The following is a 57,671-nucleotide window of genomic DNA, read 5'->3' as shown; positions in this document are numbered from 1 at the left end:
TATTCGACTTATTAGATGATCAAACGGCCGCTTTAATAATGGAGCCAATTCAAGGGGAAGGTGGAATAATTCCTGCTGATAAAGCGTGGTTACAAAAGATTCGTGAAAAGTGTTCGGAAAAAGGAATCCTTCTAATTTTTGATGAAATTCAAAGTGGATTTGGTAGAACGGGTTCCTTATTTGCATTTCAAGAGTATGAAGTAGTGCCTGATATTTTATGCATTGCGAAGGCGATGGGAGGTGGAATGCCTATAGGTGGATTTGTGGCATCCGCCGAAATCTTTCAAACATTCAAATATGATCCACCTTTAAATCATGTAACCACATTTGGTGGGCATCCCGTGAGTTGTGCCGCAGCACATGCAAATTTAAAAGAACTACTGGCTGGTAATTACCTTCAAAGAGCCAAAGAAATTGAATTGAAAATCAAAGATAAGTTGGTAGGCGACGGTATCGTTGAAGTTCGAGGAAAAGGGGCGATGTTAGGACTTGAGCTGGCCTCCAAAGAACTCACGCAGCAAGTAGTAGAAGACTGCTTCGAGCAAGGGATACTATTAGGGTGGACTTTACACTCAAATACCTTAGTTCGATTGGCACCCCCATTAATTATCGAGGATGAGCTTCTTGAGCATACACTGGATATAATTTCTGGAACAATACAGAAGTATGCTGGTGGAATGTGAAGGAACAGAGTTATGTTGCTCTGAGAAATAGAACAAAATTTTATTATGAAGACCATCAATCCAACCACCGGAGAGCAAATTAAAGAATATCAAGAAATGAGCTTCGAAGAAGTGTCCGCGATTATTTCGGATGCCAATAAAGCTCAAGCTCAATGGAGAGATAAAAGTTTTGCGGAGCGTGGTGCCTACCTCAATAGTATAGCTGAGCTATTAAAAGATAGAAAGGAATCCTTATCTAAGTTAATGAGCGAAGAGATGGGCAAGCCTTATGCTCAATCAGAAGCAGAGATTGAAAAGTGTGCTTGGGTTTGTGAATACTATGCAGAAAACGCGGCTTCATTTTTGGAGAATGATCAGGTTGAAACCGATGCGAGTAAAAGCTACGTAACCTACAATCCACTAGGAGTGGTGCTATCTATTATGCCTTGGAATTTCCCTTTTTGGCAACTATTCAGGTTTGCAGCACCTGCACTGATGGCTGGAAACGGAGTGGTTCTAAAACATTCTGAAAATTGCACGGGTTCGGCCTTGGCTATGGAAGAAATCATCCATGATTCGGGTATTCCGTCCTCATTATTTCGAACCATCTTGGTTTCTAACGACAATATGAAACCTGTTATTCAACACGATGGAGTAGCGGCGGTTACCTTAACAGGAAGTACCAAAGCTGGTAAAATTGTTGCTTCACAAGCAGGTGAAGCTCTAAAAAAGACAGTATTAGAATTAGGAGGAAGCGACCCTTATGTGATATTGGAGGATGCGGATACTTCTTTAGCTGCTGAAAAATGTGCGACTTCAAGACTTATTAATAGTGGACAAAGCTGTATCGCTGCAAAGCGGTTTATCGTTGTTGAAAAAGTGTATGATGAGTTTGTAGAAAAATTTAAAGCGGAACTATCTACTAAGAAAGTGGGTGATCCTTTTGCAGAGAATACCGATGTAGGCCCTATGGCTCGAGAGGATTTGAGAGATCAACTGCACGAGCAAGTTGAGAAGAGCTTCGACAAAGGAGCAGAAATTACTATGGGAGGGAAGAAGCCCGATGTGAAAGGGTACTTTTATCCAGTTACGGTGCTTGAACAAGTAACGAAGGGCATGCCTGCATACGATGATGAATTGTTTGGACCAGTGGCGGCTATCATAAAAGTGAAAGACGAAGATGAAGCTATTAGCGTAGCCAATGATAGCAGTTTTGGATTAGGAGCGGCAGTGTTTACACAAGATGAGGAGAAAGGTGAACATATAGCCTCTCAGCTTCTAGAAGCGGGGTGTTGCTTCGTAAACGACTTTGTGAAGTCAGATCCACGATTACCATTTGGCGGTATTAAGCAGTCGGGATACGGTCGTGAATTAGGTCCTTATGGCATCAAAGAGTTTGTGAATACCAAAACAGTTTATATTCAATAGAAATCAATTCAACGTATAAAAAAAGCCTGACCAATGAGTCAGGCTTTTTAGTTTTGTAGTATTTATAAGTGAATTACTTCTTATAAACTTTTCCTTCTTTCATCACAAAAACAACATTTTCCATAGCTTCGATTTTCTTTAGTGGATTGTCATTCACAGCTATGATATCAGCTACTTTTCCAGTTTCAATGCTTCCGATTTTATCCTGAAGGTTTAACACGGTAGCAGCAGTGATAGTAGCACTTTGGATGGCTTCCATAGCTGGCATTCCAACCTCTGTCATATATTTGAATTCGCGTCCGTTTAAGCCATGTGGAAATACACCTGCATCTGTTCCGAAAGCAATTTTAACACCTCTTTCGTACGCTTTTTTAAAGGTATTCTGAATACGAGGGCCAATGTCTAAGGCCTTAGGAACAATAATCGCCGGATAGTATCCTTCAATTTTTGCTTTTTCAGCTACCCATTTACCAGCTGAGATGGTAGGTACGAAATACGTGCCTTTTTCAATCATAAGATCCATTACTTCTTCAGTCATGTTAGTACCATGCTCGATGGTTTTAACGCCAGCGGCAACTGCTCTTCGCATACCTTCGGCTCCGTGTGCGTGGGCAGCTACATGCATACCATATTCTTGAGCCGTACTTACAATGGCATCTAACTCATCTTCAAAGAACTGAGGGGCATCACCACTTTTGGCAACACTTAGTACCCCGCCAGTAGCCGTAATTTTGATATGATCGGCACCATTTTTATAACGCTGACGAACTGCTTTTCGAGCATCCGCTACACCATTAATTACCCCTTCGCGTGGTCCAGGGTCACCCATTAATTCATCATTTCTTCCGTTGGTTGGATCGGCATGTCCACCGGTTGTACCTATACTGTTTCCAACGGTAATTACTCTTGGTCCTGAAATAAGACCTGCATTGATGGCATTTCTCATAGAGATATTCACCCCTGATCCACCTAAATCTCTTACCGTAGTGAAGCCAGCCATTAATGTTTTATTCAATAAAGGAATAGCTTTGTAGGCGACATCAGCTTCATTTAGTGTAAAAGGCTCTATATACCTGTTTGGATTTGTTTCCCCTTCTAAGTGAACATGTAAATCGATAAGACCAGGAAGTACCGTCTTATCTTTTAAATCGATGATGGTATCACCTTTTTTGCCTTTACTAAATCCATTCTCGATGGCAGTGATCTTATTATCCTCTACTACAATCGTGACGTTAGATCGAGTGTCGTGTGACTTTCCATCTATCAAAGTACCCGCATGGATAATTGTTTTCTGAGCATATAAGTTTGAAATCCCTAGAGCGAGTACCACACATAAAGCGAGTAATCTTTTAGCGTTAATTCTCATAGATAAATTTGTTAGTTAGTTGTTTGATGTATGGGAATGTACAGAATCATGATTAAGAAAAAAGCCTAAGTGTACGAATGCATAAGGAATGGGAATTACTGTTCGTCTTCTCTTAAAATTCATCTTATCTTTACACGAACTTAAAAATCTACGACGTGAACATACGCCTATCACAGCTTAATCCGACTATCGGAGACCTTCAAGGAAATAAAGAACTCATCTTGAATGAGATTCAAAAAGCCGAACAAGAGAATATCGACATCCTTGTATTGCCAGAGCTAATTATATGCGGATATCCACCGTTGGATCTATTAGAACGAGAGATTTTTAGAGACCTTTGTTATCAAGTTAGCGATGAGATTATTGCGGCTACACAAAATACCGCAGTCATATTTGGTACTATAACGAAGAATGATGGCTTAGGTCGAAAAATGTTTAACTCGGCCGTAGTTGCTCAGCATGGGAAAGAGTTAGCCCGTATTCACAAAGCATTACTGCCAACCTATGATGTGTTTGATGACCTTAGATATTTTGAACCAGGCGATGTGTTTGAGCCTGTACTCATAAATGGTGTTTCCTTTGGTATTACTGTGTGTGAAGATATTTGGTATAACGATAATGAGATCAACTACCACACTTACAAAGTAAATCCTGCAGAAGTTCTAGTAGAAAAAGGGGCAAAAGCTATAATTAATGTTTCAGCTTCACCCTACACAAAACGGAAGCCAGAGTCGCGGATAGGAATGCTTCGTAAGCATGCAGTAGAACTTAAAAGCCCATTATTTTATGTGAACCAAACAGGGGCTAACACAGAACTTGTTTATGATGGTGATTCACTCGTTCTAGATGGCACAGGGAAGTTAATAACGCGTGCAAAACGCTTTACAGAAACTCACATCGATACTTCTTTTGATGTTGAAAGTGCTTCGCTAACTAATTTATCAAGTCCAGATTTTGAGAAAGAACCGCCAAAGCCTGTTGCAAGTATGTTCAACGCATTGGTATTTGGGTTGCGTGAGTACTTAGCTAAAACAAAGGTCACTTCAAAAGTGATACTTGGTTTAAGTGGTGGTATTGATTCGGCATTAGTTGCAACCATTGCTAAAGAAGCTTTAGGTGCTGAAAATGTGATTGGAATCACCATGCCTTCACAGTATTCATCGGAAGGAAGTGTTTCAGATTCGGTTCAACTAGCAAATAATCTTGGGATTCAAATTCATGAGATTCCGATTAAACCCATTTATGATGCATTTATAAATCAGCTAGATCCATTATTTAAAGAAACCGAATTCAATGTAGCGGAAGAGAATTTACAGAGCCGCAGCCGAGGTGATATTCTAATGGCGGTAGCAAATAAGTTTGGGTATATGCTTCTGAACACAGGAAATAAATCAGAAACAGCTGTGGGTTACTGTACACTATATGGTGATATGGCCGGTGGCTTAGCCGTTATTTCGGATTTATATAAAACAGAAGTTTTCGAAATGTGTGAGTGGCTAAATTCGAGTTATTATGGCCAAGAAGTGATACCAAATAGTATTATCACGAAGGAACCAAGTGCCGAATTACGTCCCGACCAAAAAGATTCAGATTCTTTGCCCGATTACGGAACTTTAGATTCAATTTTAGAATACTACCTAGAAGAACAGCTTTCCATAGATGAAATCACTCAAAAAGGCTTCGATAAGTCTTTGATCGAACGCATTCTGCGTTTGGTCGATATCAACGAACACAAGCGTTTCCAAGCAGCACCCGGACTCAAAGTGTCGGCAAAAGCATTTGGCTCTGGGAGAAGATGGCCCATCGTTCAAAACTGGACTGGGCAAGAGCAAAAGTTTTAAAAAACACTATCGTCTAAAACAATATCAAAAAGACTCTTCGGTTGTAAAGCCGATGGAGTAGCCTAATTTCATAATTAAGGCATTTATTTACTACTTTAAGTCAGCATTTTAAACTACAGACACGAATATGCAAAAGATGATCAAATTGAGTTGTTGCGCACTACTATTTTTAAGTGCCACTCCTTTGATAGCCCAAGATACCACAAGTATTAAATCAGAAGATATGCCATTACGGCTTCTTCCGGTAACTAACCCTCTACAAGACAAGGCGTTGCCCAAGCAGCAACCCAACGAGCCTGTAGATATAGAGTTAGATGACTTCCAAAAAGATATCCTTCGTCGAATTACGGATATCTATCAATTACATGTGTTGAGTTTAGAATCTCAGCTCAACGACCAACCTTTGGAAGCAGAGACGCACATCAATGATGCAGTAAATGCCTCTCAAGCTTTATTGGATGATTACCCAGAATTGAGAAGTGATCGTAGATTCGCAGAACTTTCACGAGCCGTAGTTACGGAATACCGTGAGTTTTATGGGATCACCGAAGCGATGAATGAACCGCAGGGTGAGATCTTTAAAATTCAAGAAGAGCTCTTTGCTGAAGACGATGCCTTCTTAAATGAAGATTTCAACTTCCCTAAAGATGTAACATTTACGAAAACAGAAGTGCCTCTTATTCAGAATAGGTATGTGACCAATAGTTTAGTGTATTATACCTTAAAGAGACCAGAGGTAATGGAGCGCTGGCTTCAACGTGCGGAAACGTATATGCCTATGATCCAAAAGATTTTCAAAGAAGAAGGAGTGCCTTCAGAGCTAGCTTACCTTGCATTTATTGAAAGTGGATTGAATCCAACAGCTCGAAGCTGGGCATCAGCTGTAGGTATGTGGCAGTTTATAGCAGCAACGGGTCGTGTTTACGGCCTTGAAGTAAACTGGTGGGTTGATGAACGAAGAGATCCAGAAAAAGCTACACGCGCTGCAGCACGACACTTAAGAGATTTACATGATATTTGGAATGACTGGCATCTTGCTATGGCCAACTATAACATCAGTCCACGTGGATTAAATCGTGCCATCCGTAGAGCCGGTGGAAAGAAAGATTATTGGGAAGCCTATCCATATTTACCGAGAGAAACGAGAGGGTATGTACCTGGTTTCATTGCTACAGCTATGATTGGACTAAACCCAGAAGAATTTGGCTTCCAAAAGAAATATGAAGGCGAACCCTATTCCTATGATGTAGTAGAAGTTGAAGGGCTAATGCCACTTGATGCTCTAGCTCAAGCAGCAGGTATCACCACAGATATGCTAAAGTCATACAATCCTGAGTTACTGCGTTGGGCAACTCCTCCAGGAAACAAATATCCATTGAAGATACCAACGGGTATAAAAAATGAGTTCCTATTAGCATATAAAGACATTCCAAAGGAAAATCGTGCTCAAGATATGACCGTTCATACTGTGCGTAGAGGTGAATCGATTGGTTTAATCGCACAAAAATATGGAACTACAGTTCGAGGCATCTACGCCAGTAACGATAACTTATCGAACATTATTCACCCTGGCCAAAAATTAGTAATTCCATTGCCAGCTGGAAGTGCAGGTAAGATTTCAGCAAACCGACCTACGAATCTTACAAACACAAGTCGAAGCCGTTCTACTTCAACAAAAGCTTCTGCACCAGCTAATACCACAAAGCTTACTTATCAGGTTAAGACTGGCGACACCGTTGGTCATATTGCCGAATGGTATGATGTGAAATCTTTTGAAGTTCGTGCCTGGAATGGTATTGGAAACACCATTCGTGTTGGCCAAAAATTAACCGTTCACGTACCTAAAGAACATGAAGCTCATTATAGTAAAGTAGATCAAATGAGCTATAGAGATAAACAAGCGCTTGAGCAAAAACAGCGTAGAGGCGAAAACATCTTGTTAGCTTCAGCTACTACTTCAAACAATGGTTATGAAACCTATACCGTACGAAAAAACGATACTCTTGGCGAAATTGCTGAGAGATTTGGTATCGGTTTAAGCACCATACGTAGCTTAAATGGGATTTCAGGTTCTAGAATTTTTGTAGGACAAGAGCTCAAGATCAGAAAAAAGTAATGGTTAAACACCAAAAGATATCAGTGTTACTGCTTGTTATAGCAGTTACGGCAGTTGCATTAGCTCCACAGCAAGCTGATATCTTCTTCCTCATCAAGAAAAACTTCTCCATTTTCAGCAAAACCTATGAGAATGTTGCCTTAGAATATGTGGATGAAGTTGATCCTGAAAAATTGATGAGAACAGGGGTAGAAGCAATGCTCGAAACGCTCGACCCTTACACCGTTATATACAATGAGAATCAAAACGAGCAAGCAGAGATTCAAGCCCGAGGTAATTACGCTGGAATAGGTATTGAGTCGGGGTACAGAAATGGGAAAGTTGTGGTAATTGCCCCACTCGAAGGTGGTCCCGCTGAAAAGGCTGGGCTTCAAGCAGGCGATGTTATCATTGCTGTAGACCAATTTTCTACTGACGGACTTCAACCAGAGGAAGTACAATCATTAACCCTAGGTGAAGAAGGTTCGAAAGTAACAATTACCATTAATCGTTTTGGAGTAGATCAGCCCATAGACTTTGAACTAACCCGCCAACGAGTTGAAGAAAAAACGGTGTCTTATGTCACTCATGTAGGTGAAGAAGAAAACATCGGATATGTAAGATTGAATCAATTTAATATTGGTTCGGCGAATGAGGTTATCACGGCAATCTCATCCTTAGAAGATGAAAGAGAATTATCAGGTCTTGTTTTAGATCTCAGAGACAATCCCGGGGGCGTATTACAAGAAGCCGTAGCCATTATTGATGCATTTGTAGAAAAAGGATTGATGGTGGTTGATATGAGGGGACGTATAGCTGAATACAACCAAACTTTCACTACTACTCAACCAGTACTGTTCGAAAAACCTGTAGTGGTTTTGATGAATGGAGGTAGTGCAAGTGCTTCCGAAGTGGTTGCAGGGGCACTGCAAGATTTAGACCGTGCATTAATTGTTGGTGAACAAAGTTTCGGAAAAGGACTGGTTCAAATTGTGAAGCCATTGCCTTATAACAACTCAATGAAAATCACGATAGCCAGATATTATATACCAAGTGGGCGTAGTATTCAGTCTTTAGAGTACACCCATGAAGGCGCGAATTCAGGAGTAGTAAAACGTGCCCCATCGGGTAAGATATTTAAAACAAAAAATGGTCGAGTAGTTGAAGAAAGCAGAGGTATTGGTCCTGATGTTGCTGTAAGTGGTGAACAACTCGATTTACTGGAAATAGCGCTCATTCAAAAAGGATTAATCTTTGATTTTGCTACTGAATTGCATGCCCGACTAGGTGCTTCAGAATATGAGCGTCTTCCTGAAAACTCATTTGATGAGTTCATAAATTATTTGGAAGAAAAAGAGTTTAAATATGATAACAACGCCCAATCCTTACTCGATAATTTGAGTAGTGAATTTGAGGGATCTGAGGAAGCAGAGAAAGCACTTCAGAAATTGAAAGAATTAAATAAGCAGCGAAATAGAGAGGCTCTGATCAAGAAAAAATCATTTATAGAAAATAAGTTGTTCTTAGAACTTATTGCACGAACGAAAGGCGAATCAGGTAAATATAAGGCGGCTTTAACAACGGATGATCAACTCAATACAGCCATCCAGTACATCCAATCACCAGAAAAAATAGAATTGACGTTGAGTGGTGAAAATTAATGGCAGATAAGGCCGACCTACACATTCATACAACTTGCTCAGATGGAAAGCTAAAGCCTGAAGAAGTAATACTTCTAGCTCAGCAGAAAAAGCTTAAAGCGGTTTCTATTACAGATCATGATACCTTTGAAGGCTATTGGGAAGCAAAGCCACTAGCGGATGAGTTAGGAATCGAATTAGTGCCCGGTGTAGAAGTTACCACAACATTTAATGGTCGTGAAGCGCATATACTAGCCTACTACTTTGATCCTAATACCCAGTACTTTTCTGAATTTTTGAATACTCAAACACGTGCGCGTAAAAACAGAATTAAAGGCATTGTAAAAACACTTCAAGACCAAAAAGTGGATATCGAATATCAAGAAGTGTGGGCTGAGGCTGACGGCGCTAATTTAGGTAGGCCGCATATTGCCAAAGTACTCATAGAAAAAGGGTATGTGTCAAATGTAGCCGAGGCTTTTAAGCGATACTTGAGTAATCAACAGCTTGGTGAAATCATAAGTGCTTATCCTACGGCTGAGGAAGCCATAGATATTATAAAAAAAGTTGGGGGAGCGGCAATTTTAGCCCATCCCGGAAGGATGTATTCTAAAGCAGAAGTTAATACCTTTATAGAACTAGGTATTGATGGCCTTGAATGCATACATCCGAGCCACAACTGGAAAAAACAGCTAGAGTATACTGAGCTATGTGATAAACAATCGCTGCTTAAAACGGGAGGAAGTGATTACCACGGCCCTTTTGAAGGTGGATATACCAATGTAGGCGTGGTTACCATAGCTAAGAAGTACTTAGATAGCTTGAAAAGAATGACAGAATTAAGAAAACAAACGATAGAAATAGAGGACTGATTATGGGCGTCAGATATATTGAAACAAATACTCAACCAAAGCATGCCCGCGTGGGTATAGTGGTATCAAGATGGAATTCGAATATTACCGACCGCATGCTTGAAGGAGCACTGAAAGTGTTAAAGGGGAATGGGGTAGAGGATAAGAATATCATTGTTGCACATTGTCCCGGTTCTTTTGAGTTGCCACTAGCCGTTCAGTTTATGTTAGATAGTAAACCACTAGATGGAGTGATTGCGCTAGGTGTGGTTATACGCGGTGGAACTCCACACTTTGAATATGTATGTGAGGCAGTTACCGAAGGAATTTTAAATGTAAACCAAAAAAGCGGCAAGCCTGTAGCTTTTGGCGTACTTACTACCGACGATGTAAAACAAGCTTTAGAGCGTGTAGGAGAGGAAGGCAACAAAGGTGGAGAGGCTGCTTTAGCATTATTAGAAATGATTTCATTGAAGCAGAATCTTAACAATTGAAATCTCGCAATCGCTTGATATAAGGGCTGTAATAACCTATTTTTTAAAGCTTGTAAATCAGCTGAATTTTTTTGAAAAAGTTTACTCTCACAAATACCGTTCAATCCAAAGAAGACCAGGAAAAACAACTGAACCTGAAAAAGGCCGGTGAAATTCCTGAGCATATTGCTATCATTATGGATGGGAATGGACGTTGGGCCAAAAGTAAAGGCAGTATTCGTTTACATGGGCATAAAGTAGGCGTTGATTCCGTGCGCGATATTACCGAATCATGCGCTCAACTAGGGGTTAAATACCTCACTCTCTATGCTTTTTCGACTGAAAACTGGGGACGTCCAAGTGCTGAAGTTAGAGGTTTGATGAGATTATTGGTGTCGTCACTTCGTAAAGAAGCAGAGAATCTGCATAAAAACGACATCAAGATGGTTACGATTGGGCAGATGGAGAAATTCCCAAAAGATTGCCAAAAAGAACTTCAAGAAGCTATAGACCTAACGAAAGACAACACTCGTCTTCAGTTATGTTTAGCTTTGAGTTACTCGGGTAGGTGGGACATCACAGAAGCGGTGAAGAAAATAGCCGAACATGTGAAAGAAGGCCGTTTAGACCCCGCTTTAATTAATGATCAAATGATTGCTGAGCATCTCTCAACTGCAGATGTGCCTGATCCTGATTTGATTATTAGAACTAGTGGCGAATATCGTATAAGTAATTTTCTGCTATGGCAGTTAGCATACTCAGAATTGTATATCACCAAGCAATTCTGGCCAGATTTTAGAAGAGATGAGCTTTATGAAGCCATCGAGTCGTACCAAAGCAGAGATCGACGATTTGGAAAAATAAATAATGGTGAAGACGAAAAAGGGTTATCGACCCGTTTACTCAAAAACAAAAAAAAGTAAACCTTTAAGAATTAAGTGTCAGATTTGTTAAAAAGATTATCACTCGCACTCGTTATTGCAATCAGTTTTGGGACCTTATCAAGTAGTATAAAAGCTCAAGACACTTTCCAACTTACCGATCCAACCCTAAATACTCCTGCCGAGTACACTATCAGTAGTGTAGTAGTTGAAGGCGAAGAAAGCACACGCGAACAATTTATCATCAATGCGAGTGCGCTTACAGTGGGTAGTACTATTACTTATCCAGGAGAAGACATTGCAGATGCATTAAAGCGTTTATTTAGAACAGGCTTATTTGCGGATGTGCAAATCTTAATAGCGAATAGAACCAGTACTGAAATCAGCCTGATTATACGAGTTGAAGAGAAGCCTCGATTAATTGAATACAAAATTGAAGGTGTTAAACGCTCTCAACGTCGTGATCTTGAAGAGATGATTACCCTCTTACCGGGTACAGCGATTACCGAGTCGAATAAAGCTCAAGTTATTAACACCATTCAGCGATTCTACAAAAATAAAGGATATTGGTATACCAAAGTTGAGACAAGAGTAGAGGAAGATCCAGAATTAGAAAACAGAGCTCGTCTGTATTTTGATATCGATCCAGGTGTTCGATTAGAAATCAAAGATATCAAGTTTGAGGGCAATGAGGCTTTTTCTGATCGTAAGCTCACCAAAAAAATGAAACCACTGAAAGAGGATAAGTGGTGGAAGTTCCTTTCTAAAAAAGTGTACAAGGAATCAGATTTTGAAGAAGGTAAGGAAAGCGTACTAGCTTTCTACCGCAAGAATGGGTACACCGATGCACGTATAGTTGACGATTCAGTGTATACCTATGTTTATGTGAAAGACCTTGAAGGTGTTCGGGTAGTGATGGAAGTAGAAGAAGGTCCACAGTACAAAATTCGAAACATCAACTGGGACGGAAATACTGTTTATACTGATGAGCAGTTGACAGAAGCACTTGGATTCGAAAAAGGTGAAGTATTCAACGAAGAGAAATTCGATGAAAACTTCTCTATTAGTGAAACGAGTGTAAACAGCATGTACCAAAATATTGGGTACTTGTTCTTCCGAGGCATTCCAACGGTTGAAAAAGTTGCGGAAGATTCGCTAGACATCAGTTTTGAAATTTATGAAGATGAAATTGCTACCATCGAAGAAGTGTCGTTTACTGGTAACACCAAAACACACGATGATGTAGTTCGCCGTACACTAAGAACAGTTCCAGGAAGCACCTACTCTCGTGAAGCTATTATTAGAACTATTCGTGAATTAGGTACGCTAGGATATTTTGATCCTCAAAATATTACACCAGAATTGAATCCTGATCAGAATTCTAAAACAGTAGATGTGAACTACGTGTTGGATGAATCGGTATCAACCGATAACTTTGAGTTCTCAGGTGGTTACGGTGGTCAGCAGATAGGTGCTATTATTTCTGCGCGTATCAACTTCAATAACTTCTCGATTAAACGAGCTTTTGAGAAGGGCGGTTGGGCTCCAATCCCATCAGGTGATGGACAGCAAGTATCCTTAGGGGTACAAGTTACAGGTGGAGGTTACCAAAGTTATTCCCTTGGTTTTGTGGAACCATGGTTAGGGGGCAAGCCTACTTCATTAGGGGTTAACTTATCTTATAACTTAATTGACAATAAAGATTACGTGACTCAGGTAAGCTATGGTAAAACGAAATTATTCTCTGGAAGTGTTTCATTAGGTAAGCGACTTAAGTGGCCAGATGATTATTTCTCTCAGCGTACTATCCTTGGATACCAACTTTATGACGTAGAAGGTTTTACAGGGGCTTTCCAACCTGGTATCTCGAATGTAATCACCGTTCAAGAAGTGATTGAACGTAATTCTATTGTGAATCCTATTTCACCGATTATGGGTTCTAAGTTCACTTTATCAGGTGAAATTGCTCTTCCTTTAAAAGGATTCTCTGAATTCTATAAGATTAAAGCCGATTACCAATCGCATTTCCCACTTACAGAAAAGCTGGTATTTACTACTGAGGCAAATTTCGGTTACATTGGGTACTTCACTCAAGACAAGAGAAATAACTATCAGCGTTTCTTGATTGGTGGTACTCAATTACAGCAACGTCAGAGTTTCTTATATGATAATATCGATATGCGTGGCTATCCAGGCGGTTCTAATGAAAGTATTGGACCTATCGTAAATGGTAGAAAAGTGGGGGGTAGAATTTATAATAAGTTCTCTGCAGAACTTCGTTACCCAGCTGTTCAAAATGAACAACTTCAGTTGATTCCATATACATTCGTAGATGCTGGTAATGCTTACTTGGATTTCAGTGAATACGATCCGTTTAACGTGAAGAGATCGGCGGGTGTGGGTGTACGCTTGTTCTTGCCTATATTAGGTTTGGTTGATCTTAGTTATGGGTACCGCTTTGATGGTGTTCAAACTACAAGTGGGCAGGGTAACCTTCAGCCAGGCAAGTGGGAGTTCTTATTTAACATTGGTGCACCTTTCTAAAAAGATGCTAATGCAATTCAGATTCATATATCCCGTTATTCTAGCAGTCTTGCTTTCTACATCGGTTGTAGGGCAAGATCAAAAAATAGGTTTCTATGAATCTGACTTTGTACTTTCTAAGATCCCTGAGTATGCTGGTATTGAACAAAGACTACAAGTTTTAAGCGATAGCTGGCAACAACAAATTCAGGTTATTGAGGAAGAAATTCAGGCACTAGAAAAAGACTTTGAAGCCAAAGAAATCCTGTATACAGAAGAATTAAAAGCTGAAAAAAGGAAGGAAATCAGCTTAAAGAAACAAGAAAAAGAAAATTATATAGCTCAAAAATTTGGCCCTAATGGTGAATACTTCTCAAAACAAAGAGAACTATTAGAGCCTATACAACGCCAAGTATCCGCGGCGGTTCGCACAGTTGCACAGCGCCAAGGCTTTGATTTTGTATTCGATCGTTCGGGCGACATCTACATGATATATGCCCGAGGAGAATGGAATTTGAACGAAGCCATATTATTGGAACTTGGTATCGAAATTGAATAATGATCACTCTACAAATACACAAACAACCATGAAAAAATTATTATTACTAACCTTATTTATCCTTGTGGGCGCCATTCAGGTGAATGCTCAAGTAAAGGTTGGATACACGAATCCTGAAGTTATTCTCTCGAGAATGCCAGAAATCCAAGAAATCGATCAACAAATCGGCCAAATGTTGACTGAAAAGGATTCGCTATTAGCCATTAAAGCAGCTGATCTTCAAAAAATGATTGAAGATTACGAAGCAGCTAAAAACAGTATGTCGGCAGAAGCTCGTCAAGCTCGTGAGCAACAGCTAATTGAAAAAAACGCTGAGTTCGAACAAGAACGTGAAAATAGTCTAAATGAAGTTCAGCAAAAGCAATTAGCACTTATCAACCCAGTGAAGGCTCGTGTATTTGAGGCTATTCAAGCTGTGGCGGATGAGCTAGGACTTGATATGGTATTAAATGAAGGCTCTGTAAACGGCGGTGCTATCATTTTTTATGCTGACGATGCTCAGAAGAATATTACGGAGTTGGTACTAGAAAAATTAAAACAATCATAAAAGAAGAATCATGCTTAAGAAGATCTCGCTAGGAATAGCATTTATATTTATCTCTCTCATTTCAGTTAATACCTACGCACAGGATACAAAAATTGGGTTTATCAACCCTCAAGCTGTGCTTAACAGAATGCCTGAAATGAAAGCCATTCAGCAAAGACTTAAGAATTTTGCCGATCGTAAAACTCAAGAATTAGCTCAACAAGAAGCAGCACTTCAAACTGCTTTAACTAACTATGAGCAGAAAAGAGGAGTTATTTCTGATGAAGCAAAACAAGCGGAAGAACAAAAGCTTCAGCAAATGAACATGGAATTAGCTCAAGCTGAAAGAACGGCTCAAAATGAAGTTCAAGCTAAAAGAAACGAACTTCTAGGACCACTTCTTTCTCAAATCGGCGATGCAATTAATGCAGTAGCTGAGCGCAAAGGCTTATCGTATGTATTGAATACGACCACAAACACTGGTGATATGATTATTCTTTATGCTTCTCAGTCGTATGCTGCAGAATACAACATCACTGATGCTGTAATGCAAGAATTAGGAATCTAATTTCTTCCATATCTATTTTTAAAAAAGCCGGTTTATCCGGCTTTTTTTATTTCACATTCTTTCGTCTATTCTGAATGTAATCTTCAAAGATATACCCACCTAATTCGTCGAGCGATGCATAATAGGCCTTACCTTTATTAGCTTCAGTAAGTTCTCGCACAAACCCCTGTAAGTAAGGGTCACTCGTAATCATAAATGTAGTGATAGTGATTTTCTCTCTTCTACATTTCACAGCTTCGTCTAGCACTTTATTTACAATCTTCCGATCTAAGCCGAAACTGTTTTTATAAAGCTTCCCATTTTCAAACATAGCAGATGGTTTCCCATCAGTAATCATAAAGATTTGCTTGTTCGCGAACTTCTTTCGCTGAAGGATGTGGCGAGCTCTCTCAAGCCCTTGAAGGGTGTTGGTATGGTAAGGGCCTACTTTTAAGTAGGGAAGGTCTTCTACGCTAATTTCCCATGCTTCATTGCCAAATACTATTATATCTAGCGAGTCTTTTGCGAAATTGGTCATAATCAGTTCCGACAATGCCATAGCTACTTTTTTGGCAGGGGTGATTCGGTCTTCGCCATATAATATCATAGAATGGCTGATATCGATTAAAAGAACAGTACTCACCGATGTATGATGATCTGTATCGTACACCGATAAATCATTTTCTTGAAGTTCAAAACACTCAATAGAACTGTGATTGAGCATATTCAACATGGTGCCTACACTATCAATTTGTCCGATATCATCCCCAGGAATCCATGCACGAGTTTCAGGTTGTCGTTCTAAGCCTTTGCCTGAATAAGGTGTTTTATGATCACCCACACCACCTTTTTGAAGATTTTTAAAGATTTCATTGAGCGATTTTTGGCGCAAACTACGTTCTGTTTTGCGAGTAATAACAACTTGATCGCTATCATCTTTTTCTATGTATCCACGATCTTTTAAATCGTCTAGAAAGTCACCTAAGGAATACTCTTCATCAAATTGGTCGGTAATGCTGTACTCTTTATCTAGTTCTGTTAGCCATCGTAAGGCTTGGCCTACATCTCCACTTGCAACGGTGAGTAATTCTTGAAATAAATTCCAAAGTGTATCGAACGCACCTTGGGTATTATTGCGACCAAATTTTTCGTTCCATTCAAAATATCTGAAATTCATACCTTACCTTTTCTTTTGAAAAGAATCTGAAGCCAATTCAGTTCCAATAATGTGCACTTATTTTTAGAAAATACAATTAATGGTAGAAAGTAGACTTAAAATTGAAAAACAACTGTGGAAAGAAGGCTTTCAGCGAATAATGGGATTGGATGAAGTTGGGAGAGGATGCTTAGCAGGACCCGTTGTTGCAGCAGGCGTTATTTTGAAGGCAGGCACAAAGATTGAAGGCATTCGAGATAGTAAACAGATATCTGAATTTGAGCGCTTTGAGATTGAAAAAGAGATCAAAGCCAAGGCATTGTTTTATACGGTTCAAGAAGGTTCATTAGCAGAAATTGATGAGTTAAACATTTTATGGGCTTCAATTAACACCATGCAAAAATGTGTTGAGATAGCCGGTGCAAACCCCGATTACCTTTTGGTGGATGGGAATCGATATACTACATCCTTAGTGCCTTTTACTTGTGTAGTGAAAGGGGATGATAAGTCGATGAGTATTGGAGCTGCTTCAATTCTAGCTAAAAACTATAGAGATCGATTGATGAGAAAGTTAGCTACGGAATATCCTGAGTATAAATGGGATGAAAATGTAGGCTACCCTACTCCAGCACATAAACAAGCATTGCAAACTTTTGGGTTTACCGAATACCATCGAAAAAGCTTTAAACTGGGTACTACTTTAGCTTATAAGAAAAAGTAAACGACTAGCGATAAATACTAAATTCACGTTTATAGAAGTCCATATTTAAACATATGGCTAGCATAAGTGAATTCGTTAAAAAAGCTGAACCTCCATAACTCACGAAGGGTAGGGGAATACCAATCACAGGAAGTAATGCCGTTGCACTCCCAAGGTTGATAATAAAGTGAATGAAGAAGACGGAAGCGACACTCACAGTTACTAACTGAGCAAATGGGTGCTTATGTGTACTCGCTGCTTTTAGTAAGCGCATGAATAGAAATAAGAAAGTAACGATGAGTAGGCCAAGACCCATGAAGCCAAACTCTTCACCAACTACGCAACTTACAAAGTCAGTCCATTGCTCGGGTAAGAATTTCAACTGAGTTTGAGTTCCTTCCATAAAGCCTTTACCCCAGATTCCCCCAGAGCCTATAGCCGTTTTAGCTTGAATTACATTCCACCCCGCTCCGGTTGGGTCGTACTGAGGATTGGTGAATGCCATCACTCGAGCAATCTGGTGGGGTTGAAGAATCTTGGTTAAGGCCACGTTCACACCAACCACGGTTACTATACCGGTGACAACAGAAGCTAAGGTTAGCCAAATTCTTTTCTGAACCATAAAGATGACAAATGAGATAATGGCTACAGCAATGGCCCCATATACCCAATCAAAAACGGTTAAGTAAAGAATGATAGCAGGCGACACGATGAAGATAGAAACTCCATAGGGTAAGCCCGACCAGAATAGCATAACGGGGATTAAAGAAAGAAATACGATGGCTGTACCAAAGTCATTTTGCAGGATCACAAAAGCCGTTGGGATTAGGATCATCATCACGGCTGTTAAAGCATATCGAATGTTTTCAGCGCTGATATCTCGTCTACTAGTTAGGTATTGAGCCGTAGCTAGAATAGTAGCTATCTTCATAAGCTCACTACTTTGGATATTGACAGGTCCAAAACGAATCCAGCTCTTTGCTCCATTAATTTCTGCACCGAATAAAAAGGTGGCTATCATAAGGAGTAATCCGATGCCATAGAACACATAGGATAATTGCATATAGGAACGCGGAGAAATCAGCTGAAAGCCAAATACTAAAGCGATTGAAAGGCCAACAAATACCGCTTGTTTACTAAAGTTTCTTAGAATGAAACTCGGTAAGAATTCAGCAACAGGGCCTCTAGTAGCACTATAAATAGCCACTAATCCTATCATAGCTAATACGAGCCAAGCTAAAACAATAGACCAGTTAAAATCTCTAAAGTTATTCATCGTCGTCTGGATCTGAGATTCTTGGCTTTACATTAAGTACGTATTCGTACAAGTATTTTCTAGATACTTCACCCGTTAAGTATTTTTCTATAATCAAAGAAGCAATAGGGGCCGACGACTGAGAGGCAAAGCCATAATTCTCAGCAAGTACCGTAACAACAATTTGTGGGTCATCATAAGGGGCGAAGGAAGTAAACCATGCATGATCTTCTCCATGTGGGTTCTGAGCAGTACCGGTTTTACCCGCAGTTGGGATTTCTTTGAAGTTGGCTCTATAGCTACCACTCCCTTCCATTACAACGCGTCGCATACCTCTTTTCACCGTTTCTAAATACTCCTCTTTTACCCAATCAATTTTTTCGGTAGTGATGGTTGGAGTATAAGTTGTGCCATCTGCTTCTTGAATAACTTGTACAAGATGGGGGTTAATTTTATACCCACCATTGGCTATGGTACTTGTCATTTGTGCAATTTGAATCGGAGAAGCAGACACTAATCCTTGGCCAATTCCAAACATAAGGATATCGCCAAGGCCCCATTTATTCTTACCGAAATGGCGGTCTAAATAGGTGCTATCTGGGATAATTCCTCTATTGGCACTCGGTAAATCGATATTGTTTGGAACTCCAAGTCCAAAGTCTTTAACTAGATTACTCCAGGTATTTAATTGCCCAGAAGTGGCAATCTTGTCCATTACATGCAAAAAGTAGGTATTACTTGAATAAGCGATGGCTTTTTCAAGATCATAATTACCCGGTTCAGCAAGATCTTTAATGGGTCTACCTCTCATATAAAAACCACTGTTATAAATCTCGGTATCTACATTAACGATTCCAAGATGAAGCCCAATAATACCCATCAATGGTTTAAAGGTTGATCCTGGGGGCTGTCTACTTGAAATAGCGCGATTATACAATGGGCGAGTGGAGTCCATATTTATATAAGCCCAATATTCATTGTCGATGCGGCCTGCAAGTTTACGAACGTCGTACTCTGGGGAGCTTACTAATGCTAAAATAGCCCCGTTTTTTGGGTTCATGGCTACAATTGCACCTTGCTTGCCTTCCATTAATTCTTCAGCAAAGGATTGTAAATCTGCATCCAAAGTGGTGTAGATGTTATCCCCTTGAACAGGTGAAGTAGTATTCTTTTGTTCATTGAAGTAGCCCAATGATTGTCCTAAGGCATTCACCTTCACATATTGAATACCTAAATCACCACGTAAGCTGTCTTCATAGATTAATTCGAGCCCACTTTTTCCGATTTTATCGCCCAGTCTAATCGACTTGTTGTTGTTGTTATAATCGTCTTCATCCGCTTCACGTAAATAACCGAATACGTGCGACCCCTTTAAACCTTCAGCAGGATAATTTCTTTTACTGTCAATTTTATGACCAATACCCGGTAACTGCCAAGTGTTTTCTTGAATCAATGAAAATGTATTAAAGCTTACATCGGTAATTAAATTAGAGGTTCTAAACCGCGAATAAGACTTAGCTTTATTGACAAGAGCAGTTATTAAAGAATCTGGCTCACCTAATAATTCGGATAGTAATGGAATGTTTTCATCCTCAAAATCTTGAGGAGTGATGGTGATAGAGTAGATGGGTTGATTATCTACAAGGAGTTGACCATTTCTGTCATAGATTAATCCACGTGCAGGTTCTACATATTCTTGACGCAGTGAATTTCTTTCACCGAGTTCGTCATAAACTTCGAATTGAATTATTTGTAAGTAGAATACTCTCCCCAATACAATCATGCACATTAAGAACATGATGACTTGTAGGGCTATAATAGATGTTCGTGCTCTATTTGGAGTATGAATACTCAATTGTTATCACCTTTTAGAATGAATAATACCGTACCAATGATGGAGGTGTATAAACTATTTCCAAGCAATAAAATTATAGGAGAATACCCAAGTGTATAAACATCTAAGAATGATGAAAAACCTAGGTATATGAGGTTATGAACAATACTTATGATAAATACTGCGGCAAAAACTTGCCACGATAAGAGCTTCACACTAGAATTACGCGACACAAAGCGATGTGCAATGAACACCGTAAGTACTTTGGTGAACATATTTATCCCCCAAGTATCGAAGAAAGCGTCTTGCAAAAATGCTAATGATGCCGCAAAGATAAGAGTAGCCGTTCGATCGTATTTAAGCATTAGCCATATTAGAAATATGAGTAAGGCATCAACAGTAGCTCCAAACAAATCCAAATACTGAAACAGCAATAACTGAGACAGTATAAAAAGTATTCCAACGCCAATATGTTTAATGAGATCTCTATTCATTGCGGTCTATCTATTGATCAAATATTTCATTGAATTGAGATTCCAAATTAACGACAGCTGTGTCGGGTTGGAAATTGATTAGAAAACCGTGTGAGGCTTCAACCAATGAGGCAAAAGGCTTTAAAAAGATGCGCTGTGTTTCTTTACCTTCTTCAAATTCTATATCTACTACCGAGCCAATTGGGATGCCTTTTGGGAATTCATTGCTAAAACCAGAAGTAACAACAGTGGCACCTTGGTTAACAGGAATTGTTTTTGGAATGAAATCTAAGACAAGCTGAGCATCTGAACGCCCACTCCATGATACGATGCCTGGTGCTTGATTTTCCTGAATGATAGCACTTACTCTGAATAAGGTATTACTGTATGGAAGTATTTGGGCATATTTTTGATTGGTTAAAATAACTTTGCCTAAAAGTCCATCTGAGGTAACAAGTGGCATGCCTGTTTTAACACTATCACGCTTCCCAGCATTAATCGTCAAACTCGTGTTGATGCTGTTTAGCTCCTTACCAATAATAAGAGTAGGGATAAGCTCGTAGTTGGTTGAATCACGAAAGGCTAATAAATTTCTAAGCACCATATTCTCTTGTTCAATAGAGCGTAATTTACTGAGCTCATCTTGAAGTAAGATATTTTGGCGTTGCAGGTAAGTGTTTGTTTGCAACGCCTGGCGGTAAGTTCGAATATTTGCTAGAGGTGATTGTAGAACGCTTATGGTAGTAATAGAAACTTGACGTAAACTATTTATACCGCCTTGGTTTCTGCTAATAGCTATAGTAATTGATAGCAGAAGTAGAAAGGCAGTTATTATGTAGTCTTTGGCTTCTCCAACTTTAAGGATCTTAAATCGCATTCACTTTTCTGTTATGAAATCACCGGGCGATAATATTCTAAGTTCTCTAAGATTGCCCCCGTTCCGCGAACTACAGCAGTTAATGGATCTTCCGCAATATGAACAGGAAGATCTGTAGTCTCCATAATCAATTTATCCAAGTTCTTTAGAAGCGCGCCACCACCGGTTAACATAATACCACGGTCTAGAATATCAGCTGATAATTCTGGTGGGGTTTGCTCAAGTGATTTTGTAATAGATTCAACAATGGTGTTCACAGATTCAGCGATAGCTTCGCGAGCATCTTTACTAGTAATATGGCGTGTTCTTGGAACACCATTTACTAAATCACGACCTTTAGTGATCATCTCAAGTTCTTCATCAAGTGGTGCGGCAGATCCAATCTCACACTTAATTTTTTCTGCGGTTCGCTCACCTATCAGTAAGTTGTGATTGCGACGGAAGTAATTGATGATGTCTTCATTTAACTCATCTCCACCTAAACGTACAGATTGAGCATATACAATACCTGAAAGTGCGATTACTGCAATTTCAGTGGTTCCACCACCAATATCTACAATCATACTTCCAACAGGCTCATGTACATCAAGTCCAATCCCAATAGCCGCTGCCATCGGTTCATCTACAAGATATACTTCTTTAGCACCTGCGTGTTCAGCACTGTCGCGTACCGCACGTCTTTCTACTTCGGTTATACCACTTGGTACGCAAATAACCATTTGGCGAGTAGATGAATACCACTTCATCTTTACCTTTTTGATCATGCCACGAATCATATGTTCGGCAACTTCAAAATCAGCAATTACACCATCACGCAACGGACGTACTGTTCGTATGTTCCTATGCGTTTTCTCGTGCATCAAACGAGCTTCATGCCCCGTGGTAACTGGTACGTTATTTTGGTTTAATGCTACGATGGAAGGCTCATCCAATACAATGCCTTGACCACGTGCGTAAATTAAAGTATTCGCTGTACCAAGATCGATTGCGATATCAGTATATAAAAAATCGAGTAGCCCTTTCTTTTGCTTGTTCTTAGAAGACGCCGGCGATGGGATTCCGTAATTGTCAGACATTGCCAAAATTGTAGATGTTAAATGATGCTAAAGGTATTTCGGGAAAATACGAGATTGATACTGTATATGCGAAATATAATTTATAATGCAAATTAGTGTTTAAAATGCCGCTTACCAGTGAATATCATCGTCATATTATATTCATTGGCTTTGGCTATTACTTCTTCGTCACGAATACTGCCTCCTGGCTGAATAACGGCTGTTGCGCCTGCTTTTGCAGCGGCTTCAATTCCGTCAGAAAATGGGAAGAAAGCATCCGATGCAATTGCCGAGCCCGTTAAATCTAATCCTTCTTTAGCTGCTTTATCCACAGCTATTTCAGAAGAGTCAACACGACTTGTCTGTCCCGATCCTATCCCTAATGTGCGTCCTGCTTTTGCATAAACGATAGCATTCGACTTAACATGGCGAACTACTTTCCATGAAAAAAGGAGATCAGCCATTTCTTCTTCGGTTGGTTTGCGATCTGTTACAACCTCGAAATCATCCTCGTTAATAGGAGCTAAATCAGCATCTTGAGCAAGAGCACCACCAAAAATAGAACGGTACGACTTTGCTTGTACTTCAGTAAGTTGTTTTTTGATCCTGATTAAACGTCGATTTTTCTTCTGGCTAAGTAATTCTAGGGCATCATCTGCAAAAGCAGGAGCGATGATGATTTCTGTAAAGATTTCATCAATGGCTTGAGCCGTTGCTAAATCCAGCTCTTTGTTCACTACCACAATACCACCAAATGGTGAAACCGTATCGGTACTAAAAGCTTTTTTATAGGCATCAACCAACTGCTCATCTACACCCACTCCACAAGGGATTGTGTGTTTAATGATGGCACATGCAGGTTTATCACTTTCAAAAGAAGAAATGATGCTTAATGCTGAATCAACATCTATGAAGTTATTGTAGCTCAATTGTTTACCGTGAAAGCAATCAATGATTGAATCTTGCTCTCCATAAACCGCTGCTTTTTGATGTGGGTTTTCACCATATCGTAGTTCTTGAGATAGCGGTAGGGCTACATTGAGTTGATGAGCAGGCTCTTCTTCAACCAATTCGTTAAAGTAATTCGCAATGGCAGAATTATAATCAGCGGTATGGTTGAAGGCATCTTTAGCTAAAGATTTTCTAGTTTCAAAAGTAATGCCTTCACCAGAATTCAATTCATTAATAAAGTTCGGGTACTGAGATGGGTTGCTGAGAATCCCAACATGAGCAAAATTCTTTGCTGCTGCTCTAATCATAGTTGGGCCACCAATATCAATAAATTCGGTAGCTGTGGCAGCATCAACATTACCTTCACTAATTTTATTTTTGAATGGGTAAAGGTTTACAACAACTAGTTCGATTGGTTGAATACCTAGACGTTCAATTTCTATATTGTCGTTTTCATAACTCGTGCGAGCTAGAATTCCACCATGCACAAAAGGATGAAGTGTTTTAACTCGTCCATCTAAACACTCTTCAAACCCCGTTATTTCAGAAACATCTTTAACTGGAATTCCTGCATCTGCAATGGCTTTGGCAGTACCACCTGTAGAAAGGAGTTCTACATCATTGGCATGTAAAGCTTCTGCTAATGGAATGATATCTGTTTTATCAGATACTGAAAGCAGTGCTCTTTTGATAATTAATGGTGTTGTTGGGAGTGAGGATAAGGGTTTTAAAGCCACCTTAATGTTGATTTAGAGTTTCTAAATGAGATTGAATTACACGAGGATACAATTTGTGTTCTTCCGTAAGCACACGTTTTGCAAGGTCTTCAGGAGTATCTGTATCTAATACCTGAACTTTTGATTGCCCTAAAATAGGGCCTTTGTCATATTCTTCTGTTACTACATGAACGGTGCAACCTGTTTCAACTTCTTGTTGCTCAATAACCGCTGTATGTACATTCATTCCATAAAATCCTTTGCCTCCAAATTTGGGCAATAGAGCAGGATGGATGTTTAATATTCTATTATCAAACGCTTGTATAATGGAAGCTGGAATTTTTCTCAAATAGCCAGCCAAAACAATTAAATCTGTATTCCAATCTGTAAGTTGCTGAAGGAGCTTTTCAGAGTATTCGCTATTGTCTTCAAAATCAGAGGGGTTTAAAACCAGAACAGGAATGTTGTTATTTTTAGCTCGTTCAATAGCATAGGCCTCATTTTTATTAGTCACCAAACCTACAATACGTGCGGACAGCTGACCCGATGTAATGGCGTCTATAATAGATTGGAAGTTTGAGCCTGAACCTGAGGCAAAAACAACGAGGTTATTCAATGTGCTGTTATTTTAGCGTTGCCTAATAGCGTTTTACAAAGATAGCAATCTTTAGCTCTAATTCAGAGATAAGATTGCTAACCAGAGGAGCTTTTTATGACTTCAGTATCTCGCCGGAATACTTGATAGTTATTGAAACTCCATGATATCTGTAAAATGGTAATTCGGATAATTGTAGCCAATGGTATAGCTACCAACATCCCTAGAATTCCCGCTGTTTCAGCCCCAACTAATATGATGAATAAGATAGCCACCGGGTGCATATCTGCCGATCTCGAGAACAGCAATGGTTGAAATAGGATATTGTCTAGCATCTGCACAATAAAGATTGCGAGCAAGCAAGCAAGCACTAGCGAGAAATCTCCCGTTTCAATGATTGATATAATCACCGAAAGTATGTAGCCAAGAACCGGCCCAAAATAAGGGATCGTGTTTGCGAGACCTACAGCAATACCTACCGATAATGAGTTTTCAAGTCCAGCAATAGACAATGTGCTCCAAGAACTAAAAGCCACTAAAATACTTTGAAGTAATACACTTCTAAAATATAATCCCAGTCGTTTCTCAATTTTATCGATGAGGGTAAGCGAGGTTTCGAAATACTTATTGGGAACCAAACGGAGTAAATCACGACGGATTTTGGATCCATCTTTTAAGAAGAAAAAAGCTGCAAAAGGAACAACCAGAATAGCCGAGAAGATGTCGGTGAATACCCCCACAACATTACTGAATACAGATGAAAACTGGTCGAAGTTAAATAAGCTATTCAATACCTGAGAGATATTATTACTTAGAAATCCCTCGGGAATAAATTGATAATCTTCACTCAACTTAGTTTCCACGCTATTGGCAATCATCTCAATATTTTGAATATCAAGTTGTCCAGCCAGTTCTACCATTTGTTCTGCTACAATTGGGACAACAGAAGTAGAGGCATACACAAACACTAAAATTACGGCTATGAGAGTAAGCGATATGGCAAGCGTGCGATGGATTTTGTTGCGTTGTAACCAGTTTACAACAGGATCTAAAATGTAACTTAGAATCATAGCCAGCACTAAGTACAACACCAATGTACCATAACGGTATAATACGAGCCCAAGAAAACCGACGGCGGTTATCCCAATCCCAAATTTTACCACACGTTCTAAGGTGATGTTTTTCATTTTTCTATTAATTCTAAGAGGTAATCCATCTGCTTTAATATAGTATTTGGAGAGAACCCTTTCCGTACTAAAAAGTCAAAAATTTTCTTCTTCCTTTTAAAGGCCTCTGTACGAAGTAAAGCCGGTTTCTTTTTAAGAATTAAGGCATGAATCGTTTCAATTTGATCCACTTCACTAAACACTTCATCCAGTGCTTGTTCAATGATGTTTGCTGAAAGCTTCTTTTTCTGTAACTCTATTCGAATTTTAGTGGGGCCCCATTTATTGAACTCGTACTTGTCATGGACATATTTAACCGCAAAACTATGATTGTTGATATATCCTTTTTGCTCAAGTTCATAAATTAATTCATCTAGAATCTGAGCCGAGTAGTCTTTCTTTAATCCTTTTTGTTTGAGCTCAAAACTTGCATGATCTCTTCTTGATAATAGACCAATGAGATACTCTCTAACTTTCCATCTTTCTTCTTCATTTTCTATTCGCTGATAGAGCACTTCGTCTATTACGGTTCCCTTACGTAAATCTAATCTTACTAAAGTAGCATCAGAAACTCCCACTATGAATTCTGTTTCAGAAAAAATAGAGTACCTAACTGATGATTTTTTCTGCACTTCGATGCGTGATACAGTGCTTGGTAATTTCGGAGCTTTAGGCAAGTTGGTGATACCGATAAGGGTTTGTATTAACCTATTCTAATTCACCTAAAATATGAAAAGCTCTATGTTATTTTAAAAATGTAAAAATATGAAAAGCGAACAGCTAATATATTCAAATTCTGATGGCTGGGTAAGCCGAAAAAGAGAGTTAGGGTTTTCAGAATCATCAGCAACTTTAGTGTTTATGTTTGGCACTGTTGAGTTACTGGGTGATGAAAGTCATTACAATTTTGTAAGGTCGAAGTATCCTAATGCTAAGATTGTAACTGCTTCAACATCGGGGGAAATTTCAGATCAAGTTCATGACGAGCAAAATATATTAGTAACAGCCATTCAATTAGAGAAAACACCAATTGAGGTGCAGTCGTTAAACCACAGTGAAGTTCAGGACAGCTATGAACTGGGAGCTAAACTTGCAAAGAAACTAAGTGATCATGACTTGAATCATATCTTGGTAGTATCGGATGGGCAGGTAGTAAATGGGTCAGAATTAGTTAAAGGAATTCGAAGTGAGACGAGTAATTCAGTAAGTATTACGGGTGGTATGGCCAGTGATAACGCTCAGTTTATTAAAACGCTTGTGAGTGTAGATGAAATACCGTCGGAAGGAAATGTAGTGCTGATTGGTTTTTATGGTGAAAACATAAAAATCACATACGGTGCCAAAGGGGGATGGGATGAATTTGGTCCTCACCGTATAGTCACAAAATCAATTGGCAATGTACTTTATGAGATTGATGGCAAAAATGCCTTAGAAATTTATAAGCGCTATCTAGGCGATAAAGCTGAAGAATTACCTGGTTCAGCTTTATTGTTCCCACTCAATATGAAATTAGATGGCGTGGATGAGCCGCTTGTTAGAACAGTTTTAAATGTTGATGATGAAGAAGGTACTATGACCTTCGCAGGAAATATGATTGAAGGTTCTACCGTTCGATTTATGCGTGCAAACTTTGACCGTATCATTGAAGGAGCAATGGATGCCGCTGTACAAAATGTTGAGCGCTTTAATTTAGCTAAGAATCCTGATTTAGTATTAATGGTGAGCTGTGTAGGACGGAAACTTGTACTCAATCAACGTATCGAAGAAGAAGTTGAAAGCGTAGTAGATGTATTTGGGCAAGAGAGCACTTATGCAGGGTTCTTCTCAAATGGAGAAATATCCCCACACTCGAATAATCTTACTTGTGAGCTGCACAATCAAACAATGACTATTACGACCTTTACCGAGTTAGAATGAGTTACACCGACGAATATGGAATTACTAACAAGCTTTTACTCCGCCAGCTAAAAAAGGCGTACGGTGAGGATAAGGCATTACCCGATGAGTTAGTGATTCTACTGCATAAGGTTCAGTCTTCCTATGAGCACTATGATAGTGATAGAGCATTACTAGAACGTGCTATGGATTTAAGTTCCGAGGAGATTTTAGAGTCGAATGTGAAGCTTAAAGTTGAAAATGAGAAACAAGTAAAGGTACTGAATACCCTAAAAGAGTCGCTAGAGACCTTAGGGATTAGAGAATTTGAAGCGTTGAACACTGAAAATATTTCAGCTGTAGCGGATTATGTGAAGCTACAAATAGAGTACCGGAAGAAGGTTACACAGGCTTTAAGTGAAAGTGAAAAAAGGTATAAGCTATTCGTAGAAAATGCCACGGATATTATCTATAGGGTAGATAAAGATGGGTACTTCACCTATGTAAATCCTGTTGCCTATAGATTATCAGGTTATACTGAACAGGGCCTCTTGGCTATGAAGTTTATAAACTTAGTGAGAGATGATTATAGAGATACTGTATATAATTTCTATACCACTAGAATTAAGAAAAAAGAGTCTACTAATTATTTAGAGTTTCCACTTAAAACCATAAATGGGAAAGAGCTCTGGATTGGTCAAAATGTTCAAATTTTATACAGAGATGGTAAATATCATGGCATACAAGCAGTTGCCCGTGATATAACGAAGTTTAAAAAAGTACAGAGAGACCTATTAGAGGCTAAGAAGCAGGCGGAAGAATCCTCCAAAGCAAAAGAAGAATTTCTTGCCAATATGAGCCATGAAATTCGAACACCGATGAACGCCATCATAGGCTTAACAAAACTCTTAAATCAAACACCACTTAATCCAGAGCAAAAGAAATATGTAGAAGCTACTATTAACTCTGCTGATTATCTGATTTCTATTATCAATGACATTCTAGATTTCTCTAAAATAGAAGCCAGAAAACTTGATATTGAACAAGTGGGGTTCGATATGGTAAAGCTGGTTGATGATGTATTTTCGACCATGCATTTCAGAGCTGAAGAGAAAGGTATTTTATTACAGAAAGAACTGAGCAAAGACCTTAAGAGTTATTTTATTGGTGATCCAACTCGAATAAAACAAATACTAATCAACTTATTGAGTAACGCTATAAAGTTTACTGATCGAGGATCTGTGAAACTGGAGGTGCATGCGTTAAATACCAAAAAAAACGGTAAAGTTGTTCAGTTTAAAGTTGTAGATACAGGTATTGGTATTAGTAACGAAAAGCTCACTAAGATTTTTGAAAGTTTCAGCCAAGCAGACACAAGTACAACACGTAAATTTGGTGGAACGGGCTTAGGGCTTACCATTACACAATTATTAGTTGAACTGTTAGGTGGTAAGATTCTAGTGCAAAGTGCAGTAGGAGAGGGTTCAGAGTTTTCTGTGAATATTCCATTGAGTTATGCGGATAAAGAAGACCTTGCTGAACAACCCGTTTATAATGTAAACACCTTTGATATCTCGACTATTAATTTACTTCTCGTTGAAGATCATAAAATCAACCGATTGTTGATTAAGTCGTTACTCGATCAATGGCGTGTAAAACACGATTGGGCTCAAAATGGTGAAGAAGCTCTTGAAAAGCTGACCAATGATAAGTTCGATATTATATTGATGGATGTGCAAATGCCTGTAATGGATGGCATCGAAGCGACGATGGCAATTCGGAATCAATTGAAAATGGATATTCCTATAATTGCGCTAACAGCCAATGCTGTGAAGGGAGATACTGATCGTTGCAAAGAGGCTGGGATGAATGACTATTTAACAAAGCCATTCGACCCATCCACTCTTTACAATAAAATTATCAATCAGTTGCTAGTGAACGAATAGTAGGGTTCACTACCATTACTTATTAAGCTGTTTCGGCTTCTTTTTCTTTACTCGCATCGGCGGTAATCTCATCAGGCTCTTCACCTTTTAGTCGAGCACGAACGGTACTTTCGATCTTTTCAGTAAGTGCTGCATCTTCTTCCAAGAACTGCATAGCAGAATCAGCACCTTGTCCAATAGGTTCACCATCATATCGGAACCAGCTTCCTCTTTTCTGAATGATGTCGAACTCAACTGCGAGATCAAGTATCTCTGCAATTTTAGAAATCCCTTTACCATACATAATATTGAATTCCACAACCTTAAAAGGTGGAGCTACTTTGTTTTTAGCTACTTTTACTTTCGTACGGTTACCAAGAACCTCATCGCCTTTCTTGATGGCGCCAATTCTTCGGATGTCTAATCGTACCGATGAGTAGAATTTAAGTGCACGTCCACCGGTAGTTGTTTCCGGGTTACCAAACATCACTCCAATCTTCTCACGTACCTGGTTAATGAAAATACAAGCAGTGTGAGATTTGTTTACGATACCAGTGATTTTTCTAAGTGCTTGCGACATTAAGCGTGCTTGAAGACCCATATGTGAGTCACCCATCTCGCCTTCAAGTTCAGCACGAGGTACTAGTGCAGCCACTGAATCCACAACAATAACGTCTAGTGCTCCAGAGCGAATAAGGGTTTCGGTAATTTCGAGGGCTTGTTCACCACTATCAGGTTGAGATACGAGTAGTTCATCAACTTTAATACCTAATGCTTTAGCGTAGCGAGGGTCAAAGGCATGCTCTGCATCAATAAATGCGGCATATCCACCATTCTTTTGAGCTTCGGCTATTACTTGTAAGGCCAATGTTGTTTTACCACTGGCTTCAGGTCCATAGATTTCGGTAATACGACCACGTGGCACGCCTTGAACACCAAGGGCATAATCTACCATTATTGATCCTGTAGAGATCACCTCAACATCTTGAGCTGCATCATCACCTAACTTCATGATGGTGCCTTTACCGTGTTGCTTTTCAATTTGCCCAACGGCAATGTCGAGTGCTTTTAGTTTATCTTTTGATTCAGCCATGATTCTATGCTTAAGTTTTTTCGTTTCCCCTAAATATATGCACAAGGGGTGTCACATCGTGTCATCGTAATTCCGATGAGAAAATATGTGTAATGTATGTAAGACCCAAATAAAATATATTCCTTACAAAAAAAGTTTAGTCATCCTTTTTAAGCATAGAATAATCAAGAGGAAGCATATCAGAAACACTTTCAAACGACCAATACCCATCAAATAAAAGATCGGTTGGGTTATATACATATGCGTTTTTATCCATACGAACAGAATCTGCAAGTAGAGTCACAGAAGATACTTGATAGTCTACTAAGGTTCTTGGGTTAGAGTCAAATACAGAAGCGATAGACCTTAAATAGCTAGGGTCTTCAAATTCACCCATGAATTGCACATTTATGAAGTTATCGAAGCGAAATAGATATTCCTCTTGTTTTACTTTTTGGAAATATGTTTCAGTAGCTATAGTATCTCGGGTGATATAACGTGCTTTATCTTCACGCTTTTCCCACTTCACAACAAAACCTTCATCAACACTTCTATTAGCAATTAATGATTGCGAAAAATGTAGGAATGAACCTTTATAAGCGAGTTCTCTATTAGCTTCCCACCTTCTTTGTGTTCGTTTACGCCTAGACTTTAAGGGAATGAATTGGGTTTGTCCTGAAAATGTATTGGTCCTATTTGTGAAGTCTATTTGAAAATTCTCTAAGTAGAAGTAGATCTCGTATCCTAAAGCCTTGTTTTCAATGATGAGTTTATCGTATGCAAAAGCAATTAACTTATTTTGCTTTACATCATATTCAAAGTTTAGATCTTCTTTATTCTTAATCTTTGTTTCATCTGAAAATGGCCCTTGGCCTATAAAAACTTTTCTAAATTGCTCGAAGTTAATTTTCCATTCTTCTGGATCGGGTGATACCGTAATTTGATCAAGTTCATAGACTTTTTCTTTAAGCTCAACTCGATATTCAGTTTCAATAGAATTTGTGTTCACTTTGAAGGAGGCATACTCGAAGCCGAGCACACGTACAACCACTTCAACAATTCCGATCGGCACATCCTTTAGTATGAAGTTTCCTAGGCTATCAGATAGGGTACCCAATGTGGTTCCATTGATAAATACTTGAGCACCGGGAATAGGCTCTTGTGTTTCTTGTTGGATTACTACGCCTCGAATTACATCCGCTTGTTGTGCAAACAAAGAAATGGAACAAAAGAGTAGAAGAAATAAAGTAGCTATGAATGATTTCAAATGAGAAAAGTCTAGTTGGCTTAAATTAAAAAAGGATCAGATATAATCTGACCCTTTTAAAGAATGTTTAATTAGAAGTGTGGTACTCTAATTATTGGTCATACCAAAGGTCTTCTAATACTGTAGCATCTTTCATCATGGTAACGCCATTTAAGATAAGCTCTACTTTGAAGTCACCTGGATTGATTTCTGATGTGATGTACTTAGAACGCTCGATATAAGCTTCAGCTTGAGCATCCGTATAGCCCCAGTTTTTCATTCGCTCAGCTTGGCGCTTAACACCTTCCATTTCCTGATCCGTACGTGCACGAACAATTTGGTCCATATTCCAGATAGTTTGGTTTAGACCTTTTTCAGCATCTACAGTCAAGGTTTGAATTTTTCTCTTCCCTTTGTAGATGTTGATTGTTGCTTTACCAGCTTGCGAAGCGTAGAAGTTAATATGAGTTCCTGGAGCTTCACTTTCGCCATTGTAGTTGGTGTATGAAGCGTTATTTACAGGGTAATTTCCCCATTTAACTTTGTCTTCTATATCAAACAAATAAGCTTTGCTGCTTAGTACTTCTTGATTTAATTCTTGAAGTGGGCTGATGTCCGCGATAAAGATACCTCTACCATGTGTCCCTACAACTAAGTCGTTTTCACGCGAATGAATTACTAAATCGTATGCTGGATTTGTTGGGAAACCATTGTTCATTTCCGTCCAGTTTTTGCCACCATCAATAGTTGCAAACACAGATTGGTCGGTTCCTACAAAAAGCAGATCTGGATTCTTATGATCTTCCTTAATCACATTGATATTTTCGTTCGGTAAGTTGGCTGCTATAGAAGTCCATGTTTTACCAAAGTCGGTAGTTTTGTACACAAATGGACGGAAATCATCACGACGAAGACCTGTGTAGCTTACATAAGCAGTACCTGCGAAATGAGCAGAAGCTTCAATGCGGCTTACCCAGTATCCAGGGTTGCCTTTGATGTTATCGTTTAGTTTTGTCCAAGTTTTGCCACCATCTAGTGTAAGTTGAACGTTGCCATCATCGGTACCAACCCAAAGTTCATCAGGATTAATTGGCGATTCTTCTAAAGTAGTTATAGTACCATATTGGATGTTACCAGTACCAGCCGCTTTAACAGCGTCATCATTGGTTAAATCAGGACTAATTTCTTTCCAATTTTCTCCTCTGAAATCTGAACGAAGAACTTTATTACCTGCATGGTAGATTACATCAGCATTATGCTCCGACACTACAATAGGTGAGCTCCAGTTCCAACGCATTTTATTCGCATTTTCATAGCGAATGCTTGTTGCTTCACCGGTTTTTAGATCCACACGTTGAATTGGTCCAAACTGATACTCGTTGTATAGGTATCTGTTATTTGTTTTATCAACGATGTTATACATACCATCACCGCCACCAGTACGTCTCCAATCTTGAATGCGAACAGGTACTCCGTTAGGATTAGAGCTTGGTCCCATTACAGAACCATTATCTTGCAAGCCACCATACACATTGTATGGGTAAGCCATATCTACATCAATAGAATAGAATTGAGCTAATGGGATTTCATCTGGATGGTACCACTTTTTACCCCCATCGTAGGTAATACCCATACCATGATCATAACCAAGAATCATGTGTTTTGAATCGCTAGGGTCAATCCACATAGCGTGATTATCACCACCAAAACGGAATGGACGTCTCCAGTTCTTTCCACCATCCACAGTTTCCCACATACGAACGCCAAGTACGTAAACATGGTCAGAGTCATTAGGGTCAACGATTAATTGCTGGTAGTAATAACCAGGTCCACCACCAACATCTTCTCCATCTGGGCTCACTTTTCTCCAGCTATCACCGGTGTCATCAGAACGATATACTTCTACCCCTTTAACACGTTGGCCTCTTTTTAATGGAATACCAACTGTGAGCATTTCGAGGCGTTCCTCATAGCTAATGCCATCTACGTTTACATTTTCAACATTAGCGTAAATGATGTTTGGATCTTTTTGAGAGAAAGCAACACCGATACGGCCTAAGAAACCACCCGGTAAGCCATTTTCTAACTTAGTCCATGTTTTACCTGCATCGGTACTTTTATAGATCGCACTTCCTGGTCCACCTTCGTTGAACGTCCATGGCTTTCTAATTTTATCATAAGTAGCAGCAATAAGAATATTTGGGTTAGTTGGATGCATAGCAACATCAACTACACCAATTTTTTTGCCTTCAGCCTCTACATCAAGAACTTTTTTCCAGCTCTTCCCACCGTTTGTAGTTTTATACAAACCACGCTCAGGGTTATCCGAGTATAAATGTCCTAACGCTGCTACATAAACAACGTCTGAATTATTAGGATCGATGAGAATTCGGCCAATGTGATGAGATTCAGGTAATCCCATATTCTTCCAAGTTTGGCCACCATCGGTTGACTTGTAAACTCCGTCACCGAAATAAGAACTTCTTGAGTTGTTAGCTTCTCCAGTTCCAACCCAAACAATACTGGTATCACGCTGGTCAACAGTAACGTCACCAATAGATACTACACTTTCGTTATCGAAAATTGGAAAGAAAGAAATACCGTTGTTTACAGTTTTCCATAATCCACCGGAAGCCGTTGCGGTATAAAATACTTTAGGGCTTTTTTCAACTACGGCTAAATCAACATAACGTCCACCTTGCCTAGTTGGTCCAATTGACCTAAAGTGCAGTTCATCAATTACATTGCTTGGAATTTGTTGTGCTAGTGTTGTATCAACTCCAGCAAGTAATCCCACGATCATTATTAATAAGATCGATTTTGTATCAGTAAATCTCATAAGTAGTTAGTATAGTTTTCAAGATTGTTGAATGTACAGCAATCCCATTCAATCCCAAAGTACTACTACTTATATAGGGCTCAATTTGTGCTTTTTTTACACTTAGGTATGATTTAGCCTAATTTTATAATGTAGAAATGGTTTTTTTCAGCTCAATCATAACCTGTTCTATTTGAGCAGATGTGGTATAAGGAGCTGGACCAAATCGTAAAATTTGATCTCTTGCATCCGTAAAAATACCGTTCTCTAATAACGCCGCCCTAATCTCTCTAGCCTTGGGCGAAGTGATGGATAAGAAGCCACCATTATGTGTAGCGATATCTTTTGTGTGGGTAAGCTTAATTAGTGACGGATCTAAATCTTGCTTTAAGAAATGCTCTTTTAGTAACTCCACTTTTTGAACATACTGATCACGTAATACTTCAGAGGTTAAGCCTTGTTCTTTAAATAATTCAACAACTTTAGCTGCTCTGTATTGAGACGAAGGATCGTAAGTACCACTCGCAAAACGTTGATCAGAATGATCATACTCTGTTGGGGATAGATCGCGTGGTTTTTCCAATGTGCTGAAGGATGCAAACCAACCAGTAATTGCAGGACGTAATTCACAGTTCTTAGGAAAACGAAGGAAGCAATTCGATTCTCCCCATTGTAAATACTTATATCCACCAATCAGGATGAAGCAGTCTTCTAAGTCAGCTTCTCTGATAGATAATGGAACTACATTGGTTCCGTGGTAATCATCAATCATTACCAAAATACCACGTTCTCTTGCCGCTCTAGCAATAGCTGTTAAATGGTGGTTGATTAAACTGGATTCAAAATATACCCTCGATAGCATCACTGCAGATGTGCGGTCGTCCATCTCAGCTACAATGCGTTCAACAAACTGTTCATCTGGGTTTATAGGAACATAACTTACTTCAAGTCCTTCTTCCTCTAAGCGGTGCAGTTGTCTAAATAGGGAATGAAACTCAGCATCTGTTGTAATAATTTTTGGCTTATTCTTCAGATCTAAAGCACTCATCCAACTTACAAATAGTACGTGTGTGCTCTCTTCACGGCAGTAAAACCCATCTGGATCATCATAATAGTCGCGAAGATAATTGCGCAGGATTTCCGTTTTCTCCATAGCATAATCCCATTTCTTATCAACGTGTTTTGCGGCATCATGGAAGTATTCTGCTTGTCCTTCCAATGCTACATCAGGCCATGCTTGATGTGAATGCCCCGTAAAGAGCAGACGCTCTGATACGTTGAAGTGAGAATAGTGAGGGATTAACTGCTTCGCTAAACGGTCGATATCGATCATGGGTCGTTTTTAAGAATTTCGGAAAGTCTGAAAATAAGAGGCTCTGCATTATTTGCCTAACAAATCGTAAACATATTTAGCAGGAGTCAATGTGCATCAACCCTATTGGATTCTATTTCGATTCATTTTTAATAAGAAATAAACACCAATGAATAGAATGGCTGCCAGAAGGGTGGCAAATGATAGAATGAAAGTAATGGTGTTGTATTCTGAAATGGATAGCTGTTGAACTCCGACCAATAGAACGATTGTGCAAACTAATAGATAGCCTAGGAAAATGGCTAAAGATCGTTTACTCAGTTTTACGGATTCCGCTTCTTTAGAGATATCTGTCACTATCTCGAATAAACTGTACTTCTGAATGAGGAGTGCAATACTAATGAAATACACGATTACAGGAATAGCTATCAATAGCGAAAGTTCAAGAGTAGGTGAGATGGAGCTGCTGATTTGTGACTGTCCTCCAAAATATGCTACGAACGCAATGAGTAAAACCCCAATAAGGAAATGGTAGCCGTAAAAGGCAGTCTCATATTTTTTAAAGCCTAATGGTGTTCGCTGATGTTTTAAAACAGTATTACAGGATTGACACCTAATTAAACCTGATACTTTTTGTTTCAAAGAGGTATCAGTAGTCGATAAAAAATTAAACACACCCACTGGTGGATGGTTACAATTGGGACATTTCATAGTAGCAAAACCTAATCGTGTGTGACAGAATTAATCTACTATACTAGTTGGGAATGTCAAGGCATTAAATGCTTTAGAACTTCGAACGAATTTCCCATAAGTCCGGAAATACACAATGGTTCAATGTTTTTTGTAAATACTTAACTCCATCTGATCCCCCTGTGCCTTTCTTGGTACCAATCGTTCGTTGAACCATTTTTACATGGCGATATCTCCATTCTTGAAGGCCTTCGTCAAAGTCTACTAGTAATTCGCATACTATGGCGCATTCCGCATTGTTTTGCATTACCTCAATGAGCACATCTTGGTTCGCTTGAGAGGTGTTATAGAGTAAGCCATGTTCATTTTCTCTTTCAATAACCATTGGGTAGCCTTTTTGAGTGAGATACTCCCCAAAACTTTCCCAAATTGTTGGCTCGGCCATTCGTTGCTCAAGAACTTTTAGATGAGCTTCATCATCTTTATGGGCGTCTTTCATTAGTGGAAAACGTAATCCACATAAAATTTCGATTTCTCTGAATTGCAATGACTGAAATCCACTCGATTGGCCTAAAAACTTTCGAAAGCTATTAAACTCTAGGGGAGTCATGGTCTCAAGAATGTCAACTTGAGAAACCAATGTTTTCATAATGGTGAGAATACGTCGCAATGTCTTTATTGCCGTCCACGTATTTGCCGATTTTAACTCCCGATTCAGCTTTCCAAATTCATGAAGTAGCTGCTTGAACCACAATTCGTAGGTTTGGTGAATTATGATGAATAGGGTTTCATCATGTTCAGCAGGACTCGATTTAAGTTGTTGAAGTTTTAGAAGTTCATCAACTTTTAGATAATTGGTGTAGGTAATACTCATGGCTATAAATTTATAGCCACTATGATAGTTATAATCCTAGCGGATTATCAATGATAAATATTAGAAGCAGTAATTAAGGTTTTATTGTGAACTCTTTGGATGCTAATACATTATCATTGGCATCCAGCACTTCTACTTTCCAATTTCCAGTCCATGTGTGCCAGATTTTCTTAGAGCTCCATGTTCGAAAATTCTCAGATCGAACATTCAGATTAATAGATGCCTGTTCTTCGCCATTATAATACCATACATGTTTGATGGTAGGCTCATTCTCAGCACCATTTATAGTAGTGTGGCAGTATAGTGTGTTTACATCGCTACTAAATGTGGAATCGGCTCCAATGAGTTCACGGTTTTCTATTGAAGTTCCTACCTCAATTGATTGCACTGTTAACTGTGCAAAAGCTACAAAATTAATGAGAGCAAAAACTGGTATTAGAAGTACAGTACGTGTGATTGAATTAAATTTCATGAGCTTTACTTTGTTTGCAATTGCTATCTACTACTTGTAAGAGTATGGAATTGTTCCATTTGTAACAGAATAAGATAATATTTTATATGTAGAGCATGGTGTGAGTATATTTGGAGCCTATGAATCAAAAGAAATTACTATTAGCTGAAAGTGGCGCTACAAAAACAGATTGGGTGCTACTAGATGGTGGGCAACAAGTGCAGGCATTTGCAACTAAAGGGCTAAATCCAAGCAATCTAGACGATGCACAAATTCAATGGGTTTTATCGTCCGAAGTTCAACAGGTTTTAAAATTCTCCCACATTGATAAGGTGTTATTTTATGGGGCAGGTTGTGCAAAAGACCCCAATCAATCACGGATGCGGCAATCGTTAAAGCTTAATTTTGCGGAAGCTGAAGTTGAAGTGTATAGTGATCTAAAAGCAGCGGCCGTTGCTACTCTTGGTCGAACTCCCGGTTTAGTAGGTATTTTAGGTACGGGTTCGAGTGTGGCTATATATACTGGAGAAAATATTGAGCGCATTCTAACTGTGGGTGAATTCCCTGAGGGTGATAGAGGTAGTGGCTCGCATATAGGAAGTGAGCTACTGATGCATGTATTAAAAGACTCATCATTTAGGGACATCGAAGAGTCGATGAATTTAGAGCAAATGTTTAAAGATACTCAGGTACCCAAAACGGGTAAAACAGTGGCAGCCTCATTTTTGAAAACTATGATTCAATATCGTGAGGAAACATGGTTTGCAAATATTGTTTCTAGATGCCTGGATGATTTTTTTGATCGATTAAAAGCGTTCAACACCGAGTTTGATGAAATTTCCTTCGTGGGAAGTGTAGCTTATTTGTTTCCGGAAGAATTAAAAAAATCAGCAGATAGAGTAGGATTTAAAATTGGCTCTGTAGTTAAATCACCTATTCAAGAACTTATTAAATACCATACTAATACCAATGATTGATACCCATTCACATATATATTTAGATGATTTCAATGAAGATCGAAATGAAGTAATGAATAGAGCGGAGTTGGTAGGGATTACAGATATCCTAATGCCCGCCATCGATTTTGGATCCTTAGAGCAAATGGACCGTCTATCTCATCCAACGATTAATTTTCACAAAATGGTAGGCGTTCATCCATGTGATGTGAAGGAATCGCTAGCTAATTACGAAGAAAAGTTATATGAGTATGCTAAGGCAGACGATATAATTGGAATTGGTGAAACAGGCTTAGATTATTATTGGAGTACCGATTTTATAGAAGAGCAGAAGAGTAGTTTAAAAATTCATTGTAAAATTGCTAAGGCACTAAATAAGCCTATAGTGCTTCATAACAGAGAGAGTACCGATGATTTGCTTCAAATTATTGATGAAGAGCAAGATGGAACACTAAGGGGAATCTGGCATTGCTTTAATGGCACTATTGAAGAGGGGAAAAGAGCTATTGAAATGGGATTACATCTAGGTATAGGCGGAGTAGTCACTTTTAAAAATGGAGGGGTGGATAAAACTGTGAAAGAACTTCCACTTAATAAAATGGTTCTTGAAACGGATGCTCCTTATTTATCGCCAACACCGAAACGAGGCAAAAGAAATGAGCCGTCGTTTATGGAGTACACAGCTAAAAAATTATCTGAGCTGTTTAACATTGATTTACAAGAGGTTATAAATAAAACTACTGAAAATTCTGAGAGTCTGTTCGATTTAAGAAACTTCAAGTAGAATTAGATAAATAATTGTAAAATATATTATGTAGTTATTACATCATTTGACTTTACATTTGCCATTTCTTCACGTATGAGCTTAACAATTAATTACAAATTAATAAGTACTTATGCTTCTTATTAGTTGTTGTGTCAACTACATTCCCGTCAGCGAAGAAAAAACTAACAATAAGATTGCTCTAAAAGGGACTCCGTAAAAAATAGGATTGCTCCCGTCTGTTTAAGTGAATAATGTGCATTTCTCATCATGTATAATGTGCTTCAATTTGCTAAATAACAAAGTGATAGGTTTAAAAAATAAGTCAGACCCTAATTATTGCAGGTTTTATTTAACTGAGACTCAAAATTCAATTTAATTTTTTGAATTAAAGTTCAAGTTATCGCTCAATAATAATTTATAATTCAAATAATATTATGGTAAAAAAGCTACTGCTTACCGCATTATTAGGGTTGTTCGTGGGAGGTTTTGCGTATGCGCAAACTGGAACACTTACAGGGTCTATTACTGATGCGAAGACAAATGAAACGTTACCTGCAGCAAATATTCTTGTTGTAGAGTTATCAAAAGGTACATCTACCGACTTTGATGGTAATTACACTATCACTGATATCCCAGTTGGTACATATACTATAAAAGCTCTTTTTGTTGGATACTCTCCAATAGAACAGACAGTGGAAGTTACATCTGGTAGAAACGTTTTAAACGTTCAATTAAACCCAGATACCTTTGGACTAGATGAAATTGTTGTTACGGGTGTAATCTCAGGGACTCCAAAGAAAAAATTAGCCTTTACAGTAAGTGATGTATCAGCGGAAGACATTGAAAAAGTGCCTTCTAGCGATATTTCAGGTGCATTACAGGGTAAAGTATCAGGTGTTAAAGTAGTTCAAGCTGGTGGTACTCCAGGTTCTGCGGCTTCCATTCGCCTACGTGGATCTACGGCTATTGGTGGTGGAAGTGGTGGAGATCAAGAACCACTTATCATTGTTGATGGTGTAATTCTTGAAGGAACTCTTGCTGATATCCCAACACAGAATATCAAAACTATTGAGGTACTTAAAGGTGCTTCTGCTGCTTCTTTATATGGTTCTCGTGCTGCGAATGGTGTAATTCAAATTTTCACAAAGCGTGGTAGCGAATTAGCCATTGGTAAAACTAACGTAATTGTTAGAAATGAGGTTGGTTATTCTCAACTTGCTAAAGATCTGAATTTAGCTAAGCACCATGCATATGCAAGAACAGCTGAAGAATTAACAGCTGCTGGTAAAAATCCGGCTGATTATGAAATGGATCCAACGGGTTCTTACATGATTGAAAGCAATACTTCAAACCCTGGACGTGTTACGAAAGCAGATGGTATTGCTGACAACGATTATGGCACTATGTATAATCAAGTAGAGCGTGTATATAACCCAGGTTCTTCTATAAACAACTTTGTATCTGTTTCTAGAAACCTTGGTACTGCAAACATGTCTCTATCTTTCTCAAATTTACAAGAGTCAGGTATCATTGAAGAGACTGATGGGTACAACCGTCAGAATGTACGTATCAACTTAGATCAAAATATTGCTGAAGGCTTAGATATCTCAGCAAGTGGTAGTTACTCTCAGTCTAGTAACGATGTTGTTACTCAAGGTCCTGGTTCACCATTCTGGGGTGCTTTATTCATCCAGCCGAATATCGACTTGTATGCAAACAACGAAGAAGATGGTTCACCTTATAATGTGAATGCAGATCCTTATGTTATTGAAGATAACCCATTATATCAGTTAGCTGCTGTTGATAGAACACGCGACCGTAACCGATTCTTAGGTAATTTAAACCTAAAATATCGTCCTATTCAAAGTGTACTATTAGAAAGTAGCTACAGTATTGATAGAACTTATCAAATATATGAGCGTTGGACTCCAAAAGGATTCTTATCTGCTGATGGATTCGATACCAATGTGAGTAAAGGTTCTCTATATAGAAGTACCTACGAAAATGTGGCACAAAACTTAAGCTTTACAGCTGGTTATAATGAGCGTTTTGACGAATTAACAGTTCGTTTAAAAGCAAGTTACTTACTAGAACTAAGCGACTACCAATCTCTATCGGCAACGGGTAATGATTTCGCAATTGCAGGTATTAAGTCTTGGGACGCTATCGAATCTGACGGTGTTAAAACTTTAGACAACTACACTTCTGAAGTTCGTTCTGAAAATATTTTCGCTATTGCATCTTTAGATTACAAAGATCGCTACATCGCTGATTTCTTAGTACGTCAAGATGGTTCTTCATTATTTGGTGAAGATGAGCGCTACAATATGTACTACCGTGTATCAGGTGCGTATCGTTTAACTGAAGACTTCCAAATTGACAATATTAATGAATGGAAGTTACGTGTATCATACGGTACTGCAGGTCTAAGGCCTCCATTTGCTGCTCAATACCTTACATATAACGTAAGTGGTGGACTACCAACTAAGAGTACTTTAGGTAATCCTAATTTGAAACCAGCTCTTTCTAAAGAATTAGAAATTGGTACAAACATTGAGTTCTTAGATCGTTTCTCATTTGAAACATCGTACTCAACCACTACTACTGAAGACCAAATTCTAAGTGTACCACTTCCTGCTTCTGCTGGTGGATTCTCATCTCGTTACGAGAATGCTGGTACAATTGAAACCAACACTTTTGAGGCTTCTCTAAATGCGTTACTAATCTCTGACCGTGACAAGTCTTTAAGTGTTACTGTAAACTTTGACAGAACTCGTCAAGAAGTAACTCAACTTGATGTAGCGCCATTTTTCCAAGGCCCAGGAACACAGAATTCAAGTGTATTCTATGTAGCTGAAGGCGAGACCTATGGTGTAATGTACGGTAACAAATGGGTTACTGATTTAAGCCAGTTGTCTACTGCTCAGCAGAACTCAGGTACTGTGTATGAGTTAAATAACGAAGGTTATGTGGTTACAGGAAAAGGCACAAATAGTGAAGCTCCTGTAAAAATGGAAGAAGAAGATGGTAACAATGTATTCAAAATTGGTGATGTGAATCCTGATTTCAATACTAGTATTGCAACCAATTTCGACTACAAAGGTTTTGGTGTTTACTTCTTACTTGACGCTAAAATTGGTGGCGATATCTACAACCAAACTAAAGCTTGGTTATTCCGCGAAGCACGCCATGGTGAAGTTGATCAAGCTGGTGTAGCTGATGCTGATAAGAAGCCTAAAGGATACTTTGAGGCATTCTACAATGCGAATAATACAAGCGACTACTTCGTAGAAGATGGTACTTACTTAAAATTACGTGAAGTAGCTCTTTCTTATGAATTCAGCAAAGACAAGCTAGGTGTTGTAGGAAATGTATTAGAAAGCGCACGTGTAAGTGTAATTGGTAGAAACCTACTTACAATCACTAACTATTCTGGCTTTGATCCTGAAGTTGCGGGTACAGGCGGTGACATTACAAACTTCGCGTTTGACGGATATTCTTATCCAAACTTCAGAACGTTCTCAGCTTCGCTAGAACTAAGATTTTAAGATCAAAAAATTTAATTAATAGGTATTTATTATGAGAAATCTCAAACTAATACATACAATGAAGTATATCATTGTGGGTTCTCTCTTGTTTAGTTTTGCTTGTGCAGATCTAGCAGTAGAGAATGAGAATTCGCCTACTACTGATCAAGTGTTAAGTAGTCCTGAAGACATCGAGTCTTTAGTACAAACTTCATTTATCCAGTGGTGGCAAACAGAAACGGCGCTTTACATGAACGGTGTTCGTGTTGGGCAAGATATTTACACCAGCTCTTGGGGAAACTTTGATATGCGTAATCGTGGTGAAGAGCCGCGTATCGCTTATAACAACTCACCAACAGCCGACGGTGGTGCTAAATCATTAGCAGAAGATCCATGGTATGGATTTTATGGCGCTTTAGTACAAGCAAACGACTTCCTAAAGCAGCTTAATGAACGTAGCCTAGTGTTACCTTCTCAAGAAGCGAATGTGTCAGATGAAGACTATACCAAAATGGTGGAAGCTGCAGCATATCTAATGCAAGGCTTAACTATTGGAAATTTAGGTCTATACTTTGATCAAGCGTTAATTTTTGATGAAGATACCCCTGATGAAGAACTAGCTAGTTTAGAGTTCATTCCATATGCAGATGTACTAGATATAGCCGATGAAAAGCTTCAAAAGGCATCTGATTTAGCCGCTACTTTATCAGGTGTGACTTTAGGTGACAACTATATCAGTGGCTTTGATGATATGACTATGGATGAAGAATTTGTTGAGTTAATCAATACTCTTCGTGCACGTTTTATGGTATTAGGCGCCCGTTCTTCTACTGAAAATGACGCGGTTGATTGGGGAACCGTTAAAACGTTAACTGAAGATGGTATCAGCTACGATTTTTCTCCTATGGGTGATGATCAATTCTGGTATAACTACACGCTACTATATGCAAACCTTACAAACTGGTTAAGAGTAGACCAAAGAGTTATAAACTTAATGGACCCATCTCAGCCATCGCGTTACCCAACTGATGGTTCTAACCCTGGTGAAGCTACATCTGACGATGCACGTTTAGAAAGCGACTTTATCTACTATGGTAATGAGCCTTTCCAGTCGGCACGTGGTCAATATTACCAGTCTCAATATGGTTCTGGTAGATATGATGAGCACTTATTTGCATACGCAGGTGGACCTATGGCGCATACGCTGCAAGCAGAAAATGACTTAATGTTTGCTGAAGCAGTAGCAAGAACAAACGATACAGGAAACTATACAGAAGCAGCAAATAGAATCAATGAGACTCGAGTTGATCGTGGTTCATTAACTCCTATTACTTCTGCTGATTTTGCTACTAGTGCAGCATTAGATGCAATCCTATATGAAAGAGAGATTGAACTTTTCCATTCTGGCTTTATGCAAGATATGGGTGATCAAAGACGCTTAGGTAAACAACAGCCTGGTTCAATGATTCACTACCCAGTTCCTGCAAAAGAATTATTAATCCTTCAAAAAGAGATTTATACATTCGGTGGAACAAGTAATGCAAAAATGAAAGGTGATAATCCTTTCAATACTATCAAATCTCTTGATAAATTAAGAGAAGAAGTAAAGTTCTAATCGATCTGATTTCGACTATAAGCACCTCTATTTAGAGGTGCTTTTTTTTTAGTAATTAAATAATACATGGAATACTCAATTATGAAATCCTTAACACTATACCTTTTTGGAGTTTTACTTTTAGCAAGCCTATCAAACTGTGCATCAATCTCAAGTGGGGGTAGTGCCTCTGCTTATAAGCTCACTCTTGGAGATTTAGAAGAGACAAGTTTTGATCAAATATTAGATAGAATGAGAAACTATCACAGCCTCGAAATTGAGAGAAACGACACATATGGAAGTGGTGAACGTCGTCTAATCAGTTATTGGAAACCAGTTGATTATCTATCTCAGCAAGCCAAAGAAAATAAAGGAGAAGTGAGAATTATTGTAGAAGGAAAGTCCATTAATACTCAAGGGTATAGAATGCTATCAGCGCGCTTTAGAGGTGAGTATAGAGCCCTAACAGTGGGTGAAGATGGTACCATGGGTTATGAACTGGTAGAAATGCCTTCAGAGGTGAAAAACTACTTTAGCGATATTGCTTATGATTTAAAGGATTTTGTTCAAGGCACTGTAAGAGGGTACTAAGTAAGTACATCAATAACTTTTACATCTATTTTTTCAAACCTAAATAAAACCTAATCTTAAAATCTTCTTAAAACTCCTATCATTTATTAATCATTTACAAATCAATAATACATAGGGGTATTTATGGGACAGCAACAACTATTGCTGATTATACTAGTGACAATAATATGTGGCATAGCTACCGTAGTGGCTATCAACACTTTCAATAGTGCGAATGATCAAGCTAATAAAGACGCAGTTCGGGCAGATCTTGCCGCTTTAGCATCAAGTGCACAAGGTTATTTCATGAAACCTGAAATGCTTGGAGGTGGGGGAAATAGTTTTACCGGATTTACATTTAGATCTGTAGCATTCCCAATCGATCAGATTACCGATGATGGGTTACATGTGCGTAACGCGAATGGAACTTATCACGTTTGGAGTGTTTCAGCCGACTCTATTGGAATCTATGGAGAGCCAATTACTGAATTAGAAGGTAGCGTTGATATTACTTCTCTTGTTTCAGATTCAGACTTTTTCAGTATATCAATTAAAAAAGATGGTATTACCTGGTTGAATACATACTAAGTTATATCTTAGTAGATATAGTATTAAGTAAAGCTCTCCATAGTTGGGGAGCTTTTTTTATTTCTAAATAAGGATACTCGTATCTATACGGGCGATCAGTTCTCAGCTTACTAAACAACGCCACTTTATCTGGTCTTCCTATTAAATCCCGAAGGGCAGCATCATATTCCAGTATCGGGTTTAATCGTGTTAACAAATCTTCTAAGCTATACGCTAAGTCGGCCAAGTCAACTTGTTTAGAATGGTATAGTTCATCGAACTCATTTGATTTAAGAGCATGAAATTTCCCAAACTGCTCAACTAATAATTTACTAGCATTCAATTTTGCTTGTTCAGAATATCCAGCAATATGAGGGGTGGCTATAAACGCTCTTTTTGCTAATTCGATACTGAAATCGGGTTCATTTTCCCACACATCTATCACAACATTTGAAACATTCCCATTGTCGATAGCCTCAATTAAGTCCTGTTCATTAATAACACCACCTCTGGATGCATTTACAATCAGTTGGAAATTACTGTGTTCTAAAAAATCTCCATCAATAAAATGCGCAGTGGGATGCTTAGTAGTTTTAGTTAGTGGTACATGAAGAGTGAGTATATCACAGTTTAATATGTCTGAAATTGATGCAGAAGTATAATCAGGATCTCTCAACTCCTTTGGTGGATCATAACTGCAATAGGGGATGTTAAACTTTTCAAGCAATGAAGCTACAGTACTACCGGTGTGCCCAAAGCCCACAATACCAACGGTACAACTTTCAAGTGTTTTTCCTTGTTGGTGAGCCCAAAGAAGTAAGGCTGTGATAACGTATTCACCAACAGCTTGAGCGTTGCAACCTTTTGCGTTATATACTTTTATGCCCTGAGCTTTGAAATATTCTTTATCAATATGATCAGATCCAGAGGAAGCCGTTCCTATCACTTTAAGGCTGTTAGGCAACTTCGCTAAGGTATGGCTGTTTAAAGGCGTTACTGTTCGTACGAATAGCGCATCAAATCCTTCAAGTAAGGGCAAGCCTTTGGTGGGGTCGAAGGTGTGAAGTTCCATTTCATTCGTCATGAACTCACTTAATTTATAAATATTTTGATCGGCGATGATCTTAAGCAAAAAGTCCTCCTAGGTGCAGATAATAATGGATTTTTAGGCTATCTTGGGCCATGGAAAATAAGTTCAACATAGTTTCGCTAATACGCAAAAAAAGAGAAGGTCAAGCTCTCACTAAAACAGAAATTAGATATCTCATTGATGCATACACTGCCGACGAGATTCCTGATTACCAAATAAGTGCATTTTTGATGGCTTCATTCATCAATGGATTGAATGCAGAAGAATCGGCTGCACTTACTGAGTCCATGTTGCATTCTGGTATTGTCGTTGACTTATCACATATCCCTGGTATGAAAGTAGATAAGCATTCTACCGGTGGTGTTGGAGATAAATTATCATTGATTCTAGCTCCTATTGTAGCTAGTGCTGGTGTGCCCGTACCTATGATATCAGGGCGAGGTTTAGGCCATACAGGAGGTACCTTAGATAAATTGGAGTCTATACCTGGGTTTACAGTTGATGTGGATTTAAATCGGTATAAAGAGATTCTGGAGAAACATCATTTAGTACTTGTTGGTCAAACTGAAGAAATAGCGCCCGCTGATAAGCGTTTGTATGCCCTTCGTGATGTTACAGCAACTGTAGAGTCGATTCCACTGATTGCAGGTAGCATAATGAGTAAGAAGCTAGCCGAAGGAATTGATGCCTTGGTATTGGATGTGAAGTATGGCGACGGCGCCTTCATGAAAACGGAAGAACAAGCGGCTAAACTGGCTCATGCCTTAGTTGATATTGGCTTAGAATTTGAGAAAGAAACCATTGCGTACTTAACCAACATGAACCAACCACTAGGTTATAAAATCGGTAATTGGTTCGAAGTAGAAGAAAGTATTGATGCGCTGAAAGGTGAAGGGCCTGATGATATCATGGAACTATCGCACTTACTTTCTGGAACTATGATCTACTTAGGCGGTAAGGCCACTTCTGTAGAAGAGGGGATTGCAAAAAGTAAAGAGCAAGTTGAAAACGGGCAAGCTTATCAAAAATGGCTTGATATTGTTGAAGAACAAGGTGGTGACATTTCATTCATTGAAAACCCATCTAGCTACCCAAAAGCTTCCTACGAGTTTGAAATTAAATCAGAGGTATCAGGATATATATCTGCACTCGATGCCTATGAAATCGGAATGGCCTCAGTAGAATTAGGAGCAGGGCGAATCACTAAAGAAGAAGAGGTGGATCCACAAGCTGGAATTATCCTCAAAAAGAAAGTGGGAGATAAAATCACAAAAGGTGAAACAATTTTTATTGCATACACGAACAAGCCCACCACGATCGAAGCTGTGAGTACTAAATTGTATGAATCAGTTTCGGTCTCAGAGACAAAGCCTGAAAAGGAGTTTCTGATTAGCAAAGTGATAGACAAAAAGGGCATTCGGGATTACCCGCTTTAATTGTTGAATTACTAAAAGAATCAGTTAATTTGTCACTGTTAAACATAGGGCATAAAATAAACGGGAAATAACATGTTTAAACGATTTATACGCGCATTAAAATCAATGTTTGGTGGAGTCATCAGTTCAATGGAAGATCCAAAATTGATTTTGGAGCAGAACATCCGCGATCTGAATGATCAGATTCCTCAGATGAATGAAAATATTGCTACAGTTAAAGCGAATCTTATCATGCTTCAAAAAGAAGCAGGACGAAATGAAAAATTGATTGTTGAGCTTACCTCAAAAATTAAATCTGCAATTCAAGCTAATAGAGATGATATCGCAGAGGGCTATGCACTTCAGTTGGAAAAGGCGAAAGAAAATTTCGCTCACACCAAAGATCAGTTAGTATTTGCTGAAAAGGCTTACGAAAAAGCGATTAAAGTAAAGAAAGTGTTTATGCGTGAAAAGGATCGTAAGATCCAGGAAGCCAAAGAAGCTTTACGTGCAAGCGAACGTGCTGAATGGCAATCAAAAATTGCAGATACACTCGAGCAGTTTGAAGTGGGTGGTTTAGACCAAACACACGACGAAATGATTAACCGCTTAAACGAGCGTACAGCGAAAAATGAAGCTCGTATGGAATTAGCACTCGATGGCATCGATACAGAAACGATGGAAATCGAAGCGAATGCCGAGAAAATTAGAGCACAATCATTAGTTGAGCAGTTTAAGCTAGAAATGGGCGAGTCTTCAGGCTCCATCAAAATTGATGAAGAAGCAGTACCTGAAGAAGCACCTAAAAAGTCTGTAGGTAATAAAGAGAAAAGCTAATTGGCAGAATCATGAGTACCAAAGGCGAACAAGACCGTGAGCGTTTAAAGCAGGAATACAAAGAGCATTATCGGCGTATTAAAGAAGCTAAAGAACGTTTAAAAAGAGCGGAGCAAAAAGGAAAAATTGCGCAAGCCATTAATAATATGGATGCCGACAATCTTCTTGGAAGCGTAGACGAGTTCTTAGGTAAAGTTCGTGATAAAGTATCTCATGTAGAGGCTCGATTAGATGTAGCCATGGATAGCTTGGGTGAAGATTCTGATTTGGAGCAAGAAGCAAAAAATGAGGAAATGGAAGCCGAGCTGAAAAAGCAAAAGGCTAAGCAAACCTTGCAGCAGGTAAAAGCAGAAATGGGAATGTTATATTCTGAAATCGAAAAAACTGCAGATGAAATAAAAACCGAGAAAACTATCGGTTCAAAAAAGGGTAAAGAAGACGCAACACCCGATAACGATACAGACAAGGCTTAATGTCAGACGAACTTAACATCAATTATACTCGAGAGGCATTTATGAACCCACTCAATTTGGGTGGGTTATTAATAGCTACTTTGACCGCTTTCTTTATAAGCGATCTGGGTGATGCCTCAAGCGTGATGCTGACCACAATATTTGGGCTTGAACTCATGTACTTAGGGATAGTACCCAAATTACCACGCTTCAGAAAAAAGACAGAACTCAAGAAAATCAAAGAGCGTCATGCTTCTAGTAATGAAAAGGATTTATTCCAATCGTTAGATGCGGCAAGCCAAAAAAGATTTCTGGTTCTTAAACATCTTGCAAAATTAGTTCAAGAAAATTTTGAGAAGTTGCCATACAGCTCACAAGGTTTACTAGATAACATCGGTAAGAAAATTGATGAATTATTAGGCAATTATTTAACACTTCTAGATTTAATTAAACGCTATGAAGTGTATTTAAATACATCGCTTGAAACCAATTTGAAAGAAGAAGTAGTGCGCCAAATTGAAGAAATTAAGAGCATCGATTCTGAGAAGTTAAAACGCACTAAAGCCCGCAGGGTTGCAATCATGCAAAAGAGATTGCAGAAGTTTAAAATTGCCAAAGAGAAGTATTTAGTATGCGAGACTCATCTCGAAACCATCGAAGATGCTGTACGCTACATCTATGAGCAATCAATGACGATGAGTAACCCAGAAGAAATTGGGTTCCAGTTAGATAACCTTCTTACTGAGGTTGATGAAACCTCACAATTAATTGACGATTTAGATCAAGATATTTTACCAGAATATACGACTGAATGGGAAACGGAACTGGATTTTGATTCTATTCTAGACGAACTTACCGACGATATAGAATCTACAACGAGTACCAAAAAACGAGTTAAAGAATAATTCATGAGCCAATCTTACGAGACGTTACTGCTTAGCACTGACGAACTAGGAATTTGCACCCTTACCATTAACCGCCCAGATAAAATGAATGCCTTAAATAATCAGGTATTCGAAGAACTTGACGCTGCATTAACACATATTATTGAAAATGATGCAATCAAAGGCCTGATCGTAACTGGAGCGGGTGATAAAGCATTTGTAGCAGGTGCCGATATCAGTGAGTTAAACACTTTGAAAGAAGAGGAGGCGGTAACCTTATCCCTTCGTGGCCAACGAGTATTCCAAAAACTTGAAGATCTTACTATCCCAGCTATTGCAGCTGTTAATGGGTATGCACTTGGAGGAGGTTGCGAATTAGCAATGGCTTGTCATATCCGAATTGCTTCGTCAAATGCACTTTTGGGTTTGCCTGAAGTTAGCCTTGGGTTGATACCAGGTTACGGAGGTACACAACGCCTACCACTTCAAGTTGGTAAAGCAAAAGCACTAGAATTAACCCTTTCGGGAAGATTTGTAAAAGCTGATGAAGCACAAAATATTGGCCTTGTAAATCAAGTTGCAGAAAATAGTGCCTTAGAAGCCTCTTACGACCTTATGAAAGCTATGATGAAACAAGGTCCTTTAGCTCTAAAAAATGTATTATTGGCAACCAAAGAAGCAGGCAAAGATTCAGGATACGAATCTGAAGCAAATCTATTTGGAGATTTGTATAACACTGCTGATTTTAAAGAGGGAACTACGGCATTTCTTGAGAAAAGAAAGCCTACGTTTACCGGTAAATAGGAACCAATTTCGCGTTAATGAACGACGAACCTCCATCGAGTAAAATATCATTTAAAAAAGGAGCTGCTTAATTATGGAGTGGCTTCTAATCCTCACTACCATACTGTTAAGTGGGTTTTTTTCAGGATCCGAAATCGCCTTCGTTACAGCTAATAAGCTGAAACTTGAGGTGGCGTCTAGGAAAAACAACCTGCTTTCAAGTTCTATAGGTTTTTTCACCAAAAACCCTGACACCTTTCTAACAACCACCCTAGTAGGAAACAATATTGTAAACGTAGTATATGCTACATTGATGGCTATCTTTCTGGTAGATCCTATCAACATGTATTACAATCAATGGTTTGGTTTTGAGCCTTCTTCATTCCAAATTTTATTTATTCAAACCATTATAGCATCGCTTTTAATTATGCTGTTTGGGGAGATTTTACCTAAAGCTGTTTTTAGGGCTCAGGCGGATATCATGGTAAATGTGATTGCATTACCCCTTCGCTTATGCTACTACCTGCTGCGCCCACTTATTGCTATAGCGAATAGCTCCTCAAATGTTTTAATAAAGTGGTTGGTACCCGATGCTGAAAAAGCGGAGTCTTTTTATAGGCGCCAAGATGTAGAGTTGATCGTAAAGGAATTGCGTGAAAGTGGCGGGAGTGAAGACATTGATGAAGACGACTCAGAAATTTTACATAACGTATTAGAGCTGTCGAATAAGAGAGTGAAAGACTCAATGATTCCAAGAATTGAGATGGAAGCTGTTGAGAAGTCAACTCCAGTGGATGATGTGTTAAAAATGATGATTGAATCAGGTTATTCAAAACTACCTGTTTTTAGAGACAGCATTGATGATATCATTGGGGTAGTATTTGCTCATGATTTCTTTAAAGAACCGAAAAATCTACATGAGATTATTCGACCTATAAAACTGGTGCCTTCAAGTAAGAAGTCGAAGGATTTAATGACTGAGTTCCGACAGTCGAATATGTCGGTTGCCATCGTTCTAGATGAATACGGTGGGACGGCTGGGATGGTAACCATCGAGGATTTACTAGAGGAAGTGGTGGGGGATATTCAAGATGAATATGATACCAACAATGAGTTGATGAAACGAATTGCACCTAACAACTTCGTGGTTAGTGGGAATATCGAAATTGATGAACTGAATTCGAATTTCGAAGAAATTGAAATTCCTGTGGAACCTTCTCAATACGACACCGTAGCGGGCTACATCATAAATCACTTAGGGCGTATTCCAAAAGTTAATGAGGAAGTACTGATAGACGGCAAAAAATTCATCATCAGTAAAGCGACCCAAAGTAGAATTGAGACCATTAAACTAACTATTATTGAGTAGGGCATATGTTTGATCATTATCCGATGTGGTCGCAAGAATTTGCGAGAAAGTATTTAAGTAGAACAATAAACACTTTTCTTTTGCACGGTAATGTGCATGATTTAGTACCTCTAAAAACGGATGAGGGCACTGAATTTCATCGATTAAAAAGCTTTTTAGCCGATGAGTTTTTTGGAGCACGCGACTTCGTAGTTTTTTATGATCGTGCTTCCGGTATTTATTTTAGAGATAAAGAATCTCAAAAAGATTTTAATCAGGCGGTTGCTGGCCGTGATAGCATTGTAGGTACTGAATACTCACAAAAGATGCCGAAAGACCCTGTAAGGGTAATGAGCTTGCTAGAGCAATACTTCAGACTACGATTGGACCAAGGTAAAAGTGTAGCCCTTATCATCGACTATGCTGAAACGATCGTTCCTATGAGCGATGCCGGTTCAACAGGAAATGAAGACCGCACCTCGCAGGTATATTTGTCAAGATGGGCACACGACCCCATGTTTTTAGCCTCCGACTTCACCTGTGTGATGATTACAGAGAACCTTGCGGACTTAAATAAAACGATTGTTCAGAATCCGTATACCACAGATATAAAGATTCGAATTCCAGGTGAAGAAGACCGTTTAAACTTTGTGAAGTTCGAAACTCAAAAGGATGATTTTGAGACACTTTCTGATGTGTCTCCTGAAATCATCGCGCAACAAACGGCAGGTCTTAACTTCGTGAATATCCGAAGTGTACTTTCAAATGCTCGTGAGAATAAAGAAAAGATCACCTTTGAGGGCTTATCGGAGAACAAAAAGGATTTAATTGAAGCAGAAGCATATGGCCTTTTAGAGTTTGTTGAGACTCCATACTCTTTAGACAATGTGGCTGGGCATACACACGTAAAATCGCATTTAAGGCAAGCAGTTCAAGCTCTAAAGGCCGGCCGACAAGATGTGATGCCTATGGGTTATTTAGTTTGTGGTCCCGTAGGAACGGGTAAAACTTTCCTAGTTACATGTTTTGCAAGTGAAGTAGGAATTCCCATGGTGAAGTTGAAAAACTTCAGAAGCCAATGGCAGGGTGTAACAGAAGGAAACCTAGAAAAGATTTTGTCACTTTTAAAGGCGATGTCACCTGTAGCTGTAATGATTGATGAAGCAGACGCTTACCTAGGAGATCGAAGCTCAGGCGGAGATAGTGGCGTATCTAGTAGAGTATTCTCACAGATTGCTACATTCATGAGTGACACAACCAATCGTGGTAAAATCGTATGGTTCTTAATGACTGCTAGACCGGATTTAATGCCTATCGATTTAAAACGCCAAGGTAGAGCTGAAGAGCATTTAGCATTATTCCCACCTCACACCAAAGAGGAGCGTATAGAGCTGTTTAAAGCAATGAAGAAGAAAACGGGATTAAAGCTATCGGAAGATTATATCCCTGCGATGATTGAACAAGGGCTTAAAACGTTTTCAGGGGCTGATATGGAAGCTGCTCTAACGCGCTCTAAGTTTAGAGCTGCGGCAAAAGGGTTAGATGAAGTTACCCCAGAACTTCTGGATGCAGCTTTAGCTGATTTCATACCCCCAACGTATCCTGAAGAAGTGGAATTGCAAACTTTGAATGCTGTAATTGAATGTACTTCAAAAGAACTGCTTCCTGAACGTTATCGCGAGATGGATCGAAATGAAATTTTATCAACTATTGAAGAATTGAAATTTCGAGTAGGGTAAACTCATTTAGTTTTACCACGCCAAGCTTATTCAAATGACGAAAAAGCTCAGTAATACACTGAGCTTTTTTTATTTCAAACATTTTTTCGAAACAGTTAGTCTATTTAATTATAATGCCGATAATGTAAAATAAGGTAAATGCGCAGGTGTGCATTGTACTCCGAATATTATTGCATTGTAATGGTAATTCGGAGCAAAAAACTATTTATTAAATAGTTGAGGTACAGAAATTTAATGAGAGAAATAATATGGTAAGTTCAATACTGCTGAGTTCAATTTTGGAGCTATTCACAAATAACTACATGCCACATGGGGCCTGTTATTTTTGGGAGCCTGGAGTACTTTGGGCTAATGTGATTGGAGATGGCATTACAGCATTTTCCTATTTTATGATTCCGGGTCTGTTAGTGTATTTCGTAAACCAGAGAAAAGATCTTGAGATGAAAGGGCTGTTTGTAGCCTTTGCCGTATTTATTATTGCCTGCGGTACTGTTCACCTCATAGCCATTCTAAATGTATGGGTCCCTTATTATAACATTGCGGGTATCTTAAAAATGATTATGGCAATCGTTTCAATTGCCACGGTGTTTTTGTTATACAAGAGTGTTCCAGAGATGCTTCAGATACCGAGTCCTGCTTCTCTAAAAGCAGCGAATGATGAAATTGTAGAGCTCAATGAAAACTTGGAAGATAAAGTTCGCCAAAGAACAAGTGCACTCAATGAAATGAATAAAGAGCTAGAAAGTTTTAGCTACTCAATTTCTCACGATTTACAGATTCCTATTCGTGCAATCCTTGGTTACAGTTCCTTACTGAAAGAAGAAAGTGCTGGCAAATTAAATGAGGATGAATTCAGAAAGCTAGAAACGATTTCAAAAAGTGCGCTCAAAATGAATGAGCTCATCCAGGGAATCTTAGAGTTCTCAAGATTAGGCCGTCGTGATTTGATTAAGAAACCTGTGGATATGCGTGAAATATTCCAAGATAGCTATGATGAATTGATTGCTGCTATGAATGTAGAACGAGACATTCAATTCAACTTAAAAGATATTCCAAAAGCATATGGTGATGAGTTATTGCTTAAGCAAGTGATCTCAAACATTATTGGGAATGCTATTAAATACGCCGGTGATGCTAATCCTATAGAAATAGATGTATATGCAGAAGAGACCGATGCAGACATTACATACTATGTAAAGGATAATGGTATTGGTTTCGACGAGCGCTATAAGCATAAAATGTTTGAAGTGTTTCAACGACTACATGATGACAATGTAGCTGATGGAACTGGGGTAGGGCTAGCCATCGTGCACCGTATTATTTTGAAGCATTATGGAACACTTGATGCCACTTCGGATGGCGATGGTTCTACTTTTTTCTTCAGCTTGCCGAAATAGTAGAAATAAAAAAAGCCACGAAGGGTTCAACTTTGTGGCTTTTCAACAAACTTAGATAATCAATTTTTAGAGTGGTTTTATTCCACTACAAAAGTTCCTTTCATCAATCCAAAGTGACCAGGGAAACTACAAAGGAATGTATAGGTGCCCTTTTCTGGAGCTTCAAATTCAATTGTAGTTGATTCCCCTCCACCAATTAGATCAGTGTAGGCGATAGTATCATTGGTATTTTCTGGGATATAATCGTTGGCTTTAAACTTAGTAGCTTCCATGGCAAAGTCGCGTAATTCAACGCCTTGCTTTAAAAGAACAAAGTTATGCCCCATAGCTTGTTTAGGTAATTTACCTACATGCTTCAAAGTTAATTTAACAGTGGTACCTGCTTTAACTTTGATCTCTTTTAAGTTAAATCTCATCTTGTCGTTAGATTCGATTACAACTTCAGTTATAGTGTTGTTCTCTTGAGTGGTTTTAATTTCTGAATCCGTGTTAGGTGCCACTGGATTTGCTAAAAATAGAACCGTCAATAATGTTATTAATACGTTCATTTTTTTGTAATAGAGGTTATTCTTTATACAGTTAAAAGCTAGCACTCTTATATGAAGATTCTATGAAGCTTTATCTGCCTGAAAGCCAAACAATAGCAATAAATAGGTGGCTTTAGTTAAGGATGTATATGGAATAATTGAGTACGGAAGCAAAGCCAACCCAAAGTGAATAGGGTACAAGTAGCCATATCGTCCAAGCTTTGATTCTATAAAAATAGAGGATTGTGAGAAGGATGAAAATCTGCAGTACAATGATTTCAATAAATGCGGCAAAGGGGTTTTGCAAACCAAAGAACAAAATACTCCAAAGTGCATTAAGTAATAGTTGAATTCCAAAGATACCCATCGCTTTTCTCTTCATAGGATTGGAACTGTCCGAATCCCAGATTACACCAAATGCAATGCCCATTAAGATATAAAGGGTAGTCCAAACTGGGCCAAAAACCCAACTAGGTGGATTAAAAGAAGGCTTTTGGATGGTTGTGTACCAAGTAGGTATTGCATCAGCAGTAACGACACCCGAAAGCCCACCCATGGCCAAACATACAACACTAGCAACAATGCATTTGATAAGTAGGTGTTTCATTTAATGACTTTGATTTATTCAGTCAGTTTTATTGAATATAAACAATCCCGGTTCTGTATCTGCGCCAGCTACATATAAAGTAGAGTCAACTAGTACTGAATGAAAATGATAGATTTTTTCATCATTAGATGTATACCTATATCGAGTTATTGGGATTACATCAAAGTTAAAATGATCTG

Annotated in this window: 51 protein-coding genes (2 of these 51 only partly in view); 29 read left to right on the top strand and 22 right to left on the bottom strand. The window is 38.8% G+C overall.

Translation table 11 applies throughout. The features are described from left to right. On the top strand, positions 1 to 683 hold the 3' portion of the coding sequence (locus B155_RS0108370) for an aspartate aminotransferase family protein (RefSeq protein WP_018127815.1). The gene continues 508 nt to the left of window position 1, outside the view; only the last 683 of its 1,191 coding nucleotides appear in the window; the start codon falls outside the window, past its left edge; its stop codon occupies positions 681 to 683. A gap of 45 nt (positions 684 to 728) precedes the next feature. Then, the gene (locus tag B155_RS0108365; RefSeq protein ID WP_018127814.1) at positions 729 to 2,090 is read left to right on the top strand and encodes an NAD-dependent succinate-semialdehyde dehydrogenase; all 1,362 of its coding nucleotides are present in this window, start codon (positions 729 to 731) and stop codon (positions 2,088 to 2,090) included. 73 nt (positions 2,091 to 2,163) lie between these two features. Here the strand turns inward: B155_RS0108365 and B155_RS0108360 are convergent, their stop codons facing one another. After that, complete coding sequence (locus B155_RS0108360) at positions 2,164 to 3,456, bottom strand: metal-dependent hydrolase family protein (protein WP_018127813.1); 1,293 nt, start codon at positions 3,454 to 3,456, stop codon at positions 2,164 to 2,166. 155 nt (positions 3,457 to 3,611) lie between these two features. Here B155_RS0108360 and B155_RS0108355 point away from each other — a divergent pair, with 155 nt between their 5' ends. From B155_RS0108355 to B155_RS0108310, 10 genes are all read left to right on the top strand, one after another. After that, entirely contained in the window at positions 3,612 to 5,297 is a 1,686-nt protein-coding gene (locus B155_RS0108355; RefSeq protein ID WP_018127812.1) for an NAD+ synthase, read from the top strand. A 127-nt stretch (positions 5,298 to 5,424) separates the two neighbouring features. Continuing rightward, positions 5,425 to 7,413, top strand: a complete 1,989-nt coding sequence (locus B155_RS0108350; RefSeq protein ID WP_018127811.1) for a LysM peptidoglycan-binding domain-containing protein — start codon at positions 5,425 to 5,427, stop codon at positions 7,411 to 7,413. Beyond that, positions 7,413 to 9,053, top strand: a complete 1,641-nt coding sequence (locus B155_RS0108345; RefSeq protein ID WP_018127810.1) for a S41 family peptidase — start codon at positions 7,413 to 7,415, stop codon at positions 9,051 to 9,053. Before B155_RS0108350 ends, B155_RS0108345 begins: the two co-directional genes overlap by 1 nt. Continuing rightward, on the top strand, positions 9,053 to 9,904 hold the full coding sequence (locus tag B155_RS0108340) for a PHP domain-containing protein (protein WP_018127809.1): 852 nt from the start codon (positions 9,053 to 9,055) through the stop codon (positions 9,902 to 9,904). The genes B155_RS0108345 and B155_RS0108340 overlap by 1 nt, the downstream gene beginning before the upstream one ends. Before the next feature lie 2 nt (positions 9,905 to 9,906). Further along, entirely contained in the window at positions 9,907 to 10,377 is a 471-nt protein-coding gene (ribH, locus tag B155_RS0108335) for a 6,7-dimethyl-8-ribityllumazine synthase (RefSeq protein ID WP_018127808.1), read from the top strand. A gap of 71 nt (positions 10,378 to 10,448) precedes the next feature. Next, positions 10,449 to 11,279 (top strand): isoprenyl transferase, encoded by an 831-nt coding sequence (locus tag B155_RS0108330; RefSeq protein ID WP_018127807.1) that lies wholly within the window; start codon positions 10,449 to 10,451, stop codon positions 11,277 to 11,279. A gap of 24 nt (positions 11,280 to 11,303) precedes the next feature. Next, positions 11,304 to 13,781, top strand: coding sequence for an outer membrane protein assembly factor BamA (gene bamA / locus B155_RS0108325; RefSeq protein WP_018127806.1), 2,478 nt, complete (start codon positions 11,304 to 11,306; stop codon positions 13,779 to 13,781). Positions 13,782 to 13,791: 10 nt separating this feature from the next. After that, positions 13,792 to 14,319: an OmpH/Skp family outer membrane protein gene (locus B155_RS0108320; protein ID WP_018127805.1), complete on the top strand. Its 528-nt coding sequence runs from the start codon at positions 13,792 to 13,794 to the stop codon at positions 14,317 to 14,319. Between the two features lie 28 nt (positions 14,320 to 14,347). After that, positions 14,348 to 14,866, top strand: a complete 519-nt coding sequence (locus B155_RS0108315) for an OmpH/Skp family outer membrane protein (RefSeq protein WP_157464813.1) — start codon at positions 14,348 to 14,350, stop codon at positions 14,864 to 14,866. 10 nt (positions 14,867 to 14,876) lie between these two features. Next, entirely contained in the window at positions 14,877 to 15,413 is a 537-nt protein-coding gene (locus B155_RS0108310; protein ID WP_018127803.1) for an OmpH/Skp family outer membrane protein, read from the top strand. 46 nt (positions 15,414 to 15,459) lie between these two features. Here the strand turns inward: B155_RS0108310 and B155_RS0108305 are convergent, their stop codons facing one another. Further along, positions 15,460 to 16,569 carry a vWA domain-containing protein gene (locus tag B155_RS0108305; protein WP_018127802.1) on the bottom strand — a complete coding sequence of 370 codons (1,110 nt, stop codon included), beginning with the start codon at positions 16,567 to 16,569 and terminating at the stop codon, positions 15,460 to 15,462. Between the two features lie 79 nt (positions 16,570 to 16,648). On the opposite strand from B155_RS0108305, the gene B155_RS0108300 reads away from it, so the two are divergent. Beyond that, positions 16,649 to 17,269, top strand: a complete 621-nt coding sequence (locus B155_RS0108300) for a ribonuclease HII (RefSeq protein ID WP_018127801.1) — start codon at positions 16,649 to 16,651, stop codon at positions 17,267 to 17,269. 4 nt (positions 17,270 to 17,273) lie between these two features. On the opposite strand, the gene rodA is transcribed toward B155_RS0108300, so the two are convergent. The 9 genes from rodA to B155_RS0108255 form a co-directional block, all read right to left on the bottom strand. Continuing rightward, on the bottom strand, positions 17,274 to 18,524 hold the full coding sequence (rodA, locus tag B155_RS0108295; protein WP_018127800.1) for a rod shape-determining protein RodA: 1,251 nt from the start codon (positions 18,522 to 18,524) through the stop codon (positions 17,274 to 17,276). Continuing rightward, positions 18,517 to 20,358 carry a penicillin-binding protein 2 gene (mrdA, locus tag B155_RS0108290; RefSeq protein ID WP_240386268.1) on the bottom strand — a complete coding sequence of 614 codons (1,842 nt, stop codon included), beginning with the start codon at positions 20,356 to 20,358 and terminating at the stop codon, positions 18,517 to 18,519. The genes rodA and mrdA overlap by 8 nt, the downstream gene beginning before the upstream one ends. Further along, positions 20,355 to 20,831, bottom strand: coding sequence for a hypothetical protein (locus tag B155_RS0108285; RefSeq protein ID WP_018127798.1), 477 nt, complete (start codon positions 20,829 to 20,831; stop codon positions 20,355 to 20,357). Before B155_RS0108285 ends, mrdA begins: the two co-directional genes overlap by 4 nt. A gap of 10 nt (positions 20,832 to 20,841) precedes the next feature. Next, a complete protein-coding gene (gene mreC, locus B155_RS0108280; protein ID WP_018127797.1) occupies positions 20,842 to 21,687 on the bottom strand; it encodes a rod shape-determining protein MreC in 846 nt (281 codons plus the stop codon). 11 nt (positions 21,688 to 21,698) lie between these two features. Then, positions 21,699 to 22,763, bottom strand: a complete 1,065-nt coding sequence (locus tag B155_RS0108275) for a rod shape-determining protein (protein ID WP_018127796.1) — start codon at positions 22,761 to 22,763, stop codon at positions 21,699 to 21,701. Between the two features lie 92 nt (positions 22,764 to 22,855). After that, the gene (gene purH, locus B155_RS0108270; RefSeq protein WP_018127795.1) at positions 22,856 to 24,430 is read right to left on the bottom strand and encodes a bifunctional phosphoribosylaminoimidazolecarboxamide formyltransferase/IMP cyclohydrolase; all 1,575 of its coding nucleotides are present in this window, start codon (positions 24,428 to 24,430) and stop codon (positions 22,856 to 22,858) included. Between the two features lies 1 nt (position 24,431). Continuing rightward, positions 24,432 to 25,025 carry a phosphoribosylglycinamide formyltransferase gene (purN, locus tag B155_RS0108265; protein WP_018127794.1) on the bottom strand — a complete coding sequence of 198 codons (594 nt, stop codon included), beginning with the start codon at positions 25,023 to 25,025 and terminating at the stop codon, positions 24,432 to 24,434. Positions 25,026 to 25,102: 77 nt separating this feature from the next. Then, positions 25,103 to 26,191 carry an AI-2E family transporter gene (locus B155_RS0108260; RefSeq protein ID WP_018127793.1) on the bottom strand — a complete coding sequence of 363 codons (1,089 nt, stop codon included), beginning with the start codon at positions 26,189 to 26,191 and terminating at the stop codon, positions 25,103 to 25,105. Then, positions 26,188 to 26,847, bottom strand: coding sequence for a regulatory protein RecX (locus B155_RS0108255; protein ID WP_018127792.1), 660 nt, complete (start codon positions 26,845 to 26,847; stop codon positions 26,188 to 26,190). The genes B155_RS0108260 and B155_RS0108255 overlap by 4 nt, the downstream gene beginning before the upstream one ends. An 88-nt stretch (positions 26,848 to 26,935) precedes the next feature. On the opposite strand from B155_RS0108255, the gene B155_RS0108250 reads away from it, so the two are divergent. Together B155_RS0108250 and B155_RS13610 are read left to right on the top strand one after the other, a co-directional pair. Beyond that, a complete protein-coding gene (locus tag B155_RS0108250; protein ID WP_018127791.1) occupies positions 26,936 to 28,087 on the top strand; it encodes an FIST signal transduction protein in 1,152 nt (383 codons plus the stop codon). After that, positions 28,084 to 29,991, top strand: coding sequence for a PAS domain-containing hybrid sensor histidine kinase/response regulator (locus B155_RS13610; protein WP_018127790.1), 1,908 nt, complete (start codon positions 28,084 to 28,086; stop codon positions 29,989 to 29,991). The genes B155_RS0108250 and B155_RS13610 overlap by 4 nt, the downstream gene beginning before the upstream one ends. Positions 29,992 to 30,013: 22 nt before the next feature. Here the strand turns inward: B155_RS13610 and recA are convergent, their stop codons facing one another. The 7 genes from recA to B155_RS13605 form a co-directional block, all read right to left on the bottom strand. Next, a complete protein-coding gene (gene recA / locus B155_RS13210; RefSeq protein WP_018127789.1) occupies positions 30,014 to 31,063 on the bottom strand; it encodes a recombinase RecA in 1,050 nt (349 codons plus the stop codon). Positions 31,064 to 31,199: 136 nt separating this feature from the next. Then, complete coding sequence (locus tag B155_RS0108235) at positions 31,200 to 32,309, bottom strand: carboxypeptidase-like regulatory domain-containing protein (RefSeq protein WP_026167269.1); 1,110 nt, start codon at positions 32,307 to 32,309, stop codon at positions 31,200 to 31,202. 91 nt (positions 32,310 to 32,400) lie between these two features. Further along, positions 32,401 to 35,127: a WD40/YVTN/BNR-like repeat-containing protein gene (locus B155_RS0108230; protein WP_018127787.1), complete on the bottom strand. Its 2,727-nt coding sequence runs from the start codon at positions 35,125 to 35,127 to the stop codon at positions 32,401 to 32,403. Between the two features lie 124 nt (positions 35,128 to 35,251). Next, positions 35,252 to 36,439: an aminotransferase class V-fold PLP-dependent enzyme gene (locus B155_RS0108225; RefSeq protein WP_018127786.1), complete on the bottom strand. Its 1,188-nt coding sequence runs from the start codon at positions 36,437 to 36,439 to the stop codon at positions 35,252 to 35,254. Between the two features lie 102 nt (positions 36,440 to 36,541). After that, positions 36,542 to 37,060 carry a hypothetical protein gene (locus B155_RS0108220; protein WP_157464812.1) on the bottom strand — a complete coding sequence of 173 codons (519 nt, stop codon included), beginning with the start codon at positions 37,058 to 37,060 and terminating at the stop codon, positions 36,542 to 36,544. A gap of 142 nt (positions 37,061 to 37,202) precedes the next feature. After that, positions 37,203 to 37,982, bottom strand: a complete 780-nt coding sequence (locus B155_RS0108215; RefSeq protein ID WP_018127784.1) for a tryptophan 2,3-dioxygenase — start codon at positions 37,980 to 37,982, stop codon at positions 37,203 to 37,205. A 73-nt stretch (positions 37,983 to 38,055) separates the two neighbouring features. Beyond that, on the bottom strand, positions 38,056 to 38,454 hold the full coding sequence (locus B155_RS13605; protein ID WP_018127783.1) for a DUF2914 domain-containing protein: 399 nt from the start codon (positions 38,452 to 38,454) through the stop codon (positions 38,056 to 38,058). Positions 38,455 to 38,573: 119 nt separating this feature from the next. Here B155_RS13605 and B155_RS0108205 point away from each other — a divergent pair, with 119 nt between their 5' ends. From B155_RS0108205 to B155_RS0108180, 6 genes are all read left to right on the top strand, one after another. Next, complete coding sequence (locus tag B155_RS0108205; protein ID WP_018127782.1) at positions 38,574 to 39,410, top strand: hypothetical protein; 837 nt, start codon at positions 38,574 to 38,576, stop codon at positions 39,408 to 39,410. Further along, entirely contained in the window at positions 39,403 to 40,173 is a 771-nt protein-coding gene (locus B155_RS0108200) for a TatD family hydrolase (RefSeq protein WP_018127781.1), read from the top strand. The genes B155_RS0108205 and B155_RS0108200 overlap by 8 nt, the downstream gene beginning before the upstream one ends. Positions 40,174 to 40,589: 416 nt before the next feature. Beyond that, entirely contained in the window at positions 40,590 to 43,703 is a 3,114-nt protein-coding gene (locus B155_RS0108195; protein ID WP_018127780.1) for a SusC/RagA family TonB-linked outer membrane protein, read from the top strand. A gap of 58 nt (positions 43,704 to 43,761) precedes the next feature. Then, positions 43,762 to 45,297: a RagB/SusD family nutrient uptake outer membrane protein gene (locus B155_RS0108190; protein ID WP_018127779.1), complete on the top strand. Its 1,536-nt coding sequence runs from the start codon at positions 43,762 to 43,764 to the stop codon at positions 45,295 to 45,297. Positions 45,298 to 45,378: 81 nt separating this feature from the next. Next, a complete protein-coding gene (locus B155_RS0108185; protein ID WP_157464811.1) occupies positions 45,379 to 45,867 on the top strand; it encodes a hypothetical protein in 489 nt (162 codons plus the stop codon). 123 nt (positions 45,868 to 45,990) lie between these two features. After that, positions 45,991 to 46,434, top strand: a complete 444-nt coding sequence (locus B155_RS0108180; RefSeq protein WP_018127777.1) for a hypothetical protein — start codon at positions 45,991 to 45,993, stop codon at positions 46,432 to 46,434. 1 nt (position 46,435) lies between these two features. On the opposite strand, the gene B155_RS13200 is transcribed toward B155_RS0108180, so the two are convergent. After that, on the bottom strand, positions 46,436 to 47,545 hold the full coding sequence (locus tag B155_RS13200; protein WP_018127776.1) for a 4-phosphoerythronate dehydrogenase: 1,110 nt from the start codon (positions 47,543 to 47,545) through the stop codon (positions 46,436 to 46,438). 50 nt (positions 47,546 to 47,595) lie between these two features. Here B155_RS13200 and B155_RS0108170 point away from each other — a divergent pair, with 50 nt between their 5' ends. The 8 genes from B155_RS0108170 (at position 47,596) to B155_RS0108135 (ending at position 56,358) form a co-directional block, all read left to right on the top strand. After that, a complete protein-coding gene (locus B155_RS0108170) occupies positions 47,596 to 48,939 on the top strand; it encodes a thymidine phosphorylase (RefSeq protein ID WP_018127775.1) in 1,344 nt (447 codons plus the stop codon). A gap of 72 nt (positions 48,940 to 49,011) precedes the next feature. Further along, positions 49,012 to 49,755: a PspA/IM30 family protein gene (locus B155_RS0108165; protein ID WP_026167265.1), complete on the top strand. Its 744-nt coding sequence runs from the start codon at positions 49,012 to 49,014 to the stop codon at positions 49,753 to 49,755. Positions 49,756 to 49,766: 11 nt separating this feature from the next. Next, positions 49,767 to 50,228: a PspA/IM30 family protein gene (locus tag B155_RS0108160; RefSeq protein WP_018127773.1), complete on the top strand. Its 462-nt coding sequence runs from the start codon at positions 49,767 to 49,769 to the stop codon at positions 50,226 to 50,228. Further along, on the top strand, positions 50,228 to 51,112 hold the full coding sequence (locus B155_RS0108155) for a hypothetical protein (protein ID WP_040368357.1): 885 nt from the start codon (positions 50,228 to 50,230) through the stop codon (positions 51,110 to 51,112). Before B155_RS0108160 ends, B155_RS0108155 begins: the two co-directional genes overlap by 1 nt. A 3-nt stretch (positions 51,113 to 51,115) precedes the next feature. Further along, positions 51,116 to 51,895, top strand: a complete 780-nt coding sequence (locus B155_RS0108150; RefSeq protein ID WP_018127771.1) for an enoyl-CoA hydratase/isomerase family protein — start codon at positions 51,116 to 51,118, stop codon at positions 51,893 to 51,895. Positions 51,896 to 51,968: 73 nt separating this feature from the next. Then, on the top strand, positions 51,969 to 53,243 hold the full coding sequence (locus B155_RS0108145) for a hemolysin family protein (RefSeq protein ID WP_018127770.1): 1,275 nt from the start codon (positions 51,969 to 51,971) through the stop codon (positions 53,241 to 53,243). Positions 53,244 to 53,248: 5 nt separating this feature from the next. Then, a complete protein-coding gene (locus B155_RS0108140) occupies positions 53,249 to 54,961 on the top strand; it encodes an ATP-binding protein (RefSeq protein ID WP_018127769.1) in 1,713 nt (570 codons plus the stop codon). A 248-nt stretch (positions 54,962 to 55,209) separates the two neighbouring features. Beyond that, positions 55,210 to 56,358 (top strand): sensor histidine kinase, encoded by a 1,149-nt coding sequence (locus tag B155_RS0108135; RefSeq protein WP_018127768.1) that lies wholly within the window; start codon positions 55,210 to 55,212, stop codon positions 56,356 to 56,358. A gap of 77 nt (positions 56,359 to 56,435) precedes the next feature. On the opposite strand, the gene azu is transcribed toward B155_RS0108135, so the two are convergent. The 3 genes from azu to B155_RS0108120 all read right to left on the bottom strand — a co-directional run. Continuing rightward, positions 56,436 to 56,906: an azurin gene (gene azu, locus B155_RS13195; protein WP_018127767.1), complete on the bottom strand. Its 471-nt coding sequence runs from the start codon at positions 56,904 to 56,906 to the stop codon at positions 56,436 to 56,438. A gap of 112 nt (positions 56,907 to 57,018) precedes the next feature. After that, positions 57,019 to 57,492 (bottom strand): TspO/MBR family protein, encoded by a 474-nt coding sequence (locus B155_RS0108125; RefSeq protein ID WP_018127766.1) that lies wholly within the window; start codon positions 57,490 to 57,492, stop codon positions 57,019 to 57,021. A gap of 18 nt (positions 57,493 to 57,510) precedes the next feature. Then, on the bottom strand, positions 57,511 to 57,671 hold the final stretch of the coding sequence (locus B155_RS0108120; protein WP_018127765.1) for a BF3164 family lipoprotein. The gene runs 817 nt beyond the window's last position; only the last 161 of its 978 coding nucleotides appear in the window; its start codon lies off the right edge, out of view — the gene reads right to left on this strand; its stop codon occupies positions 57,511 to 57,513.

It is taken from the genome of Balneola vulgaris DSM 17893, from assembly GCF_000375465.1.
GTDB classification, from domain to species: domain Bacteria; phylum Bacteroidota; class Rhodothermia; order Balneolales; family Balneolaceae; genus Balneola; species Balneola vulgaris.
This window is presented reverse-complemented; position numbering and strand designations above follow the sequence as displayed.

Bases quoted from the DNA above. Each gene is read 5' to 3' on its own strand.
- azu (WP_018127767.1), bottom strand. From the start codon at position 56,906: ATGAACGTATTAATAACATTATTGACGGTTCTATTTTTAGCAAATCCA.
- rodA (WP_018127800.1), bottom strand. From the start codon at position 18,524: ATGAATAACTTTAGAGATTTTAACTGGTCTATTGTTTTAGCTTGGCTC.
- B155_RS0108310 (WP_018127803.1), top strand. From the start codon at position 14,877: ATGCTTAAGAAGATCTCGCTAGGAATAGCATTTATATTTATCTCTCTC.
- B155_RS0108135 (WP_018127768.1), top strand. From the start codon at position 55,210: ATGGTAAGTTCAATACTGCTGAGTTCAATTTTGGAGCTATTCACAAAT.
- B155_RS0108300 (WP_018127801.1), top strand. From the start codon at position 16,649: ATGGTAGAAAGTAGACTTAAAATTGAAAAACAACTGTGGAAAGAAGGC.
- B155_RS0108125 (WP_018127766.1), bottom strand. From the start codon at position 57,492: ATGAAACACCTACTTATCAAATGCATTGTTGCTAGTGTTGTATGTTTG.
- mreC (WP_018127797.1), bottom strand. From the start codon at position 21,687: ATGCGATTTAAGATCCTTAAAGTTGGAGAAGCCAAAGACTACATAATA.
- B155_RS0108215 (WP_018127784.1), bottom strand. From the start codon at position 37,982: ATGAGTATTACCTACACCAATTATCTAAAAGTTGATGAACTTCTAAAA.
- B155_RS0108340 (WP_018127809.1), top strand. From the start codon at position 9,053: ATGGCAGATAAGGCCGACCTACACATTCATACAACTTGCTCAGATGGA.
- B155_RS0108190 (WP_018127779.1), top strand. From the start codon at position 43,762: ATGAAGTATATCATTGTGGGTTCTCTCTTGTTTAGTTTTGCTTGTGCA.
- B155_RS0108205 (WP_018127782.1), top strand. From the start codon at position 38,574: ATGAATCAAAAGAAATTACTATTAGCTGAAAGTGGCGCTACAAAAACA.
- B155_RS13605 (WP_018127783.1), bottom strand. From the start codon at position 38,454: ATGAAATTTAATTCAATCACACGTACTGTACTTCTAATACCAGTTTTT.
- B155_RS0108150 (WP_018127771.1), top strand. From the start codon at position 51,116: ATGAGCCAATCTTACGAGACGTTACTGCTTAGCACTGACGAACTAGGA.
- B155_RS0108260 (WP_018127793.1), bottom strand. From the start codon at position 26,191: ATGAAAAACATCACCTTAGAACGTGTGGTAAAATTTGGGATTGGGATA.
- B155_RS0108180 (WP_018127777.1), top strand. From the start codon at position 45,991: ATGGGACAGCAACAACTATTGCTGATTATACTAGTGACAATAATATGT.
- B155_RS0108165 (WP_026167265.1), top strand. From the start codon at position 49,012: ATGTTTAAACGATTTATACGCGCATTAAAATCAATGTTTGGTGGAGTC.
- B155_RS0108155 (WP_040368357.1), top strand. From the start codon at position 50,228: ATGTCAGACGAACTTAACATCAATTATACTCGAGAGGCATTTATGAAC.
- B155_RS0108230 (WP_018127787.1), bottom strand. From the start codon at position 35,127: ATGAGATTTACTGATACAAAATCGATCTTATTAATAATGATCGTGGGA.
- B155_RS0108160 (WP_018127773.1), top strand. From the start codon at position 49,767: ATGAGTACCAAAGGCGAACAAGACCGTGAGCGTTTAAAGCAGGAATAC.
- B155_RS0108170 (WP_018127775.1), top strand. From the start codon at position 47,596: ATGGAAAATAAGTTCAACATAGTTTCGCTAATACGCAAAAAAAGAGAA.
- B155_RS0108200 (WP_018127781.1), top strand. From the start codon at position 39,403: ATGATTGATACCCATTCACATATATATTTAGATGATTTCAATGAAGAT.
- B155_RS0108145 (WP_018127770.1), top strand. From the start codon at position 51,969: ATGGAGTGGCTTCTAATCCTCACTACCATACTGTTAAGTGGGTTTTTT.
- B155_RS0108185 (WP_157464811.1), top strand. From the start codon at position 45,379: ATGAAATCCTTAACACTATACCTTTTTGGAGTTTTACTTTTAGCAAGC.
- recA (WP_018127789.1), bottom strand. From the start codon at position 31,063: ATGGCTGAATCAAAAGATAAACTAAAAGCACTCGACATTGCCGTTGGG.
- ribH (WP_018127808.1), top strand. From the start codon at position 9,907: ATGGGCGTCAGATATATTGAAACAAATACTCAACCAAAGCATGCCCGC.
- B155_RS0108250 (WP_018127791.1), top strand. From the start codon at position 26,936: ATGAAAAGCGAACAGCTAATATATTCAAATTCTGATGGCTGGGTAAGC.
- B155_RS0108360 (WP_018127813.1), bottom strand. From the start codon at position 3,456: ATGAGAATTAACGCTAAAAGATTACTCGCTTTATGTGTGGTACTCGCT.
- B155_RS0108195 (WP_018127780.1), top strand. From the start codon at position 40,590: ATGGTAAAAAAGCTACTGCTTACCGCATTATTAGGGTTGTTCGTGGGA.
- B155_RS0108225 (WP_018127786.1), bottom strand. From the start codon at position 36,439: ATGATCGATATCGACCGTTTAGCGAAGCAGTTAATCCCTCACTATTCT.
- B155_RS0108345 (WP_018127810.1), top strand. From the start codon at position 7,413: ATGGTTAAACACCAAAAGATATCAGTGTTACTGCTTGTTATAGCAGTT.
- B155_RS0108350 (WP_018127811.1), top strand. From the start codon at position 5,425: ATGCAAAAGATGATCAAATTGAGTTGTTGCGCACTACTATTTTTAAGT.
- B155_RS0108315 (WP_157464813.1), top strand. From the start codon at position 14,348: ATGAAAAAATTATTATTACTAACCTTATTTATCCTTGTGGGCGCCATT.
- B155_RS0108140 (WP_018127769.1), top strand. From the start codon at position 53,249: ATGTTTGATCATTATCCGATGTGGTCGCAAGAATTTGCGAGAAAGTAT.
- B155_RS0108305 (WP_018127802.1), bottom strand. From the start codon at position 16,569: ATGAATTTCAGATATTTTGAATGGAACGAAAAATTTGGTCGCAATAAT.
- B155_RS0108285 (WP_018127798.1), bottom strand. From the start codon at position 20,831: ATGAATAGAGATCTCATTAAACATATTGGCGTTGGAATACTTTTTATA.
- B155_RS0108275 (WP_018127796.1), bottom strand. From the start codon at position 22,763: ATGTCTGACAATTACGGAATCCCATCGCCGGCGTCTTCTAAGAACAAG.
- B155_RS0108320 (WP_018127805.1), top strand. From the start codon at position 13,792: ATGCAATTCAGATTCATATATCCCGTTATTCTAGCAGTCTTGCTTTCT.
- B155_RS0108365 (WP_018127814.1), top strand. From the start codon at position 729: ATGAAGACCATCAATCCAACCACCGGAGAGCAAATTAAAGAATATCAA.
- B155_RS13610 (WP_018127790.1), top strand. From the start codon at position 28,084: ATGAGTTACACCGACGAATATGGAATTACTAACAAGCTTTTACTCCGC.